Below are 56276 nucleotides of genomic sequence, written 5' to 3' on the forward strand. Positions count from 1 at the left end.
GGCGGCGGCCACGGCGCGGGCGGGCGTCTCGGCCTGGACCTCGGCGCCGGCGGCGACGGCCTTGGCCTCGGCCACCCGGGCCAGGTTGGCCTCGCCCTCGCTCACCGCGTTCTTGGCCAGGTTGGCCAGGTCGCTCTGGGGCTGGGAATTGGACTGGTCGATCATGGCGCCCAGCGTCTCGACCGTCTGGATCACGGCGATACGGGCGAGCGCATCGGCCGCCTGGTCGGCCCGGTTCACGGGGTTCGACGGCGTCAGGGACGACAGAGGGGCGACCGAGAAGATCGTCACGCCAGGTCTCCGGCCGGCGACGTGAGGGTCGCCGAGGTTTCCAACCTAGCCGAGAGCCGTGAAGCGCTTCTTAAAGGCTTTGCTAACGCCGCCGGACGACAGTGCCGCCGAAATCTGGAGTTCGGGCTTGACGCGAGCCGCCCCATACCCGGCGTGGACGGACATCACGGCCCATCGGCGCCGTGACCTGAAGACCATCCTGCCCATGACGCTGCTGGCGGCCGCCGGGTCCGTCGTCTGGCTCGACCCGCGCTGGGTGCTGGCCTGGCTGGCGGCCGTCGCCCTGTTCATGGCCGGCAACCAGCTGATGGGCCTGTGGATCGACCGCACGGCCGAGCCCGGCCCGGGCCAGGAGTGGCTCTACGCCGCCGTCACCTTCGTCTACACCGCCGTCTACGGCCTGCTGCCGCTGGCCCTTGCGGTCGAGGGCGGCCGGTCCGCCGCCGTGGCCGGCGCGGCCATGCTGGGCGCGGTGGCCCTGAGCAGCACCGCCGAATTCCCGATCTCGCGCCGCATCGGCGCGGCCTCGCTGCTGGCCGTCCTGCTCACCGCCAGCCTAGCCCTGGCCCGCCCCGCCGTCGGCGAGACCGGCGGCCAGTCGATCGTCGCCTTCGTCGCCGCGGTCGCCTTCCTGGCCTATGTGCTGCTGGCCGCCCTGCACCGCGCCGCCGCCCAGCGCGACCTGGTCCAGGCCCTGGCAGCCGCCCGCGAGAAGGAGGCCGAGGCCGCCGCCGCCAACGCCGCCAAGACCACCTTCCTGGCCACCATGAGCCACGAGATCCGCACGCCCCTGAACGGCGTGCTGGGCATGATCCAGGTCATGCAGGCCGAGGAGATGAGCGACGCGCAGCGCGAGCGGCTGGAGATCGTCCGCAAGTCCGGCGAGGGGCTGACGGCCATCCTCAACGACGTGTTGGACTTGTCGAAGATCGAGGCCGGCCGCCTGGAGATCGAGGCCGTGGCCTTCGACCTGCCCGAGCTGCTGGCCGGCTGCCACCACGCCTTCTCGGTCCTGGCCGTGCAGAAGGGCCTGGCCTACACCCTGAGCATCGCGCCCGAGGCCCAGGGCCTCTATCGCGGCGATCCCCTGCGGCTGCGCCAGGTGATCGGCAACCTGCTGTCCAACGCCGCCAAGTTCACCAACGCCGGGGCCATCGACCTGTCGGCGCGGGTCACCRGCGAGTGGCTGGAGCTGGCCGTGGCCGACACCGGCGTCGGCGTCGCGCCCCGCGACATCGACCGCCTGTTCGGCAAGTTCAGCCAGCTGGACGCCTCCAGCACCCGTCGCCACGGCGGCACCGGCCTGGGCCTGGCCATCTGCCGCGACCTCTGCGTCCTGATGGGCGGCGAGATCGCCGTGTCCAGCGCCGTCGACTTCGGCTCGACCTTCACCGTGCGACTGCCGGCCGACCGCCTGAGTCCCCTGCCCGACGCCGAGGCCAAGCTGCTGATCGCGCCCGAGACCGCCCCGCGCGCGCCGCCGCGGGTGCTGGCGGCCGAGGACAACCACGTCAACCAGCTGGTGCTCAAGGCGATCCTGGGCCAGGCCGGGATCGCGCCCCAGATGGTCGCCAACGGCGCCCAGGCCGTCGAGGCCTGGCGCGAGGGCGGCTGGGACCTGGTGCTGATGGACGTGCACATGCCGGTGATGGACGGCGTCGCCGCCGTCCACGAGATCCGCCGCCTGGAGGTCGCCGAGGGCCGCGCCCGGACCCCGATCATCGCCCTGACCGCCAACGCCATGAGCCACCAGGTCGACGCCCTGCTGGCCGAGGGCTTCGACGACCACGTGGCCAAGCCGATCGACGTGGTGACCCTGTTCACGGCCCTGGAGCGGGCGGTGAGCGCAAGGGAGGCTCCACCGCTGGCGACGGCCTAGACGGCCCTTCCACGCGCCCTCAGGAAGTCCAGGAGGGCCGAAGCGGCCGCTTCGGAGGGATCGGGCATGCCGCGCCCCATCTTGACCAGGGCGGCGTCCTGGGCGGCCACCTGGGCCGCGCGCAGCGCCGGGTCGTCCAGACGCCTGGCGACCTCGGCGGCCAAGGCCTGGCCAGTGCAGTCGCCCTGCAGCAGTTCGGGCGCGACCGTGTCCTGGGCGGCGATGTTGAACAGGGTCACCCAGCGCGGCTTGAACATCGTCTTGAGCAGGCCGTAGGTGATCGCGCCGGTCACGTAGCCGACCACCACCGGACAGCCGGCCAGGGCCAGCTCGGTGGTCACCGTGCCGCTGCAGGCCAGGGCGACCGTGCCGGCGACCATGGCGTCGTCCTTCAGCGCCTCGTCCTCGATCACGTGGGCCCGGAACGGCCAGGCCGCGACGCGGGCCTTGACGCTGTCGGCCACGGTCGAGGCGGCGGGCACCACCACGTGCAGGTCGGGCCGCTGGGCCTTCAGGCGCTGCACGGCGTCCTCGAAGCGCGGCATGACCCGCTGGATCTCGGACGGGCGGCTGCCGGGCAGCACCAGCAGGATGGGTTCGCCGGGCCCCGCGCCGATCGCGGCGCGCAGCCGGGCCGGGTCGGCGTGGCTGAAATCGTGGGCCAGGGCCGAATTGCCGACGAAGACGCTGGGAAGGTCGACCGCGTCGAAGAACGGCTTGTCCATCGGCTGGATCGACAGCAGCAGGTCCACCGCCGTCGCCAGATCCTTGGCGCGCTCGGCGCGATAGGCCCAGACCTGGGGCGCGACGTACTTGACCAGCGGCAGGCCGGGGTCCTGCTTCCGCAGCGCCTTGGCCAGGCGGATGTTGAAGCCCCAGCTGTCGATCAGCACCGCCACGTCGGGCTTCTCGCGGGCCGCCAGGGCCAGGGTGTCCTTCAGCCGCGCCATGGCGCGGGGATAGGCTTTCAGGCTCTCGAAGATGCCCAGGATCGACAGCTGGGCGATGTCGAACGGGCTCTCCACCCCCTCGGCCGCCATCTTGGCCCCGCCGACGCCGACGAAGCGGACCTTGTCGCTCCCGAGGCGGTCGCGCAGCACATGGGCCAGCTTGGCGCCCAGGGCGTCGCCCGAGGCCTCGGCCGCCACCAGCATCACGGTCAGCGGTCCGGACTGCGGGAGGCTTTCGGCGCTCATGCGTCGGCGCGGGGCTCGACCCCGTACACGAACAGGCCCAGGTCGTCGGCGCAGGCGATCACCTGCTCGCGGTCGACGATCAGCAGGCGTCCGGCCTCGCCGACCACGCCGGCCAAGCCGGCGCGGGCCGCGCGCTGGACGGTGGCCACGCCGATGGTGGGCAGGTCGACCTTGGTCTCCTGGATCGGCTTGGGCGCCTTGGCCAGCACGCCGCGCGGAGCCTCGGGATTGCCGCGGACGGCCTGGGGCAGGTCGGCGACCCGGCGCAGCATGGCGTCGGTGCCCTCCTGGGCCTCGACGGCCAGGACCAGGCCGTCGCAGACCACGGCGCCCTGCCCCACGTCCAGCGCCCCGATGGCGCGCGCCACGTCCAGGGCGCGGTCCATGTCGGCGACGTGGCCCTCCTTGGGCGTGTGCTTGCCCAGCGGGCCGCGCGGCAGGGTCATCTCGCCGCGCACCTCGTGGGCGCCCTCGATGACGAAGCCTTCCTTCTCGAACTCGGCCAGCACGCGGCGCAGCAGGGCGTCGTCGCCCTTGCGGGCGGCGTTGACCAGGCCCGKGATCACCGCCAGGCCGCGCAGGTCGGGCTTGAGGGTCGCGAAGTCGGGACGATCGACGACGCCCGCGAAACAGACGGCCTCGCAGCCCTCCTCGCGCAGCGCCTTGAACGCCTTGCCGAACTCGCCCAGCCCGACCTCGACGCCCGGATACTGGGCCAGGACCGGCAAGGCGAACGATTTGAGGCGCATCACCGCGAACGGCCGGCCGKCCGCCTCGCAGTGGGCCGCCAGTTCCACCGGCAGCGAGCCGCCCCCGGCGATCAGACCAAGCTTGCGCATGGCCCCTCCCTAGACCTCGCGTTCCGGCAGGCACAGCGGCCGATTGCCGTCGGCGCGGATGAACTCGACGATCTCCATCACCTCCGGCGTGCCGGCGTGGGCCTCGGCCACGTCGTCCAGGCGCTCCTGGAAGGTGCCTTCGTCGGCGAACAGCAGGCGGTAGGCGGCGCGCAGGGCGTTGATCGCCTCGCGGCTGAAGCCCCGGCGCTTGAGGCCCACCAGGTTCAGCCCCTCCAGGTGGGCGTGGTTGCCCCACACCGAGCCGTAGGGGATGACGTCCTTGGTCACTGCGGCCAGGCCGCCGATGAAGCTGTAGCGGCCGACGCGCGAGAACTGGTGGATGGCCGCCAGGCCGCCCACGAACACGAAGTTGCCGACGTCGACATGGCCGCCCAGGGTCGCGCCCTTGGCCAGGACCACGTTGTCGCCGACGATACAGTCGTGGGCCACGTGCGCCTCGGCCATGAAGAAGCCGTCCGCGCCGATGGTGGTCACGCCACGGCCCGAGGCCGTGCCGGTGTTCATCGTCACCTGCTCGCGGATGATGTTGCGCGGGCCGATGAGCAGCTCGGTGCGCTCGCCCTTGTAGCCCAGGTGCTGGGGCGGGCCGCCCAGGGACGAGAAGGCGTGGACCTCGGTGTCCTCGCCGATGGTGGTGACGCCGTCGACCACCACGTGCGACAGCAGGCGCACCCGCGCGCCCAGGGTCACGTCCGGTCCGACGATGCAGAACGGCCCGATGACGACGTCGTCCGCCAGCTTGGCGGCGGGATCGACGATGGCGGACGGATGGACCTGGGTCATGCCTTGGGAGTCTCCACCACCATGGCCGCGAACTCGACCTCGGCCGCGACCTTGTCGCCCACCTTGGCCACGCCCTTGAACTTGAAGATGCTGGAACGGGCGCGCAGCACCTCGACTTCCATGCGGATCACGTCGCCGGGGCGCACGGGATTGCGGAAGCGGGCGTTGTCGACCGACATGAAGAAGATCGTCTTGCCCTMGGTGTCGACCTCGAGCGACTTGCTCATCAGCACCGCGCCCGTCTGGGCCAGGGCCTCGATGATCAGCACGCCGGGCATCACCGGATTGCCCGGGAAGTGGCCCTGGAAGAACGGCTCGTTGATCGTCACGCACTTGATGCCGACGATCGACTGGTGCGGGCGATAGTCCTCGGCGCGATCCACCAGCAGGAACGGATAGCGGTGCGGGATCCGGTTCAGGATCTCGGCGATGTCGATGGACGAAACCTCAGCGGGCTCGGTGGTCTTGGATCGGCTCATTCTAGCCCCTTGGTTCCCGGCCGCCCGCCTTGCGCGACAGCCATGCGGTCTCCCGAAGCCACCGCTTGAGCGGTCGCGCKGGAAACCCAGTCCATGTTTCGCCGGCCGGCACGTCCTTGAAGACCGACGCCGCGGCGCCGATCTGGGCGCCCGCGCCGACCGTCAGATGATCGGCCACGCCGGCCTTGCCGCCGAACGCGACTCCGTCGCCCACCGTCGTGCTGCCGGAAATGCCCGTGAAGGCGGCGGCGACGCAGTTGCGACCGAGCCGGACGTTGTGGGCGACATGGACGAGATTGTCGATCTTGGTGTTCTCGCCGATCGTCGTATCGCCGAACGCGCCCCGGTCCACGGTGCTGTTGGCCCCGATCGTCACGCCGTCCTGCAGGATCACCCGGCCCAGCTGCGGCAGGTCGACGACGMCCTTGGGGCCGCCCGCCGCGCCGAATCCCGCCTCGCCGATCACCGCCCCGGCGTGGATCGACACCCGGTCGCCGACCAGGGCGAAGCCGATCACGGCGTTGGCGCCGATCCGGCAGTCGCGGCCCACGGCCACGCCCGGCCCGATCACCACGCCGGGCGCCAGATAGGTGTTGCGGCCGATCCTGGCGCCCTGCCCCACGACGACGCCCGGCGACAGGACGACGCCGTCCTCCAGTTCGCTGTCGGGATGGACGTGTTGCGAACCGTCGTGGCGCCGGGGCGCATGCAGCCGCTGGGCGGCGGCGGCCCACGCGGCTTGCGGATGGCTGGTCAGCAGCAGAAAGCCGCCGGCCGGAGCCTGGGCCGCGTGTTCGGGCTTTAGGAAACAGGCCGCGCCCTTCAGGCCGGCCAGGTCGGCCAGGCGCTTGGGATCGGACAGGAAGGTGACGGACCCGGCGTCGGCGCTTTCCAGCGGGGCGACGTGCGAGACCAGATGGGTCCCGTGGGCGGGATCGGCCAGCCGAGCACCGCTCAGGCTGGCCAGTTCCGTGAGGGTCGCCGGACCCAGGTCTTCGAAAAAGCGCGGGTCCGGCATCGGTCCTCTCGGGAGCGGCCCGGGCGACACGCCCAGGCCGACTCGACTACTTCTTGGGAGTCGTCGGCTGGAGAGCTTGAGCCCCCGCGGCCGCTTGGTCCAGACGTTCGCGATCGAAGGTCAGGGTCTTGATGCGGGCGTCGACCGCCGCCACGACGGAGTCGGTGATGTCCATGGCCGGATTGCCCAGCAGGACCGATTCCCGCTCGATCAGGATCGCGCAGCTCTTGGCTTGATAGGCCTGGCGGATGGCCGGGTCCAGTTCCTGATAGACGCGGGCCAGTTGCTTCTGCTCGGTGGCCTCGACTTCGCGCTGGCGCAGCTGGCCCTTACGCTGCCAGGCGTTGCCGCGCACTTGCAGGGCGGCGGCCTGTTGCTCCAGGGCGCTCTGGTCCAGGGTGGCCTTCTTGGCGTCCAGGGCCTTGCCGTCGTTTTCCAGGGCGGTGCGCTCGGCCGTCAGTTCGGCGTTGACCTGGGCGATGATGGTCTTCAGGCGCGCGTCCACGGCCTTGCCGACCTGCGAGGTCGCCACGGCGCGCTGGCTCGAGAAGATGCAGACGCCGGYGATCGGGGCGCCGTGGGTCACCGGCGGGGCGGCCGGAGCGGCGGGCGGCGCGGCTTGAGCGAAAGCGCCCGACGCCGTGGCGAGAGCGGCCAGACCCGAGACGGTCGCGGCGAGGAACTTGGAGGTCATGTTGGTTAGAACCTTGTGGAGGTGGAGAACCGGAAGGTTTCGGTTCTGTCGTAGTCTTCTTTAGCGAGAATGTGGCTGAAATCGAACCGGATGGGGCCCATGGGCGACTTCCAGTCGATGCTCAGGCCCGCCGAGGCGCGAAGGCCCAGGCCGTCCTTGATGTTCTGGTTGATGGTGCCGTCCGCGTTCAGACGATCGATGTCGTCCAGCTGGCCCGCCGTACCGAAGTCGGAGAACACCGCGGCCTTGATGCCGTACTGTTCGGGCAGGAAGGTCGGAACCGTCAATTCGAACGTGCCGATCGCATACAGCTTGGCGCCCAGGGCGCTGCTCTGCGTCGTCGTGTCGCGCGGGCCGATACCCGCGATCTCGAAGCCGCGGAAGGTCGAACCGCCCTTGTAGAAGCGGTCGTTGATGCGGATGTTGTCGCCGCCCCAACCTTCGATATAGCCCGCCGAACCGGTGGCGCTGAAGATGAAGTCCTTGTTGAAGCCCCAGTACCAACCGCCGTCGGTCTCGGTCTTCAGGTACTTCACGTCGCCGCCGAAGCCGGCCAGGTCCTGGCTCAGGTCGGCGAACCAGCCGCGGGTCGGCTGGATCGGATCGTTCCGCTTGTCGATCCGCATGCCGTAGCCGAACAGCGAGGTGATGTACGAACCGCGCTGCAGGCAGAGGATGTCGGACACCGAACCGCTGGCGCAGAGGCTGTCCTCCACGCTCACCTTGTCCTGACGGAGCTGGTAGCGCAGGCTCATCGAGGCGTTCTGGGTCAGCGGGAAGCCCAGGCGCAGCGTGCCGCCGGTCGACTGGGTGTCGTAGGCGGCGTAGTCGCTCAGGTCGTAGCGGTACGAGTAGAGGTCCACGCCGGCGCGCAGGTCGCGGCCCAGGAAGCGCGGCTCGGTGAAGCCGAAGTCGATCTGCTGGCGCAGCGAACCGACCGAGACGCGGGCCCGTAGGTTCTGGCCGCGGCCGCGGAAGTTCCGCTCGGTGATGCCGACGTCCAGCACCAGCTTGTCGACCGAGCTGTAGCCGGCGCTGAACGACAGTTCGCCCGTCGGCTGCTCCTCGGTCTTGACGCGCAGGGTCGTGCGGTCGGGCTGGGCGCCCGGCACTTCCTCGATGTTGACGTCCTTGAAGAAGCCCAGGGCGCGGACGTTGTTCTTGGAGCGGTCGACCAAGACGCGGTTGTAGGCGTCGCCCTCGGCGACCTCCAGCTCGCGGCGGACCACATAGTCCAGCGTGCGGGTGTTGCCGACGATGTCGATGCGGTCGACGTAGACGCGCGGGCCTTCCCGCACCGAGAACACCACGTCCACGGTGTTGGTCTCGTGGTTGGGCACGTAGCGCGGGCGCACGTCCACGAAGGCGAAGCCGGCCGCGCCCGCCGCGAAGGTCAGGGCGTCGGTGGCCTGCTCGATCTTGTCGTCTTCGTACAGCTGGCCCGTGCGGACCGGCAGGATCTGGGCCAGCAGGTCGCCGTTCAGCTTCTTCAGCTCGGTCTCGACCGTGATCTTGCCGAACTTGTACTTGGGACCTTCGTCGATCGTGTAGGTGACCGCGAAGCCGTTCTTGTCGGTGGCCAGTTCGGCGACGGTCGCCACCACGCGGAAGTCGAAGTAGCCGCGGTTGCGATAGAACTTACGCAGCTGCTCGCGGTCGTATTCGATCCGGTCGGGGTCGTAGTTGTCGTTGCTGGTCAGGAACTTGTACCAGTGCGACTCCTTGGTGACGATGACGTCCTTCAGGTCGTTGTCCGAGAACTCCTGGTTGCCCAGGAAGTTGACGCCCAGGACGCCGCTCTTGGGGCCTTCGTTGATCTCGAACACCAGGTCGACGCGCTTCTGCGGCAGCTCGACCACCTTCGGCGTCACCGTGGCCGAGATGCGGCCCGAGCGGCGGTACAGTTCGATGATGCGCTGGACGTCGGCCTGCACCTTGGCGCGGGTGAAGATGCCGCGCGGACGAATCTGGACCTCGTCCTTCAGCTTGTCTTCCTTGAGCGCCGAGTTCCCCTCAAAGACCACCTGGTTGATGATCGGGTTCTCGACGACCTTGACGATCAGATCGCCGCCTTGCAGCTCGATCTTCACGTCGGCGAACAGGTCGGTGCGCGCCAGGGTCTTCAGCGCCAGGTCGAGGCGCTGGGGATCGACCGTCTCGCCCGGCTGGATGGGCAGGTAGGACAGCACGGTCCCCTGCTCGATCCGCTCGTTGCCCTGCACCACGATGCGCTGGACCACGCCCGTCTGCTGGGCCTGGGCGAAGGCGGCCTGCGGCGCGGTCAGCGCCGTGGAACCGAGGAGGAGCGCAACGCCGGTGGCGAACGCGGCGCTATGGGCGCGGATTTTGCTCATGGGACCAATCATGGACGGACGGCCGGGTTCGCGAGAACAGGTCACGAGAACAGGCCGCCAATGAATTTGAACACGTCGTAGCGGTGAAGGTCGTTCCACGCCGCGAACAGCATGAAACCGAGGATCAAGGCAAGCCCCGCTCTGAAGCTGGCCGCCTGGAACTTGGCCTGCAGCGGCCGGCGGGCGATCGCTTCGTAGGCGTACATCAGCAGGTGGCCGCCATCGAGGACGGGGATGGGCAGCAGGTTCATGAAGCCGATGCTGACCGACAACGTCGCCACCATCACCATCTGGCCGACCAGCAGGCCCAGCAGCATGGTCGGGATGTCGGGCGCGTTGGCGGTGGACGCCTGGGCCACGGCGCCCACGGCGTGGCCGATGCCGATCACGCCGCTGATCTGGTCGGCCGAGATCTGGCCGGTCACCAGACGCCCCAGATAGAAGCCGATGGTGCTGACCTGGTCCCACACCTCGACCGCGGCGTCGGGAATCGCCCGCCAGACCGGCGAACGGTAGTGATAGGAGCGGCTGACGTTCTCGATGCCCAGGCGGCCGACCTTGGCGCGGCCGTTGATCTTGTCGACGACCTCGACCTGGGTCGGGGTGGCCGTGATGTGCAGGGTCTGGTCGCCGCGCTTGACCGTGAAGTCGATCGGCATGCCCGAGCGCAGGATCACGTAGCGGCCGACGTCCTCGAAGTTCTTGATCTTGCGCCCGTCGGCCCGGACGATCAGGTCGCCGGGCTTGAAGCCGGCCACGGCGGCGGCGCTGCCCGCCGGGAGCCGATCCACCGTCGCCGGACGGCGGTATTCGCCCAGGGTCGCCAGGAGCACGGCGAACACGGCGATCGCCAACACGAAGTTCGCCATCGGCCCGGCCACAGCGATGAACGCGCGCTGCCAGACCGGCTTGAAATGGTAGTAGCGGGAGACGGCCTCGGCGCCTTCGCGCTGGGCGATCTCGGCCTTGAGGACGGCCAGGTCGTTGTTGTCGGGCACGCTGGCGGCGTTGTCGTCGCCCGCGAAGCGCACATAGCCGCCCAGCGGGATCCAGGCGATGCGCCACTCGACGCCGGTCTTGTCGCGCCACGAGACGATCGCGCGGCCGAAGCCGATCGAGAAGCAGTCGATCGCCACGCCGCAGGCCCGCGCGGCCAGGAAGTGGCCGAGCTCGTGCACTGTCACGACCACGGACAGCACGAACACGAACGCGACGAGGCCTAACAGAATACCGCTCATAAGGTGGCGCCTAACTCCCCGATCCGTCTCTAGATACGCTTCTGGCCGACAACCTCGGCCGCAATGCGGCGGGCCGAAGCGTCGGTCATCATCGCGCTGTCGAGGGCGTCGCCCGTGCTGTCGGCGAGTTCGCCTAGGCCGTTCATGCGCTCAAGAGTCCCCGCCACCGCGCCGGCAATATCCAGAAAGCCTATCCGGCGGTCAAGGAAGGCCGCGACGGCCACCTCGTTGGCGGCGTTCATCGCGGCGGGTGCGCCGCCGCCCAGGCGCAGGGCCTCGCGGGCGATGGCGATCGACGGGAAGCGGTCCAGGTCCGGCGCCTCGAAGGTCAGCTGGGCGTAGGCGGCCAGGTCCAGGGGCTTGGCGGGCCAGGACAGGCGCTGGGGCCAGGAGAAGGCGCAGGAGATCGGGCTGCGCATGTCCGGCGGGCCCAGCTGGGCCAGGGTCGAGCCGTCGGCGTACTCGACGAGGCTGTGGATCACGGACTGCGGATGGATCACGACGTCGATGCGCTCTTGCGGGGTCTCGAACAGGTACGACGCCTCGATCATCTCGAGGCCCTTGTTCATCATCGTCGCGGAATCGACCGAAATCTTGGCGCCCATCGACCAGTTGGGATGGGCCACCGCCTGCTCCGGCGTGGCCTTGGCCATGGCGGCCTTGCCCCAGGTCCGGAAGGGTCCGCCGGAGGCCGTCAGGATCAGGCGCGATACCTGGTCGATACAATCGCGCTGCAGCACCTGGAAGATCGCCGAGTGCTCGGAATCGACGGGAATCACCGAGCCGCCGGCCGCGCGGGCGATGGCCAGCAGGGCCGGACCGGCGCAGACCAGGCTCTCCTTGTTGGCCAGGGCGATGACGGCGCCGGTGCGGGCGGCGGCCAGGGTCGGGGCCAGGCCCGCCGCGCCGACGATGGCCGACATCACCCAGTCCGCGCCCATGGCGGCGGCCTCGGAGACGGCGGCCGCGCCGGCGGCGGCGCGCACGCCCGATCCGGCCAGGCGTTCGCGCAGTTCCGGCAGGCCGGTCTCGTCGTCGATGACCGCCACCTGGGGCTTCCAGCGCAGGGCCTGCTCGGCCAGCTTGGCGACATTGCGGCCGGCCGTCAGGGCCAGGATCTCGACGGCGACGCCGGCCTGCTCGAACAGGTCCAGGGTCGACACGCCGATCGAGCCCGTGGAGCCCAGCACCACGACCTTACGGGCCGCGGCTTGGTGATGGGAGGTCAAGGCAGCCATCCCCACTGGTCCAGCAGCCGGGCGGCGGCGACCACGATCGCCGCGAACATCAGGCCGTCGACGCGGTCCAGCATGCCGCCGTGGCCGGGGATCAGGTCGCCCGAATCCTTCACGCCGAACCGGCGCTTGAGCATCGATTCCCAAAGGTCGCCCGCCATGGTGGCCAGGCCGCCCAGCAGGCCGGTCACGGCCGCCACGGGCCAGGCCAGGTGCAGGTCYGGCAAGGCCGGCAGCGCTTGGGACAGGGCCACGATGCCGATCGCGCCCAGCGACGCGGCGACCAGCCCGCCGAAGAAGCCCGACCAGGTCTTGTTGGGCGAATAGCGCGGCCAGAGCTTGGGGCCCTTCAGGAGGCTGCCGGTGACGTAGGCGAAGATGTCGGCGAACCAGGTGACCGTGAACAGCAGCAGGGTCCAGCTGAGGCCGGCGTCCATGCGGCGCAGCCAGATCATCGCGATGACCGCCGGGGCGATGTAGATCACGCCATAGGCCGCGTCGGCCCGGCGCTCCAGCGCCCCGCGCGCCATCAGGGCCGCGGCCAGGGCCCCGGCGATCACCACGGGCCAGGTGATGTAGTAGTGGCCGAGGAAGGCGACGATCACCGAGATCGCCACCGCCGAGCCGATGGCCACCGCCACGCCCAGCGCCGAGCGCCGGGCGCTCATCTCGGCCCATTCGCGCGCCAGCAGCGCCACGCCGACCAGGATCAGGGCCAGGAACCAGACGTTCCCGAACCACACGGCGGCCACGACCGTGGGCACCAGCACCGTGGCCGAGGCGACACGGATCCGCAGGTTGCTCCAGTTGAAACGTTTAGCCGGCGACGGCGACGTCATCGACGGCGATACCTCCATAGCGACGGTCGCGGCTGCGATATTCCGTCAACGCGGCGGCCAGGTGTTCGGGCCCATAGTCCGGCCAAAGAACGTCCTGATACACGAGTTCGGCGTAGGCGCACTCCCAAAGCAGGAAATTCGAGATCCGTTGCTCGCCGCTGGTGCGCACGATGAGGTCCGGGGCCGGGGCGCCGGCGGTGGACAGGTGCCGCTCGAACAGAGCCTCGTCCAGGTCCTCGGCCCGGGCCTCGCCGCGCTCCACGGCCAGGGCGAAGGCGCGCGCGGCGTCGGCGATGTCGGCCCGGCCGCCGTAGTTGAACGCCACCTGCAGCAGGAAGTTGTTGTTGTGGGCCGTGCGGCTCTCGGCCCGGTCGATCACGGCCAGGACGTCGGCCGCCAGGCCGGTGCGGCGACCGATGATCCGCACCTTCACGCCTTCGCGCGCCAGGCGATCGATGTCGGACTCCAGATAGGCCTTCAGCAGGCCCATCAGCTCCGACACCTCCTGAGGCGGACGGCTCCAGTTCTCGGTGGAGAAGCCKAACACCGTCATCACGCCCACGCCCAGGGCGGCGGCGCCTTCGACGGTCCGCTTCAGGGCGTTGACGCCGGCGCGATGGCCCAGGACGCGCGGCAGGTTGCGCCGCTTCGCCCAACGGCCGTTGCCGTCCATGATGATGGCCACATGCAGAGACTGACCCGACTTGGCGCCCCCGGCGCGCGTCGAGACATTCTGCAGGCCGGTCGTCGGCGCCATGCGCTTCAGCCTTCCCTCATCGCCCCCCACAACGCAGGTCGATGCTAAACCTGCATGATCTCTTGTTCTTTGGTTTTCAAGGCCTCGTCGACCTGCTTGATGGCCGCGTCGGTCAACTTCTGGACCTCGGTCTCCATCTTCTTCAGCTCATCTTCGCTGATGACGGAAGCCTTCTCGGCCTTCTTCAGGTCGTCGTTGGCGTCGCGGCGGATGTTGCGCACCGCGATCTTCTGCCCCTCGGCGGCCTTGCCGGCGATCTTCACCAATTCCTTGCGGCGCTCTTCGGTCAGCGGCGGGATCGGAATGCGCAGGTTCTGGCCCTCGACCACCGGGTTGAAACCCAGGCCCGAGTTGCGGATCGCCTTTTCGACCGAGACAACGACGCCCTTGTCCCAGACGTTGACGTTGATCTGGCGCGGCTCGGGCACGCTGATCGAGGCCACCGCGCTCAGCGGCGTGGTCGAGCCGTAGGCTTCGACCATGACCTGATCGAGCAGGCTGGCGGAGGCGCGCCCGGTACGCAGGGACGCGAACTCCGACTTCAGGGCGACGATGGACTTGTCCATGCGGTCCTTGTAGCGGGACAGGACGGGTTTTTCGGCGGTGGCCATGGCTTGGGCTCTCTTCGCTGGGAAATTAAGCGGCGCGGTCGCCGGAAACGACGGTGTGCGTTCCCTGCCCCTTCAGGACGTTCAGCAGGTTGCCGCGTCCCTTGATGGAGAAGACCACGATGGGGATGTCGTTGTCGCGCATCAGCGCCACGGCCGAGGCGTCCATGACCCGCAGGTCCTTGGCCAGGACGTCCATGTAGCTGAGCGTGTCGTAGCGCTTGGCGGCCGGATCCTTCTTGGGGTCGGCGCTGTAGATGCCGTCGACGCTGGTGCCCTTGAACAGGGCGTCGCACTGCATCTCGGCGGCGCGCAGGGCGGCGGCGGTGTCGGTGGTGAAGAACGGGTTTCCGGTGCCGGCGGCGAAGATCACCACCCGGCCCTTTTCCAGGTGACGCTGGGCCCGGCGACGGATGTAGGGCTCGCAGACCGTGGCCATCKGGATGGCCGACTGCACGCGGGTGGAGACGCCGATGCGCTCCAGGGCGTCCTGCATGGCCAGGGCGTTCATCACCGTGGCCAGCATGCCCATGTAGTCGGCGCTGGAGCGTTCCATGCCCTTGGCCGCGCCGGCCATKCCGCGGAAGATGTTGCCGCCGCCGATCACCAGGCACAGCTCGACGCCGGACTGGACGATCTCGCGGATGTCCTCGGCCACCGATTCGACGGTCTTGGTGTCGATGCCGTAGGGCGTGTCGCCCATCAGCACCTCGCCCGAAACCTTCAGAAGCACGCGGCGATAGGGTCTGTGCTGAGGTTCGGACATGCGGAGGCTCTTCCTGAGTCGTCGGGACGCAACATAGTGCGCGTTCCGGAAAAGTGGGATCGGTTTTCCGGGCTGATACCGGCCAGATCGCGTGCAGAAGCGCGACCCGGGCGCAAAAAAAGGCGCGGCGCGCGCTCTATGCGCGCCGCGCCTTTTCATAGGCGGTCCAGTCCGCCGCCCCGAAAGGCGGCGAAACAGGCTTAGGCTTGGCCGGCCATGGCGGCGACTTCGGCGGCGAAATCGCCTTCCGGAGCCTTCTCCACGCCTTCACCCAGGGCCAGGCGGACGAAGCCCTTCACGGTGAGCGGCGAGCCCAGTTCCTTGCCGGTCTCGGCGACCAGCTGCTCGACGGTCTGGTCCGGGTTCATGACGAAGGCCTGCTTCAGCAGCACGACTTCTTCCAGGAACTTGCGGATGCGGCCTTCGACCATCTTCTCGACGACGGCGGCGGGCTTGCCCGACTCCAGCGCCTGCTCGGTGAAGATCTGGCGCTCTTTCTCGATGGCGGCCTGGTCCAGGTCGTCCGACGACAGCGACAGCGGGGCGGTCGCCGCCACGTGCATGGCGATCTTGCGGCCCAGCTCCAGGATCTTGGCCTGGTCGCCGGCGCCTTCGATGGCCACGAGCACGCCGATGCGGCCCAGGTCCGGAGCGGTCGCGTTGTGGATGTACGACGACACCGCGCCTTGCGAGACGGCGAACTTGGCCGAGCGGCGCAGGACCATGTTCTCGCCGATGGTGGCGATCAGGTTGGTCAGCACTTCCGACACGACGTCGCCGTCGGCGGTCTTGGCCGCGTTGATGGCGTCCACGCCGTCGTTGTCCAGGCCGACGGCCGCGATCTTGCGGACGGCGTTCTGGAACAGGTCGTTACGGCCCAGGAAGTCGGTTTCGGCGTTCACTTCAACCGCGGCGGCGGTCATGCCGGCGCCGTCGTTGCGGACGGCGATGCCGACCAGGCCTTCAGCCGCGACGCGGTCGGCCTTCTTGGCGGCCTTGGACAGGCCCTTGGCGCGCAGCCAGTCGATGGAGGCGTCGATGTCGCCGCCGTTTTCTTGCAGGGCCTTCTTGCAGTCCATCATGCCGACGCCGGACTTTTCGCGCAGTTCTTTCACCAGCGCTGCCGTGATCTCAGCCATGAAATCCTCCAGATTCAAACGTTTAGCGACCGAGCTTGATAGCTCGGTCGCATGACAGGGTCACAACGACCGCGTCGGAACCGAAGTCCCGACGCGGTGGTCGGAAAATCAGCTCGCGGCCGGCTCTTCGGCGACGGCTTCGATCGCCTCGGCGGTCGCTTCTTGAGCGGCTTCCGGGGCGGCGGCGGCTTCAGCCACCGGCTCCGGGGTCAGCTCGCGAGCCAGGGTCGGCTCAACCGGGGCCACCGAAGCGCCCAGGTCGACGCCCGAGGCGGCTTGGCCGGCGGCCAGGCCGTCCAGGACGGCGTCGGCGATCAGGTCGCAGTACAGCTGCAGGGCGCGGGCGGCGTCGTCGTTACCCGGGATCGGATAGGTGATGCCGTCCGGATCGCAGTTGGTGTCGAGGATGGCGACGACCGGGATGTTCAGCTTGCGGGCTTCCAGGATCGCGATCGCTTCCTTGTTGGTGTCGATCACGAACATGATGTCGGGGATGCCGCCCATGTCCTTGATGCCGCCCAGCGACAGTTCCAGCTTGTCGCGCTCGCGGGTCAGCTGCAGCAGTTCCTTCTTGGAACGGCCTTGACCTTCGCCGGCCAGGACGCCTTCCAGCTCGCGCAGACGCGAGATCGAGCCCGAGACGGTGCGCCAGTTGGTCAGGGTGCCGCCGAGCCAGCGGTGGTTGACGTAGTACTGGGCGCAGCGCTTGGCGGCCGTGGCGACCGGGTCGCTGGCCTGGCGCTTGGTGCCGACGAACAGCACGCGACCGCCGGCGGCGGCGACCTCACGCACCTTCACCAGGGCTTGGTGCAGGAGCGGGATCGACTGCGACAGGTCGATGATGTGGATGTTCGAACGCGAACCAAAGATGTAGCGGTCCATCTTCGGGTTCCAGCGGTGCGTCTGGTGGCCGAAGTGGGCGCCAGCTTCCAAGAGCTGACGCATGGAGAATTCGGGAAGCGCCATGATAGGTCTCCTTCTTCCGGTTGAACCTCCGTGGACACCCCCGCTCCGAACGATTCGGACCGGGACCGGAACGGTAACGACGGGATGTCTCCCCGGCGTCGCCGCACGTCCACGTGTGGAATGGCCGCGCAAATAGGCGTGAACGGGCCAGAAAGCAAGCCCCCAAGACGCGGGATGACGCGGAAACCTGCCCTCGCCGGCCGCTTTCGGAGGCGATTTCGCGCCCGCCGCTCCCCGTCCCTCGTCCGAAGCCAAACGCGCTTCCGGCGCGTTTTATCCACAGGCTGACACAGTCTCCCCACAGGCGTGACACATGCCTGACAGGTTCGGACAGTAGGAAGGGCCATGCTCGCGGTCTTCGATCTCGACGGCACCTTGTTGGACGGCGATTCCACGGCGCTGTGGCTGTGGGGCCGGGTTCGCCGCTCCGTTCCGCGACTTCTGGCCACCCTGCTGGTCGCCCCGGTGGCCATTCCGATGGTCGTCGCGCCGCGCACGCGCCGGGCCGGCGCCTCGATCCTGCTGTGGATCGCCACGGCGGGCCTCAGCGAGCGCAAGCTGCGCGAATCCTGCGCCGACTTCGCCGGACGCTTCCAGGACAAGGCCCTGCCTTTGCGCTGGCGCGGGCCGGGCATGGCGACCCTGGACGAGCACCTGGCCCACGGCGACGAGGTGGTGGTGGTCACCGCCGCCCCCACCGTGCTGGCCCAGGCCCTGATCGACCCGCTGGACCGGCCCATCGTGGTGCTGGGCACCTCGCTCAAGCGCCGGGCCGGCGGCTGGGTGGCCGACGTCCACTGCCGCAACCAGCGCAAGTGCCAGGCCCTGGCCGAGGCCGGCCACGGCAAGCGCTGGGCCTACGCCTACACCGACAGCCTGGACGACCTGCCGCTGCTGCGCGGGGCCGACGCGCCGATGATCGTCGGCTGCGGCAAGGCCGCCCGTCGCCGCCTCAGCCGCGCCCGCCTGCCCAACTGCCGCGCCGAGGCCTGGTAAGGGGCCCGGCGCGGCCGCCGCTCCTACATCGACTTGCCGTCGAACGGATGCGGCTTCAGGGCGAAGACGTCGACATCGTCCAGGCAGCGGACGTTGATCGCCGCGATCTCGGACCCGTCCGGCCCGACGCCGCGCCCGAACGACTGGATGCCGCAGGTCTCGCAGAACAGGTGCGAGATCTTGTGGGTGTTGAAGCGGTACTCGGTCAGGGCGTCCTCGCCCTGCTTCAGCTCGAAGGCCGCCGCGGGCGCGAAGGCCAGCACCGAGCCCAGTTTGCCGCAACGCGAGCAGTTGCAGGTGATCAGGCCGTCCAGCTCGACCTCAACCGCATACCGCACCCGCCCGCACTGACAGCCGCCTTCGTGTCTGGCCATGATCTTCTCCCTGTTGCTTCGCGCCGTCTCGGCGTCCTTGAAGACGTTCGGCGCGGAGCGATCCCGACATCGTGGCGAGATCGCCATCGTCAGTATCGTGACGCCGTGCGCGCGGCTCGCACGATCCGTCTTGACTCATTTCGATGTTTAGCTAATTGTCGTATCATGAACCACGTCTTCAGGGCCCTTTCCGATCCGACCCGGCGGCGCGTGCTGCATCTGCTGCGCAAGGGGCCGATGAGCGCCGGCGAGCTCGCCGACCAGTTCGACGTCTCCAAGCCGACGATGTCGGCGCACTTCGCGGTGCTGAAGGAGGCCGACCTGGTGCACGCCGAGAAGGCCGGCAAGTCGGTCCTCTATCACCTGAAGCTCTCGGTGCTCGAAGAAGCGCTGCTGGGTTTCGTCCAATCGTTCGGCCTAGACGCGGAAGCGCCGGAGCCGAAGCTCGACAAGGAGATCGCGCGATGACCGAGGCGAAGAAGGAACTGGTCGGCAGCCTCGCCTGGGGCGTCGGCCTCCTCGTTCTGGCGCTGGCCGCGACCGTGGCGCGCAAGCTGGGCTATATCGACGGCGAGATGGTCACGCGGGTGGTCGGCGCCAACGGGCTGATGATCGCCTGGTACGGCAACCGCATGCCCAAGACCTTCGTCCCCAGCGCCCAGGCCCGCAAGGCCCGGCGGGTGGCGGCCTGGTCCCTGGTGCTGAGCGGCCTGATCTATGCCGGCCTGTGGGCCTTCGCCCCGATCCCGACGGCGGTCTGGGGCGGGACCGCGGCGGTCCTCACGGGCATCGCGGTGACGCTTGGCTACTGCCTGTCGCTGCGGGCCAAGGGGAAAGCCGCCTAGCCTGGTCTCTTGCGAACGCGCCCGATAGCCCGGGCCCGGTCGTTGCCCCTCATCGGAATGAAAACGCGATACGCCCCCTCCCCACCGGATTGTCCCGGCGCCGGCTGAAAGGCCGCCGCGCCCAAGCCGGGGAGCGGTCCCCTAGACATCCTCCAGCAGCGCCACGCCCGGCGCGGTCTTCAGGGCGCCGCGCAGGGCCGCGTCCAGGGTGTAGCGACCGGGCAGCTTCATCTCGATCTCGCGACCGCCACCCAGGGCGGCGACCACGCTGACCTCGCCGCCGCGCTGCGACAGGGCCGGCTCCAGGCGCTTCTTCAGGGCCTCGATCTCGGTGGCGGTCGGCGACAGGTGCAGGCGCAGGCCGGCCACCATGTTCTCGATGGCCTTCTCGATCGGCTCGGCGTCGTCGCCGAAGAACCGCACCTCGCCGTCGCGGGCCTTGGCCCGGACCTTGATCGACACCGCCTTGCCCGGCTCCAGCACGTCGCGGCACTTGCGCAGGGACTCCGGCGGGAACAGCACCTCGTACTCGCCGCTGGGGTCCGACAGCGAGACGAAGGCGAACCGATCGCCGCTCTGCGAGGCGCGCTCCTGGCGGCGGCGGACCACGCCGCACATGCGGAAGGCCTCCATGCCGGCCTCGGCCCGCGGGATCACCTCGGTCAGCATGTGGGTGCGGCGGCGGCGCAGCACGCCCACCATGTCGTCCAGCGGGTGGCCGGTCAGGTAGAAGCCGACGGCGGCCAGCTCCTCGTCCAGCAGGTCGACCTGGGTCCAGGGCTCGGTCTTCTTCAGGCGCGGACGGCCCGTGCCGCCGCCGAACAGCGCGCCCTGCCCGCCGGCCCGGTCGGCGGCGATGCTCTGGCCGTGGGCGATCAGCACGTCGGCCGAGGCGAAGATCTGGGCGCGGTTCTTGTCGAAGCAGTCGAAGGCCCCGGCCCGCGCCAGGTTCTCGATCGCCCGCTTGTTGACCAGCTTGGGATCGACCCGCTCGACGAAATCGAAGATGTCGCGGAAGGGCCCACCCTCCTCGCGGACGGCGACCAGATGCTTCATGGCCTCCAGGCCGACGTTGCGCACGGCGCCCAGGGCGTAGAGCACCTCGCCGTTCTCGACCTCGAAGTCGGCGCCGGACCGGTTGACGTTGGGCGGCCGCACGGTGATGTCGAACCGTCGGGCGTCCTGGTGGAAGACCGCCAGCTTGTCGGTGTTCGACAAGTCCAGGCTCATCGAGGCGGCCAGGAACTCGACCGGCGTATTGGCCTTCAGCCAGGCCGTTTGATACGAGATCAGGGCGTAGGCGGCGGCGTGCGACTTGTTGAAGCCGTAGCCGGCGAACTTGGCCACCAGTTCGAAGATCGAGCCCGACTGCTCTTCCGGAACGCCCTTATCCTTGGCCCCGGCGACGAAACGGATCTTCTGGAGATCCATTTCCTCCTTCTTCTTCTTGCCCATGGCCCGGCGCAGCAGGTCGGCTTCGCCCAGGCTGTAGCCCGCCAGGATCTGGGCGATCTGCATCACCTGTTCCTGGTAGACGATGACGCCGTAGGTCTCCTTGAGCACCTTCTCCAGCGAAGGGTGCAGGTTGTCGACGGGCTTACGGCCGAACTTGCAGTCCACGAACGTGTCGATGTTGTCCATCGGACCCGGGCGGTACAGCGAGATCAGCGCGGTGATCTCCTCGATCGAGCCGCAGCGCATCTTGCGCAGGGTGTCGCGCATGCCCTGGCTTTCCAGCTGGAACACGCCGACCGTCTGGCCCGAGGCGAGGAGTTCGTAGGTCTTGGTGTCGTCGAACGGCAGCTGGCCCAGGTCGACGATCTCGCCGCGCTTGCGCAGGTGCTTCACCGCGCGGTCCAGCACGGTCAGGGTCTTCAGGCCCAGGAAGTCGAACTTCACCAGGCCGGCGCTTTCGACCCACTTCATGTTGAACTGGGTGGCCGGAAGGTCCGAGCGCGGGTCCTGATAGAGCGGGGTCAGCTGGGTCAGGGGCCGGTCGCCGATCACCACCCCGGCGGCGTGGGTCGAGGCGTTGCGGAACAGGCCTTCCAGCTGCAGGGCGACGTCCAGGCAGGCCTTGACGTTGGCGTCCTCGTCGCGGGCCTGCTTCAGGCGCGGCTCGATGTCGATGGCCTGGGCCAGGGTGACCGGCGCGGCCGGGTTGTTGGGCACCATCTTGCAAAGACGGTCCACCAGGCCCAGGGGCAGCTGCATCACCCGCCCGACGTCGCGCAGCACGGCGCGGGCCTGCAAGCTGCCGAAGGTGATGATCTGGGCCACGCGGTCGCGACCATACTTCTCCTGCACGTAGGAGATCACCTCTTCGCGCCGCTCCTGGCAGAAGTCGACGTCGAAGTCGGGCATGGAGACCCGTTCGGGATTGAGGAAGCGCTCGAACAGCAGGCCAAAGCGCAGCGGATCGAGGTCGGTGATGGTCAGCACCCAGGCCACCAGAGATCCGGCGCCCGAGCCCCGTCCCGGTCCCACCGGGATGTCGTGCTCCTTACCCCACTTGATGAAGTCGGACACGATCAGGAAGTAGCCGGGGAAGCCCATCTTGATGATGATGCCCAGCTCGAACTTCAGCCGTTCCCAGTACTCCTCCTCGGGCGCGGCCAGTTCGGGCAGCGCGGCCAGGCGCTTGCGCAGGCCTTCCTCGGCCTGGTGGGTCAGTTCCTCGGGCTCGCTGCGGCCGTCGCCGGTGGGGAAGCTGGGCAGGATCGGGTCGCGCTTGTGCACCATGAAGGCGCAGCGGCGGGCGATGTCGAGGGTGTTGTCGCAGGCTTCCGGCAGGTCGGCGAACAGCTTGCGCATGTCGGCCGCCGGCTTGAACCAGTGCTCGGGCGTGACCCGCCGACGCTCGTCCTGGCCGACGAAGGCGCCGTCGGAGATGCACAGCAGGGCGTCATGCGCCTCGTAGGTCTCGGGCTTGGCGAAATAGGCGTCGTTGGTGGCCACCAGCGGCGCGTCGTTCTCATAGGCCCAGTGGACCAGGCCCGGCTCGGCGGCGGCCTGGCGCGTCAGGCCGTGACGCTGGAGCTCGACATAGAAGCGATCGCCGAACACCCGCTGCATCTCGGCCAAGGCCGCCTCGCCCTCGCCGGTCTTGCCAGCGGCGAACAGGGCGTCGACCGGGCCGTCGGACCCACCCGACAGCAGGATCAGGCCCTCGTTGAGCTCGACGACCTTCTTCCAGGGCACCTGCGGCTCGGGCAGCTCGGCGCTTTCCATATAGGCCAGCGACGAGAGCTCGGAGAGGTTCAGATAGCCCTGCTCGTTCTGGACCAGCAGGGTGATCGTGGGCACGCGAGCCCAGCGCTCGGTGGGACCGGCCCCGACGCCCGAGACCGGCAGAGCGCAGCCGATGATCGGCTGGACGCCGTAGTCCTTGCAGTAGACGGAGAATTCCAGGGCCCCGAACAGATTGGCCCGGTCGGTCAGCCCCGCGGCGGGCATGCCCTCCTTGGCGGCCATGCCCGGGATCTTGTCGGCCTTGATAGCCCCTTCCAGCAGCGAATAGGCCGAACGCACGCGAAGGTGGACGAAACCCTGACCTTCACTGTCCGACATCATCGCACCTCGTTACACGACTCAGGCCACCAGATGGGYGACCGAGCACATCATCCAGACGAAGCTGGCGACAGATACAAGCGCCAAAGACTCACGCGCGATACGGACCATGGGGACACCTCTGCGGTCGTTGCTTGTTTGTTCTATATTCCACTTTTGTTCTCATGCGCAAGAGGCCCTTGTTCGATTGCGAGCTTTTTGTCGCGGAGCCTGTGCGGACAGGCCGCACCCCGCATTTCCGGTGGATTTGCCGCGCGGATCGGCGCAGATCGCGGCCATGCGCCTGATCATCGACACCGACACCGCCGGCGACGACGCCTTCTCCCTGATGCTGGCCCTGCGCCGTCCCGGGGTGAGCGTTGAGGCCATCACCATCGCCCACGGCAATGTCGGCTTCGAGCAGCACGCCGAGAACGCCCTGGCCACCCTGGAGGCCTGCGGGCGCGGCGGCGAGGTCCCCGTCTATCTGGGCGCCCAGCGGCCGTTCACCCGCGCGCCGCTGGACGCGGCCTATGTGTTCGGCGCCGACGGCATGAGCGACAGCGACCTGCCCCGGGCCGTCCAGCGTCCCTCCCCCGGCCACGCCGCCGACGAGATCGTGCGGCGGGTGATGGCGGCGCCCGGCGAGATCACCCTGATCGCCCAGGCGGCCCTGACCAACATCGCCCTGGCCTATCTGCGCGAGCCGCGCATCGCCCAGGCCGTCAAGCACCTGTGGATCATGGGCGGGACCGACAACGGCGTCGGCAACGTCACCCCGGCGGCCGAGTACAATCTCTACGTCGATCCCGAGGCCGCCAAGATCGTGATCAACGCCGGCTTTCCCACCAGCATCGTCACCTGGACCGAGACCCTGCGCGATGGCCTGCTGAGCCTGGAGCAACTGGCGGCGCTGGAGGCCCTGGGCACGCCGCGCTCGGCGTTCTTCACACAGGTCAACCGCACCTCCCTGGCCTTCGCCCAGGAGACCCAAGGGCTGGACGGCAGCCTGCATCCCGACGCCCTGACCTGCGCCGTGGCCCTGGACGAGGGCCTGATCCTGGAGTCGGAGATGGCGGTCGTCGACGTCGAGACCCTGGGCGAGCTGACGCGGGGCTATCTGAGCGTGTCGCACGCCATCCTGCCCGACATCGAACTGGCCGATCCCGCGCTGAAGCGCCGGCCGCCGAACGCGCGGATCATCAAGAAGATCGACCAGGCCGGCTTCTACGCGGCGATGCGCGACGCACTGCTCTGACCGCGGAGCGTTTAACGCAAGTTCAGCACGCGTCGGCCTAGGCTGCCTCCGGCATCGGGGGATGGCGGCCTTGAAGAGACTCGTCGCGATCATCAGCGCGGCTATCGGCCTGGCGGCCGCCACAGAGGCGCGCGCCGAGGTCGACCTGTTTTCGCGGGCGACCGTGTCGGGCCTGATCGACCTGCGCCTGGGCGCGGCCGGCGGCGAGACCACGTGGATCGACGGCGGCCTGGGCAAGGGCCGGTTCGGCGACAACGCCGGGCTGGAGCTGGGCGAAGCCTCGATCGTCTGGAATCCCCGCCTGTCCTCGCAGCTGGGCGCGGTGATCATCGCCCAAGGCCAGCAGCACCAGGATCGCGTGGTCGATGCGGGCGAGGCCTATCTGATCTATCGCGGCGACATCGCCGGAGGCGTCCGCTTCAGCGGCCGCGCCGGCCTGATGTACCCGCCGATCTCGCTGGAGCACGACGGGCTGGAGTGGTCCGTGCCTGACACCATCACCCCGTCGGCGATCAACAGCTGGGTGGCCGAGGAAACCAAGGTGGTCGGGATCGAGGCCACGGCGCGGGGCGCGATCGCCGGCCAGAAGCTGGCCGCGACGGTGGGCGTGTTCACCCACGGCGACACCGCCGGCACCCTGCTGACCTTCCGCGGCTGGGCGCTGCACGACCTGAAGTCCAGCGCCACCGGCGACTTCCCMCTGCCCCCGCTCAGCCCGTTCATGGCCAAGCGCCAGGCGGCCTACACCACGCCCGTGCGTGAACTCGACGGCCGCGCCGGGGTCTACGGACGCCTCGAATGGCGGCCCAGCCCGAGCCTGATGCTGGACCTGTTCGCCTATGACAACGACGGCGACCGCACCAGCGTCGACAAGCGCGAATGGTCCTGGGAGACCCGGTTCTTCAACCTGGGCGCCCGCTGGGACCTGGACGAGGCCACTCACCTGCGGGCCCAGGCCATGCAGGGCGAGACCCTGATGGGCTATTCCAACGCCAAGGGCCTGTGGACCGACGTCGGCTTCCAGTCGGCCTATGTCTCGGCGACGCGGGACCTGGGCCCGGGGTCGCTGACCGGCCGCGTCGACCAGTTCTCCACCACCGACCGCACCAACAAGGCGGTCGACAACAACGCCGAGCACGGCTGGGCGGCGCTGGTCGCCTATCGCTGGGACGTGCGGCCGGATGTCCACCTGGTGTTCGAGGGGCTGCGCATCGACAGCGACCGGCCCGAACGGGTCCGCCTGGGCGAGACGCCCCGGCAGACCCAGACCGTGGTGCAGACCGCGCTGCGGTATCTGTTCTAATCCTCGAACCGCTCATCCCGGCGAATGCCGGGCCCCAGATGGAATGGCTTTGAGGCTGCCCCCACGGGCGCTGAGCTCTTCCAATCAGCACCCAGCTTTAGGATCTGGGTCCCGGCATTCGCCGGGATGAGCGGATTTGGAGAAACTTTAAAAGCTCTGGGGCACCAGGTGCCCATCCTTGAGGGMGAAGACCCGGTCCATGTAGCGCGCCAGCTCCATGTTGTGGGTGGCGATCAGGGCCGCGACGCCCCGTTGCCGGGCCTGCTCGTACAGCGCCTGGAACACCGCCGACGAGTTAGCGGGGTCGAGGTTGCCGGTCGGCTCGTCGGCCAGCAGCAGCTTGGGATGGTTGGCCAGGGCGCGGGCGATCGCCACGCGCTGCTGTTCGCCGCCGGACAGCTGGCCCGGCTGGTGTTCCACGCGGCCGGCCAGGCCCAGCTGATCCAGCATAACCTGGGCGGCGGCGCGCGCCTCGGCCCGGCCCTTGCCGGCGATCATGGCGGGCATGGCCACGTTGTCGAGCGCGCTGAACTCGGGCAGCAGGTGGTGGAACTGATAGACGAAGCCCACGGTCGACAGGCGCACCTTGGTGCGCTGGCGCTCGGACAGCTTGGAGCAGTCGCGGCCGTCCAGGGCGATGATGCCGGCGTTGGGTTTTTCCAGCAGGCCGGCGGCGTGCAGCAGCGACGACTTGCCCGAACCGGACGGACCGATCAGCCCGACCACCTCGCCCGGATAGACGTCCAGGTCGACGCCGCGCAGCACGTTCAGCGGGCCGGCCTCGGTGACATAGGTGCGCTCGACGCCGCGCAGGGCCAGGACGGGGCTGGCCACGGGCTGGGTGGGATCACTCATAGCGGAGGGCCTCGACCGGATCGAGCCGCGAGGCGCGGATGGCGGGCGGCAAGGTGGCCAGGATGCTCATGGCGGTGGAGATGCCGACGATGCTGGCCACCTCGGCCCAGTCGATCTTGGCCGGGATGTGGGCCAGGAAATAGATGTCGGCGCTGAACACCGCCGTGCCTGTCACCCACTCCACGAAGTTCTGGATGGCGGTGATGTTGGCGCAGAACAGCGTGCCCATCAGCAGGCCCGCCAACGTCCCCGACAGGCCGATCGAGGCGCCGGCCATGATGAAGATCCGCAGGATCGAGGCCTGGCTGGCGCCCATGGTCCGCAGGATGGCGATGTCGCGGCCCTTGTTCTTCACCAGCATGACCAAGGCCGAGATGATGTTCAGGGTGGCGATGGCCACGATGAAGAACAGGATCAGCCGCATCACCTTGCGCTCGACCTGCAGGGCGTTGAAGTAACTGGAATTCTTGTCCATCCAGTCCTGGACGAAGGCGCCCGGGCCGGTGGCCTGTTCGATGATCGGCTTGATCTCCTTGGCCTTGTCCGGATCGGCGACCTTGATCTCGACATAATCGATCGAGGTGTCGCGGCCGAAGAACAGCTGGGCCTGGGGCAGCGCCATGTAGACGAAGCTCTCGTCGAACTGGCTCATGCCGACGCTGAAGATRCCGCCGACGGTATAGTCCTTCTCGCGGGTCGAGCTGCCGAACGCCGTGGCCGGGCCCGAGGGCGAGATCAGGGTGATGGCGTCGCCGACCGAGAGGCCCAGATTGCGGGCCATGCGGTCGCCGATCAGCACGATGTCGCCGCCGTACTCGCCCTCGCCGAACCCGGCCAGCGAGCCGCGCTTGATGTTGGACGAGATCATCTTCATGCCGCGCAGGTCGGCCGGGGTGACCCCGCGCACGATGGCGCCGGACACCTGGCTGGGGCCGATGACCATGGCCTGGGCCTCGACCATCGGTGCGGCCTGGGTGACGCCGCGCACGGCCTTGATGCGGGTGATGACGCCGTCCCGGTCGGGGCCGTTCAGCAACGGTCCCTGGGCGTAGACGTGGCCGTTGAAGCCCAGCAGCCGGCCCAGCAGCTCGGCCCGGAAGCCGTTCATCACGCTCATCACGGTGATCAGGGCGAAGACCGCCAGCATCACCGCCGCGAACGAGATGATGGCGATCAGCGCCACGCCGCCGTTCTTGCGCTTGTTGCGCAGGTACCGCCAGGCGACGGTGCGCTCCCAGGTTCCGAACGGACCGGCGCCGAGGGCCATCAGGCGGCCTTGCCCGAAAGCTGAGCGATCACGTCGGCCAGCGGGGCCGAATGACGCTCGCCGGTCTTGCGGTTCTTGATCTCGACCACGCCCTCGGCGATGCCCTTGGGACCGACGATCAGCTGCCACGGCACGCCGATCAAGTCCGCCGTGGCGAACTTTGCGCCGCCGCGGGCGTCGGTGTCGTCGTACAGCGGATCGCGGCCGGCGGCCTTCAGCGCCTGGTAGGCGGTCTCGCAGGCCTCGTCGCAGGCGGCGTCGCCCTGGCGCATGTTGATGATGGCCACGCCGAACGGCGCGACGGCCTCCGGCCAGATGATGCCGCCCTCGTCGTGGCTGGCCTCGATGATCGCGCCCAGCAGGCGCGAGACGCCGACGCCGTAGCTGCCCATCTGCACCGGCACGTCCTTGCCGTCCGGGCCGGTGACCAGGGCCTTCATCGGCTCGGAATACTTGGTGCCGAACGAGAAGATGTGGCCCACCTCGATGCCGCGCGCCGACAGGCGGTCGCCCTCGGGGATGGCGTTGAAGGCCGCCTCGTCGTGCATCTCCTCGGTCGCGGCGTAGAGCGCCGTGCGCTGGTTCACCAGCGGCTGCAGGTCGCCGAACCAGTCGACCTCCGGGCCAGGCGCGGCCATCTCGACCAGGTCCTTGTGGCAGAAGACGGCGCTTTCGCCGGTGTCGGCCAGGACGATGAACTCGTGGCTGAGGTCGCCGCCGATCGGGCCGGTGTCGGCGCGCATCGGCACGGCCTTCAGGCCCATGCGCGAGAACAGGTTCAGATAGGCCACGAACATGCGGTTGTAGGCCTTGCGCGCGCCCTCAGCGTCGAGGTCGAAGCTGTAGGCGTCCTTCATCAGGAACTCGCGGCCGCGCATCACGCCGAAGCGCGGGCGGCGCTCGTCCCGGAACTTCCACTGCACGTGGTACAGATTCTTCGGGACGTCCTTGTAGCTCTTCACATAGGCCCGGAAGATCTCGGTGATCATTTCCTCGTTGGTGGGCCCGTACAGCAGCTCGCGCTCGTGGCGGTCGACGATGCGCAGCATCTCGGGGCCGTAGGCGTCGTAGCGGCCCGACTCGCGCCACAGGTCGGCCAGCTGCAGGGTCGGCATCAGCAGCTCAATGGCGCCGGCCCGGTCCATTTCCTCGCGGACGATCTGCTCGACCTTGTTGAGCACCTTCAGGCCCAGCGGCAGCCAGGCGTAGATGCCCGCCGCCTCCTGGCGGATCATGCCCGCGCGCAGCATCAGCTGGTGCGAGACGATCTGGGCGTCGGAAGGAGCTTCTTTCAGGACGGGCAGGAAATAGCGCGACAGGCGCATGGAATAGACGTCTCCGGGGAACTTAAGAGCGTGACAGTCGAAAGTGTGAGCGGTTTCGGCGACCGTCACGCTCTCAATGTTTGAATCCGGCGTTGAGATAGCCGCTCAGGCGTCAGCTTGGCAACGCGCGCGGCGAAAAGATGGCTGAGCCAATCCTGTGGACAAAGAAAAGAAGGCCGCGCGGTCCTCGCGCGGCCTTGCAAGTCATCGTCGGGGAAGACGCCACAGAGCAAGGTCGGAAAACCCGGCCTCGTGAGTCTGAGACTAGGCCCCGAACGATTGTTCGGGGCGCCCGATTGCGTCTGGCCTGACCAGTTGGCGAAAGTCGCCCACGGATTGGGCGAATGTCGGCAATTTCAGCGTCGCCCGCCCAAGGCGTGGGCGCCATTTCTACGATCAATAGGTGGCGGGCAGCGCCGGCAGCTCGATCAGGTGGAAGTGGATGACCAGCAGCAGGCCGGCCATCACCAGGGCCGACACCCAGGTGGTGGTGAAGAACTTGCGCTTCAGGTTCGGATTGACCGGCGCGCCCGGATCGGCGCCCGGCGGCGGCTCGATCCCCATCTCCTTGAAGGTGCGGTTGCCCAGGGGCAGCACGGCGAACAGCGTGGTCCACCAGATGGTCAGATAGACGGCGATGCAGGTGACGGGACCCATCAGTGAGCTTCTTTCGGCGTTTCCATGAGCTCGACCAGCATGCCGCCCATGTCCTTGGGGTGAACGAAGATGATCAGGGTGCCGTGGGCGCCGATACGGGGCTCGCCCAGCACGGTGGCGCCCTTGGCGACCAGGCTGTCGCGCGCTTCGTAGATGTTCTCGACCTCGAAGCAGATGTGGTGCTGGCCGCCCTTGGGGTTCTTGGCCAGGAAGCCGTGGATCGGCGAGGCCTCGCCATAGGGCTCGATCAGCTCGATCTGGCTGTTGGGCAGGTTGACGAAGCACACCCACACGCCCTGCTCGGGCATGGCCCACTTCTCGGTGTGCGAGGTCGCGCCCAGCAGGTCGCGGTACATCTTCACCGACTCGTCGATGGAGGGCGTGGCGACGCCGACGTGATTGAGCTTGCCGATCATGGGTTCGTGTCCTGCGGGCTGGGGCGTGACAGCCCTCTGTTTTGCCCAGGGTATAGACGACTTCAGGGCGCCGCGGCGAGGCGTTTCAAACAGCCCGGCTCAGGCGGGTTGCCGCAGCCACCAGTACCGGACCGGGAACGCCTGGACCAGGAACAGGCCGGCGATKAAGCCGCCGACGTGGCATTCCCAGGCGATCATCAGGCCGCCCTGCCCCGACGCTTGGCCGATGCCGAAGCCGATGGCGATCAGCACCAGGTTCATGACGGTGAACGACCAGGCCTGCTTGCCGACCTCGCGGGAGAAGACCGGCGCCAGCTCTCCGTTCGCGGTCAGCCGCGCCACCGCGCCCCACAGGCCGCAGATCGCGCCGGACGCGCCGACGGCCGAGATCTCGCCGTTCCAGTGCAAGCCCAGGAACAACAGCCCGCCCGCCAGGCCGCAGATCAGGAAGAACGCCCAGAACAGCAAGGCGCCCTTCAGGTCGCTGCCCAGGCGCACGGCGATCGCCGGCCCCAGGCTGATCAGGGCCGTGGTGTTCATGAAGATGTGCAGCAGCCCGCCGTGCAGGAAGATGTGCGTCAGCGGCGTCCACCAGAATCCTTGCCGGAAGTACGGCGGATAGAGGCTGCCGAGGGCGAACATCGTCTCTTCCCAGCCCTGGGTCGTGGCCAGGAACTGGACGCCGAAGACGATCCACAGGACCAGGGTCAGCACGCCCAACGGCCACGCCGGGCCGGTCAGCAGACGCAGGGTCCGCCGCCAGCCGGGCTCGGGCGTGGGTTCGATCGCCGGTTCGGGCGGCCGCGTCACCTCGTCCATGGGAACGTCAGATCCGCAGGACCGTGGTCTCGACCACGGGCTTGCGTTCCCAGATGCGGAAGGCGGCCTTCTTCACGGCCTTGGAGATGGCGCTCTCGATGGCCTCGTCGATCTCGCGCTGGTCGCCTTCCAGGCGCTTGAAGGCGTTCTCGGCCTCTTCCGCCAGGTCGTCGAGCGCGTCGTCGAGCGGATACTCCGCGTCGCCGGCCAGGCCCAGGCCGCGCACCTGCGGTCCGGAGACCACGCGGTTGCGGCCGTCCAGCACGATCGAGACGGCCAGCACGCCGTTGAACGCCGCGTGCCGCCGCTCGCGCAGGGCCTCGCCATTCTCGGGCGTCACCACGCCGCCGTCCACATAGAGGCGGCCCGACGGGACCTCGTCGATGATCGACGGATGGCCGGGGGCCAGCAGCACCATGTCGCCGTTGCGCGGGCTGACCGCGTGCGGCACCTGCAGGTCCTTGGCGAAGGCGGCGTGCTCGATCAGGTGGCGGCGCTCGCCGTGGGTCGGCACGGCGATCTGCGGCCGGGCCCACTGGTACATCTGCTTCAGCTCGTCGCGGCACGGGTGACCGCTGACGTGGATGCCGGGCGTGTCGCGCTCGGTGTGCAGGCGCACGCCGCGGTCGGCCAGCTTGTTCTGCAGGTTGCGGATCGGGATCTCGTTGCCCGGGATGACCCGCGAGCTGAAGATCACGTGGTCGCCGGTCGACAGCTTGACGTGCGGGTGGGTGCCTTCGGCGATCCGGGCCAGGGCCGCGCGGGCCTCGCCCTGGCTGCCGGTGCACAGGAACAGCACCTCGTTCTCGGGCAAGTACTTGGCCTGGTCGTCGGTGACGAACGGCTCCAGCCCCTCCAGCAGACCCACCGAGCGGGCCGCGGCGGCCATGCGGTGCATCGAGCGGCCGGCCAGGCAGACCTTTCGGCCGTTGGCCTGGGCGGCGCGGATCACGGTGTCCATGCGGGCCACGTTCGAGGCGAAGCAGGCCACGGCGATCTTGCCCGTCAGGCCGGCGATCAGCTTGTTCATCGCCTCGCGCACCCCGGCTTCCGAGCCGGCCTCGCCGTCGACGAAGACGTTGGTGCTGTCGCAGACCATGGCCAGCACACCCTCGTCGCCCAGCTTGCGGATGGCGTCGACGTCGGTGGGGCCGCCCAACTGGGGATCGGGATCGATCTTCCAGTCGCCGGTGTGCAGGATGGTGCCCAGCGGCGTCTTGATCGCCAGGCCGTTCGGCTCGGGGATCGAGTGGGTCAGGGTGACCATTTCCAGGTGGAACGGGCCCAGGTCGAAGCTGCCGCTCAGCGGCACCTCGGTGATCTCGACCTCGCCCAGCAGGCCGGCGTCGCGCAGCTTCTCGCGCAGCAGGAAGGCGGTGAACGGCGTGGCGAACACCGGCGCCTTCAGGCGCGGCCACAGCCAGTGCACGGCGCCCAGATGGTCTTCATGGGCGTGGGTCAGGACGATGCCGAGGATGTCGTCGGCGTAGGCCTCGATGAATTCGGGGTCAGGCAGGATGATCTCGACGCCCGGCGTCGTCTGGTCGCCGAACGTCACGCCCAGGTCGACGACGATCCACTTGCGGTCGTCGGCCGGGCCATAGCCGTACAGATTGAAGTTCATGCCGATCTCGTTCGACCCGCCCAGAGGCAGGAAGACGAGCTCGTCCTTGGGGGAAGGCTTGTCGGTGAATTTGGTCATTACGTCTCTAAATGGGTGTTACGGCGATGAATTTCGAGGAGACCACGGATGGTCAGATCTGAATCGAAGTGGTCGATGCTGTCGGTGGCGCCCTCGAACAGCGAGGCGACGCCGCCGGTGGCGACCACAGTCATGGGTTCGGCCCGTTCGGCCTTGATGCGGGCCACCAGGCCCTCGATMAGCGAGATATAGCCCCAGAACACGCCCGACTGCATGGCGCTGACCGTGTCGGTGCCGACCACGCGGTTGCGCGCGGGGCGCTGGATGGCGATGCGCGGCAGCTTGGCGGCGGCCTCGTGCAGGGCCTGCATGGAGAGGTTGATCCCCGGGGCGATGATGCCGCCCTCGAACGCGCCGTCGGCGGCGACGATGTCGAAGGTGGTGGCCGTGCCGCTGTCGATGACGATCAGCGGGCCGGGATAGACCATGTGCGCGCCCACGGCGTTGACCAGGCGGTCGGCCCCGGCCTCGGACGGCTTGTCGATGCGCACGTCGACGCCCAGCCTGGCGTTCTCGCCGATCACCAGCGGCTCGACGTTGAAATAGCGGCGGCTGAGGTTGCGCAGGTTGAAAATCGACTGCGGCACGACGCTGGAGATGATCACCGAGTCGATGGCGCGGAAGCCCAGGCCCTGCATCGACAGCAGCTGCGACAGCCACACCACGTATTCGTCGGCCGTGCGCGTGCTCTCGGTGGCCGCGCGCCACTGGGCGATCCAGGTCGCGCCGTCGTGGATGGCGAACATGGTGTTGGTGTTGCCTTGCTCGATGGCCAGCAGCATCAGGAGGCCCCTCCGAAAAAGACGTCGCCGGCGGTGACCCGCCGCAGTCGGCCGTCGGCCAGACGAAGACGCAGCGCGCCGTCGCCGTCCAGTCCTTCCGCGATCCCTTCCAGGGTCTCGGTCCCCAGGCGGGCGACGCAGGCCTCGCCCAGGCCGTGGGCGCGGGCCGTCCAGGCGTCGGCGATGGCGGGGAAGCCCAGGCGCAGCCAGACGTCGTTCCAGCGGGCGAAGGCGGCCGACAGGACCTCGATCGCCTCCACCGGCGACGGCGGCGGCGCGTCGCGCCATGTCGTCAGGGCCGTGGCGGGACGTTCGCTGTCGATGGGCTTGCGGGCCAGGTTCACCCCGATCCCGACGGCGATCCACAGGCCGCCGGTCTGCCGGGCCCCGGACTCGATGAGAATGCCGCTGACCTTCAGCCCGCTCAGCAGCGGGTCATTGGGCCACTTCAGGCTGACCAGGCTGGCCGGCACGTAAGCGGCCAGCAGGTCGGCGACCGCCAGGGCCGCGACGAACGACACCTGGGCGGCCTCGGCCGGCGGCTTGTCGGTGGAGAACAGCAGGGTGGCGGCCAGGTTGCCGTCGCCGGTCTCCCAGGCGCGGCCGCGCCGGCCCCGGCCGGCGGTCTGGCGCAGGCCGACCAGCCAGACCGGGCCCGCCTCCCCCGCTTCCGCGCGGCGACGGGCCTCGGCGTTGGTCGAGTCGATCTCGTCGAGGACGACGACGGGCGTGGACTCGCCCGTCACGTCACGCGTGGCCAAAGGCCGCCGCGGCGGCCCTGGCGGCGGGGTCCAGCCAGATCAGCGCGACCAGCACGATCGGGAACGAGAACAGCGCCGCGGCGAAGCCGACCGCGCGGGCCGTCGGCTGCGGCTTGTCCACGCCGGCGACCGGCGCGTCGAACCACATCGTCTTGATCAGGCGCAGGTAGTAGAAGGCCGCGACCACGCTGCCGACCAGGCCCAGCACCGCCGCCCATTGCAGCATCACGTCGCCCGACCCCATGGCCGCGCCGAAGACGTAGAACTTAGCCCAGAAGCCCGAGAACGGCGGCAGGCCCAGGGCCGACARCGAGAACGCCGTCATGGCCAGGGCGATGCCCGGACGTTCCCTCACCAGGCCGGCCATGTCCTCGATGGTCTCCATCGGCTTGCCGTCGCGCGACAGGGCCTGGAGGCAGGCGAAGAAGCCGGTGACGTCGACCATGTACAGGGTCATGAACAGCAGCATCGAGTGCAGGCCGGTCTCGCCGCCGGTCGCCACGCCCAGCAGGGCGTAGCCGACATTGGCGATCGAGCTGTAGGCCCACAGGCGCTTGAGGTTGTTCTGGGCCAGGCCGGCGAAGGCGCCGACGAAGACCGAGGCCAGGGCGGTGATGATCAGGATCTGGCGCCACTGGGCCACCGAGTCCGGGAAGGCGTCGCCCAGCACGCGGGCGAACATCATCATGGCGGCCAGCTTGGGCGCGGCGGCGAAGAAGCCGACGACCGGGGTCGGGGCGCCTTCGTAGACGTCCGGCGTCCACATGTGGAATGGCGCGGCCGAGACCTTGAACGCCAGGCCGCAGAGCAGGAACACCAGGCCGAACAGCAGGCCCACGCCGTGCCCGCCATGGGCGACGGCGTCCCCGGCGGCGGCGATGTCGGCGAAGCGGGTGGAACCGGCGAAGCCGTAGATCAGCGACGCGCCGTACAGCAGCAGGCCCGACGACAGCGCGCCCAGCACGAAATACTTCAGGCCCGCTTCCGACGACTTGGCGTCGTCGCGGCGGAAGGCCGCCAGGACGTACAGGGCCAGCGATTGCAGCTCGACGCCGATATAGAGGCTGATCAGGTCGCCGGCCGAGGCGGTGACGCCCATGCCCAGCGCCGACAGGACCACCAGCACGGCGAACTCGAACTTCTGGTCGCCGCGGACGGCCAGCCAGCGATCGCCCAAGATGACGGCGATGGCGCTGAAGCCGTAGATCGCGACCTTGGCGTAGGCGGCGGCCGCGTCGGCGGAATAGACGCCGTTGAAGGCGTGGCCGTGCGGCCCGACCACGGCGGCGACYGCCGCGCCCAGCAGGGCCAGGACGGCCGCGCCGTTGAACAGCGGCGTGACCTTGCCGTGGAACGCGCCCCAGACCAGCAGAACCAGGGCCGAGAGGCCCAGGATCACTTCGGGGAGAACGAGGGAGAAGTTGGCGGCGAACGTCATGGGGTCCCTCACCCGCCCACGGCGGCGCGCCAGGCGCCGACGAGCCCGTCGACGGACGACGCGGTCAGGTTGAACACAAGATTGGGGTAAACGCCGAGCACCAGGGTGCCGATGATCAGCGGGGCGAAGATCAGGATCTCGCGCTTGTCGAGGTCGGTGATGGTCTTGAGCTCGGGATTGACGATCTCGCCGAACATCACGCGACGGTACAGGTTCAGGGMGTAGACCGCCGAGAAGATGACGCCCGAGGCCGCCACCAGCGCCGTCCAGGTCGAGGCCTGGTAGGTGCCGGTCATGGTCAGAATCTCGCCGACGAAGCCCGAGGTGCCCGGCAGGCCGACATTGCCCATGGTGAACAGCATGAACACCGCCGCGTACCAGGGCATGCGGTTGGTGAGGCCGCCGTAGAAGGCAATCTCGCGGGTGTGCATGCGGTCATAGACCACGCCGACGCAGAGGAAGAGCGCGCCCGAGATCAGGCCGTGGCTCAGCATCTGGAAAAGCGCGCCCTGCTCGCCCGCGGCGTTGCCCGAGAAGATGCCCATGGTCACGAAGCCCATGTGGGCCACCGACGAATAGGCGATCAGCTTCTTGATGTCGGTCTGACGGAAGGCGACCAGCGAGGTGTAGACGATGGCGATGGCCGACAGGGCGAACACCAGCGGCTGGAACAGCTCCGAGGCGTTGGGGAACATCGGCAGGCAGAAGCGCATGAAGCCGTAGCCCCCGAGCTTCAGCAGGATGCCCGCCAGGATCACCGAACCGGCCGTCGGGGCCTCGACGTGGGCGTCGGGCAGCCAGGTGTGGACCGGCCACATCGGCATCTTGACCGCGAAGCTGGCGAAGAAGGCCAGCCACAGCCAGGTCTGCAGCCACGGAGCGAACTTGAAGCTCATCAGCGCCGGGATCGACGAGGTGTGGGCGATCGAGATCATCGACAGGATCGCGGCCAGCATCAGCACCGAGCCGAGCAGCGTGTAGAGGAAGAACTTATAGGCCGCGTACACCCGGCGCTTGCCGCCCCAGATGCCGATGATCAGGAACATCGGGACCAGGCCGCCCTCGAAGAAGAGGTAGAACAGGATCAGGTCCAGGGCGCAGAACACGCCGATCACCAGGGTCTCGAGGACCAGGAAGSMGATCAGGTATTCGACSACSCGCTTCTCGACCGACTTCCAGCYGGCSAYGATRCAGATCGGCAGCAGGAASGCGGTCARCAGGACAAACAGGATCGAGATCCCGTCCACGCCCATGCGGTAGTGCAGTCCCGCGAACCAGCTGACGTCTTCCACGAACTGGAAGCCGGGGTTCTTGGCGTCGAACTGGGCGACCAGCACGACCGACAGGACGAAGGTGACCAGCGTGGTCGCCAGGGCGATCCACTTGGCCAGGTTGTCCGTCTTGGCGTTGTCGCCGTGCAGGGCGCGGGCGCCGAGCAGCAGGACCACGCCGACGAGCGGGGCGAAGGTGGTGAGGCTGAGAAGGCCGGTCATCGATCTTCCCTAGTGGAAGCGGAACAGGGCGTAGGCCAGGAGCCCGGCGACACCGAGCAGCATGACGAACGCATAGTGGTAGAGGTAGCCGGACTGCAGCTTGCCGGTCCGACGGCCGACGTCATAGCTGACGGCGCTGACGCCGTCGGGTCCAAAGCCGTCGATCAGCTTCTGGTCGCCGCCCTTCCAGAACAGGTCGCCGAGGAACTTGGTCAGGCGCACGAAGGTGGCCTGGTACAGCTCGTCGAAGAACCACTTGTTGTAGAAGAAGACGTACAGCGGGCCGTTGCGGGCCGCGAGCTTCTCGCCCAGGCGCTCGTCGCCCTTCACCAGATAGACCCAGACCGCGATGATCAGGCCGAGGATCGAGGCCACCAGCGGGCTGTACTTGACCCACTCGGCCACCTCGTGGGCCTCGTGCAGCACGTGGTTGGTCGGGGCGTTGAAGATCGCGCCGCGCCAGAACTCCTGCTGGTGGTGACCCACGAAGAAGTCGTTGAAGAAGAAGCCGGCGAACACCGCGCCGATCGACAGCACGACCAGCGGGAACAGCATCACCCACGGGCTCTCGTGCGGCTTATGATCATGGCCGTGGCCATGGTCGTCGTGCGCGTCCGGAAGCGGCTCGTCATGGGTTTCGGCGTGGGCGTGATCGTCATGGCCATGGGCGTGGTGCGCGTCATGGGCGTGATGATCCTCGTGACCCCAGCGGGCCTTGCCGTTGAAGGTGAAGAAGGCCAGGCGCCACGAGTAGAACGAAGTCAGGCCGGCCACCAGCACGCCGATCACCCAGGCGAACATCGCGACGCCGTTGTGACCGCCGGCGGCGTAGGCCGCCTCGATGATGGTGTCCTTCGAGTAGAAGCCGGCGAAGCCCAGGTGCAGCGGCGGGATGCCCAGGCCCGTGATGGCGATCGTGCCGATCGTCATGGCCAGGAAGGTCACCGGCAGCAGCTTGGCCAGGGCGCCGTATTTCCGCATGTCCTGCTCGTGGTGCATGCCGTGGATCACCGAACCGGCGCCCAGGAACAGCAGGGCCTTGAAGAAGGCGTGGGTGAACAGGTGGAACATCGCCGCCTGATAGGCGCCGACGCCGGCCGCGAAGAACATGTAGCCCAGCTGCGAACAGGTCGAGTAGGCGATCACGCGCTTGATGTCGTTCTGGGTCAGGCCGACGGTCGCGGCGAACAGGGCCGTGACCGCGCCGATCACCGTGACGATGTTCTTGGCGACGGGCGCGTATTCGAACATCGGCGACAGCAGGCACAGCATGTAGACGCCGGCGGTGACCATGGTCGCCGCGTGGATCAGGGCCGAGACCGGGGTCGGGCCTTCCATGGCGTCCGGCAGCCAGGTGTGCAGGAAGAACTGCGCCGACTTGCCCATCGCGCCGATGAACAGCAGGAAGCAGGCGATGTCGACCAGCGGGAAGGTGTGGCCCGCGAACTCCCAGGTGCGCGAGGCGCCGGCGGCGATCTGCGGGAAGATCTCGTGGAACTGGATCGAACCGAACGCCCAGTAGGTGGTCATGATGCCCAGGGCGAAACCGAAGTCGCCCACGCGGTTCACGACGAAGGCCTTGATGGCCGCGCTGCTGGCCGAGGGCTTCTTGAACCAGAAGCCGATCAGCAGGTACGAGRCSAGGCCCACCSCTTCCCAGCCGAAGAACAGCTGCAKGAAGTCGGCGGCGGTGACCAGGGCCAGCATGGCGAAGGTGAACAGCGACAGGTACGCGAAGAAGCGCGGCTTGCTGTCGTCCTCGGCCATGTAGCCCCAGGAATAGATGTGCACGAGGGCCGAGACCGTCGTCACCACGATCAGCATCACGCTCGACAGGGCGTCGATGCGGACCGACCAGTTGGAGACGAAGTTCCCCACGTGGATGAACGGCAGCAGGTTGACCGTGAAGGCCTCCATGTGCCCCCAGGTCCACTGGCTGAAGGTGTACCAGCCCAGGGCGCAGCTGAGGATGAGCGCGCCCGTGGTGACCGCTTGCGAGGCGACGTTGCCGATACGGCGGCCGAAGAGGCCGGCGATGATCGCGGCGACCAGCGGCGCGAGGACGAGGATGGTGACGAGAGTCTGCACTGCGATCAGCCCTTCATCACGCTGGCGTCGTCGACGGCGATGTCACCGCGGTTGCGGAAGAACGTCACCAGGATGGCCAGGCCGACGGCCGCTTCGGCCGCGGCCACGGTCAGCACGAACATGGCGAAGACCTGCCCCACCACGTCATGCAGGAAGACCGAGAAGGCCACCAGGTTGATGTTCACCGCCAGCAGGATCAGCTCGATCGACATCAGTATGACGATGATGTTCTTGCGGTTCACGAAGATGCCGAAGACGCCGATCGTGAAGAGGATGGCGGCGACGACGAGATAGTGAGACAGGCCGATCATTCGCTGATCCCCTCGCCCGGCTTGATTTGCACCAGTTCCATCCCGGTCTTGGGCGTGCGGGCGTTCTGCTTGCCGATGTTCTGGCGCTTGACGCCCGGCTTGTGACGCAGGGTCAGGACGATGGCGCCGATCATGGCCACCAGCAGCACCAGGCCCGCCAGTTGGAAGAAGAAGACGTAGTCGGTGTAGAGCACCCGGCCGATCGCCTCGGTGTTCGACACGCCGGCCGGCGAGGCCAGGGGCTCGGCGTTCTTGCCGGCCGCGCCGCCGGTCACGACCGAGGCGGCCACCATGATCATCTCGACCGTCAGCACGCCGCCGACCAGTCCGCCGATCGGCAGATACTGGGCGAAACCCTGCCGCAGCTCGGCGAAGTCCACGTCGAGCATCATCACGACGAACAGGAACAGCACCGCGACCGCGCCCACATAGACGACGATCAGCAGCATCGCGAGGAACTCCGCGCCCATCAGGACKAAGAGGCCCGCGGCCGAGAAGAAGGCGGTGATCAGGAAGAGCACCGAGTGCACGGGGTTCTTGGCCGAGACGACGAGAAGACCCGCCACCACGGTCGCTACCGCGAGCAAATAGAAAGCTATCGCCGGCAAGGCCATTGGCCCAGGTGCTCCCTCAAAAACCATAAAACAACGACGGGTCGGGGGACCGGTCGCTTACCCTCGGAATCGCGCCCCGTCCTTTAGCGGTAGGGCGCGTCCAACTCCAGATTCTTCGCGATCAGCCGTTCCCAACGGTCGCCGTTGTCGAGCAGCTTTTCCTTGTCGTAGTAGAGCTCTTCGCGCGTCTCGACGGCGAACTCGATGTTCGGCCCCTCGACGATGGCGTCCACCGGGCAGGCCTCCTGGCACAGGCCGCAGTAGATGCACTTGACCATGTCGATGTCGTAGCGGGTCGTGCGGCGGCTGCCGTCGTCGCGCGGTTCGGCCTCGATGGTGATGGCCTGGGCCGGGCAGATGGCCTCGCACAGCTTGCAGGCGATGCAGCGCTCTTCGCCCGACGGATAGCGGCGCAGGGCGTGCTCGCCGCGGAAACGGGGCGACTGCGGGCCGCGCTCGTTCGGATAGATCACCGTCTTCTTCGGCGCGAGCATGTACTTCATGCCCAGGCCGAAGGCGCCCGCGAAGTCGAGCAGGGCCACGCCCTTGACCGCCTGTGTGATGCGCTGGAACACCAGAGCTCTCCTAACACTTCATCTCTTGGGAGGGACGAAAGCCCCTGCCCGCTTCGATCTTGTCCCGGCCGTTACTGGCCGGGCAGCGCCTGCGTCATTTGCCCTTCTTGGGAATGATGCAGGTGTAGTTGCCGAGTTGGGCGGGGTCGCCCCCGTCCTGCTTGGCCTCGATCTTGCCGCCGTCCGCCGCGCACTGGTCGTTCGCGCGCCGCAGTTCGTCGTAGCTCACAATGCCGCGCCCCAGCGAATACGACGTCTTGGCCGGGGCCACGTCGTCGGTCGCGCAGCCCGCCGTGGCCAGGCCGAGGCCTGCGAGGGCCAGGAGGGCGGCGCGGCCGATCACCCCTGGATCCCGAAGACGCGCCAGGCCGAGACCAGCATCACCAGCACCAGCGACATCGGCAGGAAGACCTTCCAGCCCAGCCGCATCAGCTGGTCGTAGCGGTAGCGGGGCACGATGGCTTTCGCCATGGCGATCATGAAGAACCAGAAGACGATCTTGGCGAAGAACACCAGGGCCAGCAGGAAGTTGACCAGGAACGGATGCCAGCCGGCCGTGAAGTCGATCGGGAAGCCCGGGTTCCAGCCGCCGAAGAACAGGACGCTGATCATCGCGCACATCAGGACGATGTTCGAATATTCGGCGACCATGAACAGCAGGTACGGGGTCGAGCTGTACTCGACCTGATAGCCGGCCACGAGTTCGGATTCGGCTTCGGGCAGGTCGAACGGCGGGCGGTTGGTCTCGGCCAGGGCCGAGATGAAGAACATGCCCATGGCGATCACCATGACCGGGATCAGGACCAGATTGTGCAGGCCGCCGCCGAAGACGTTCCAGTTCCAGATCCAGCCCGACTGCTTCTCGACGATGGTCGACAGGTTCATCGAGCCGGCCAGCAGGATCACCGTGATGATGATCAGGCCGATCGAGACTTCGTACGACACCATCTGCGCCGCCGAGCGCAGCGCGCCCAGGAACGGGTACTTCGAGTTCGAAGCCCAGCCGCCCATGATGATGCCGTAGACGCCCAGCGAGCTCATCGCCAGCAGGTACAGGATGCCGACGTTGAGGTTGGAGACCACCCAGCCCGGCGCGAACGGCACCACGGCCCAGCCCACGAAGGCCAGCACCAGGCTCAGCAGCGGGGCCAGCAGGAAGATCACCTTGTCGGCGCCGGCCGGGATGATGATCTCCTTCAGCACGAACTTGAAGAAGTCGGCGAAGGACTGCAGCAGGCCGAACGGACCCACAACGTTGGGGCCCTTGCGCATCTGCACGCCGGCCCAGATCTTCCGGTCGGCCAGCAGCAGGAAAGCCAGGCTCAGCAGCACCCAGATCACGACCAGCAGGATCCCGCCGGTCGTCAGCAGGGTCCAGGTCACCGCGGGGTTCGAGAAGAATTCGCTCACCGGCCTACTCCGCCGCGATCTTGGCGGCGCCCGAAGCCGTGGCCGCGCATTCGGCCATGGTCACGCTGGCGCGCGCGATGGGGTTGGTCAGGTGGAAGGCCTTGATCGGGCTTTCGAACGGGGCGTCCGACAGCTCGCCCGCGCCGCCCAGGCCCGACAGGTCGAACGACGTGGCCACCGAACCCGGCGCGTAGTCGATCTGGCCGAAGGTGGGGTGCTCGGCGAACAGCTTGGCGCGCAGCTGGTCCAGGCTGTCATAGGGCAGCTTGGCGCCCAGGTGCTCGGACAGGGCCCGCAGGATCGACCAGTCTTCCTTGGCCTCGCCCTTCGGGAACACCGCGCGCTCGCCGATCTGGACGCGGCCTTCGGTGTTCACATAGAGGCCGTTCTTCTCGGTGTAGGCCGCGCCCGGCAGGATGACGTCGGCCTTGTGGGCGCCGTTGTCGCCGTGGGTGCCCAGATAGACCTTGAAGGCGTCCGAGGCGGCGGTCTCGCACTCGTCGGCGCCCAGCAGGAACAGCACGTCCAGCGCGCCCGGCTTCAGCATCTCGGCCGTCGACAGGCCGCCCTCGCCCGGGACGAAACCCAGGTCCAGGCCGGCCACGCGGGCGGCGGCGGTGTGCAGCACGTTCCAGCCGTTCCAGCCGTCACGCACGACGCCAAAGCTCTTGGCCACGGCGGCGGCGGCCTTCAGCACGGCGGCGCCGTCGGCGCGCGATAGGGCGCCCTGGCCGATGATGATCGCCGGACGTTCGGCGCTCTTCAGGGCCGTGACGAAGTCGTTCTTGGCCTTGGCCAGGCCCGACAGGGTCTTGGTCCCGGCGCCCAGGTAGTCGTAGTCGAAGGTCAGGTCGGCCTGTTCGCCGATCACGCCGAAGCGGGTCTTGCCGGCCAGCCACTGCTTGCGGAAGCGGGCGTTCAGGACCGGGGCCTCGAGGCGCGGATTGGCGCCGACGAACAGCACCACGTCGGCGTTCTCGATGCCAGCGATCGTCGAGTTGAACAGCCAGCTCTCGCGCGGGCCGGCGCCCAGGGCCGAGCCGTCCTGGCGGGCGTCCAGGTTCTTCACGCCCAGGGCGGTGAACAGGTCCTTGGTCGCCTTCAGGCTCTCGGCGTCCTGCAGATCGCCGGCGATGACGCCGACGCGTTCCGGCTTGGCGGCCTTGATCTTGGCGGCGACGGCGGCGAAGGCCTGGGCCCACGAGGCCGGCTGCAGCTTGCCGCCGACCCGGACGTACGGACGGTCCAGACGCTGACGCTGCAGGCCGTCGACGGCGTAGCGCGTCTTGTCGCTGATCCACTCCTCGTTGACGTCCTCGTTGACGCGCGGCAGCACGCGCAGGACGGCGGCGCCGCGGGCGTCGACGCGGATGGCCGAGCCCAGGGCGTCCATGACGTCCACGCTCTCGGTCTTCTTCAGCTCCCAGGGCCGCGCCTCGAAGGCGTAGGGCTTGGAGGTCAGGGCGCCGACCGGGCACAGGTCGATCACGTTGGCGCTGAGCTCCGACGTCACCGCCGCGCCCAGATAGGTCGTGATTTCAACATCTTCGCCGCGCGAGATCAGGCCGATCTCCGGCGAGCCGGCCACTTCGGTGATGAAGCGGACGCAGCGCGTGCACTGGATGCAGCGCGTCATCACGGTCTTGATGAGCGGGCCCATGGCCTTCTCTTCGACCGCGCGCTTGTTCTCTTCGTAGCGGCTGTCGTCGCGGCCATAGCCCATGGCCTGGTCCTGCAGGTCGCACTCGCCGCCCTGGTCGCAGATCGGGCAATCCAGCGGGTGGTTGATGAGCAGGAACTCCATCACCCCTTCGCGGGCCTTCTTGACCATCGGGGTCTTGGTGAAGATCTCCTGGCCCTCGGCGGCCGGCAGGGCGCACGACGCCTGCGGCTTGGGCGGGCCGGGCTTCACCTCGACCAGGCACATGCGGCAGTTGCCGGCGATGCTCAGCCGCTCGTGATAGCAGAAGCGCGGGATCTCTTCCCCGGCCAGTTCCGCCACCTGCAGAACCGTCATGCCGGGCTCGAACTCGACCTCGACGCCGTTGACCTTGGCGATTGCCATAATCGTTTACTCCGCCGCGATCAGCTTGGCGCCCTGCACGTGCAGGCGACCGCTACGATAGGATGCGATCCGATCCTCCACCTCGTGGCGGAAGTGACGGAACAGGCCCTGGATCGGCCAGGCGGCCGCGTCGCCCAGGGCGCAGATGGTGTGACCCTCGACCTGGGTCGTGACGTCCAGCAGGGTGTCGATCTCTTTCGGATCGGCCTCGCCGGTGGCCATGCGCTCCATGACCCGCCACATCCAGCCAGTGCCTTCGCGGCACGGCGTGCACTGGCCGCAGCTCTCGTGCTTGTAGAAGTACGACAGGCGAGCGATGGCGCGGACCAGGTCGGTGGACTTGTCCATGACGATCACGGCGGCGGTGCCCAGGCCCGACTTCAGGTTCCGCAGGGCGTCGAAGTCCATCGGCAGGTCTTCGCACTGCTCGGCGGGGATCATCGGCACCGACGATCCGCCCGGGATCACGGCCTTCAGATTGCCCCAGCCGCCGCGGATGCCGCCGCAGTGGTCTTCCATCAGCTGACGGAAGGGGATGCTCATGGCTTCTTCGACGTTGCAGGGCAGGTTCACGTGGCCCGAGACGCAGAACAGCTTGGTGCCGGCGTTGTTCGGACGGCCGAAACCGGCGAACCACGACGCGCCGCGGCGCAGGATCGTGCCGGCGACGGCGATCGACTCGACGTTGTTGACCGTGGTCGGCATACCGTAGAGGCCCGCGCCGGCCGGGAACGGCGGCTTCAGGCGCGGCTGGCCCTTCTTGCCTTCCAGGCTTTCCAGCAGGGCCGTCTCTTCGCCGCAGATATAGGCGCCGGCCCCGTGGTGGACGTAGAGCTCGAAGTCCCAGCCGTGGACGTTGTTCTTGCCGATCAGCTTGGCCTCGTAGGCCTGCTTGATCGCGGCTTCCAGCACCTCGCGCTCGCGGACGTATTCGCCGCGGATGTAGATGTAGCAAGCGTGGGCCAGCATGGCGCGCGAGGCGATCAGGCAGCCTTCGATCAGGAGGTGCGGGTCATGCCGCATGATCTCCCGGTCCTTGCAGGTGCCCGGCTCGGACTCGTCGGCGTTGACGACCAGGTAGTGCGGACGGCCGTCCTTCACTTCCTTGGGCATGAACGACCACTTCAGGCCGGTGCCGAAGCCCGCCCCGCCCCGGCCGCGGAGGCCGGAGTTCTTCATGTTGTCGATGATCCAGTCGCGCCCGGCGTCCAGGATGTCCTTGGTGCCATTCCAGCAGCCGCGCTTCTTCGCGCCCTCGAGGCCCCAATCCTGGAGACCGTAGAGGTTCGTGAAGATGCGGTCCTTGTCTTCGAGGATACCGACCATGACTCAGCTTTGCGGATCGAATGGATGGGCGCGCACATAGCGCGTCCGACGAATGATGACATAGGCGAAAAGCGACCAGGCGGCGCCTATCACCAGGAAAGCGACGGGAACGGCCCAGCCGGGCGCCCCCTGGCCCATCCGGCCCCAGATCAGGAGCAGCGCCCCGATCAGGGAGCCGAGCAGGCCCGCGATGCGCTCGTTGCGGTAAAGACCACGAATGGTGTTCACGTACGCGGCGCGCTTGGCCAGGAGTTCGGAATCGTCGGTCACGACGCCCTGCCCTCCTCATCCTGCTTGGCGGCCTTCATCCAGCCCAGGATGAACCAGATCTGCGCGCCCAGCCCGACGGCGATGGCGCCGATGAACACCGGCGCCAGCCAGACCTGCTTGAAGGCGACGTAGCCAATGATCGACGCGCCGGCCAGCACGAAGCAGACCGCGTCGATGGCGAACATCGCGGTCAGTCGCTTCTTCTGGATGGCGTCGGCGTGTTGCATCAGGCCGTCGGCTCCGTCTTCGGGGCCTTTTTCGGCTTCTCGGGCAGGTTCGGGATCTTGATCTTCTTGGCCGCCGAGCCGTCGTACAGCTTCGGATCGGTCAGGGTCTGGATCTTGCCCTTCGGCTCCGACGCGCCGCGGCCTTCATAGCTGCCCGGCTTGGGCGACTTGCCGGCGGCGAAGTCGTCGAGGATCTGGGCCAGGCTCTCCGGCGTCAGGTCCTCGTAGTAGTAGTCGTTGATGGCGGCCATCGGCGCGTTGCAGCACGCGCCCAGGCACTCGACCTCTTCCCAGCTGAACTTGCCGTCGGCCGAAACCTCGTGGGCCTCGCCGATCTTGGCCTTCAGCACGGCCTTCAGGTCTAGCGCGCCGCGCAGCTGGCACGGCGTGGTGCCGCACAGCTGGACGAAGGCGACCTTGCCGACCGGCTGCAGCTGGAACATCACGTAGAAGGTGGCGACCTCCAGCACGCGGATGACCGGCATCTGAAGCTGCTTGGCGATCTCCTGGATGGCGGGCTCGGAGACCCAGCCTTCCTGCTTCTGGGCCAGCCACAGCATCGGGATCACAGCCGACTGCTTGCGCTCGGCGGGGTACTTGGCCTTCCACCAGTCGGCCTTGGCCTGGCTGTCCTTCGAGAAGGCGAAGCTGGCGGGTTGCTCTTTAGCGAGACGACGGACGCTCATCGGGCGAAATCCACGCGGGCGATCTTGTCGCCCCTGAAGGTGTAGATGGCGGCGACCTGGAACGGCGCGTCGCCGTTGCCGCGATCGACGTGCTCGTGGTCGATCACGTTCGAGCCGACCACGATGCGGTTGAGGAGCTTGGCCTTGTTGTTCGGGAACTGCGCGAACGCGGCCTCGTACCAGGCGCGATAGGCCTCGATGCCCGTGCGCGCCACGTCGCCGTTCAGGCCGGCGACCACGACGTCGTCGGTGAAATGGGCGCAGTGAGCGTCCAGGTCCTGGGCGTTGTAGGCGTCCAGCTGGGCCTGAGCGATGTCGACCAGGCTCACCGGTCCACCTCGCCGAACACGATGTCGAGCGAGCCCAGGATGGCCGAGACGTCGGCCAGCTGGTGGCCGCGGTTCATCCAGTCCATGGCGGCCAGGTGCGAGAAGCCCGGAGCCTTGATCTTGCAGCGGTACGGCTTGTTGGTGCCGTTGCTGACCACATAGACGCCGAACTCGCCCTTGGGCGCTTCGACGGCCGCGTAGACCTCGCCTTCCGGCGTGCGGAAGCCTTCGGTGTAGAGCTTGAAGTGGTGGATCAGGGCTTCCATCGACCGCTTCATCTCGGCGCGGCGCGGCGGAGCCACCTTGTTGTCCTCGGTCATCACCGGGCCGGGCGTGGCGCGCAGCATGGCGACGGCCTGCAGGATGATCTTGGTCGACTCGCGCATCTCTTGCATGCGGCACAGGTAGCGATCGTAGCAGTCGCCGTTCTTGCCCAGCGGGATGTCGAACTCGAAGTCGTTGTAGTTCTCGTAGGGCTGGCTGCGGCGCAGGTCCCAGGCCAGGCCCGAGCCGCGCACCATCACGCCCGAGAAACCCCAGGCCAGCGCGTCTTCCTTGGTCACCACGCCGATGTCGACGTTGCGCTGCTTGAAGATGCGGTTGTCGGTGATCAGGCCCTCGATGTCGTCGCAGATCTTGGGGAAAGCCTTCGCCCAGGTCTCGATGTCGTCGATCAGCGACGGGGTCAGGTCCTGGTGGACGCCGCCCGGACGGAAATAGTTGGCGTGCAGGCGAGCGCCGCAGGCGCGCTCGTAGAACACCATCAGCTTCTCGCGCTCCTCGAAGCCCCAGAGCGGCGGCGTCAGGGCGCCGACGTCCATGGCCTGGGTCGTCACGTTCAGCAGGTGGTTCAGGACGCGGCCGATCTCGCAGAACAGCACGCGCACGATCTGGCCGCGCTTGGGCACTTCGACGCCCAGCAGCTTCTCGATGGCCAGGCAGAACGCATGTTCCTGGTTCATCGGCGCCACGTAGTCGAGGCGGTCGAAGTACGGGATGTTCTGGAGGTAGGTGCGGGCCTCCATCAGCTTCTCGGTGCCGCGATGCAGCAGGCCGATGTGCGGATCGACGCGTTCGACGATCTCGCCGTCCAGCTCCAGCACCAGGCGCAGCACGCCGTGCGCGGCCGGATGCTGCGGGCCGAAGTTGATGTTGAACTTGCGGACCGGGGTTTCCGGCACGGCCGGCAGCGACGGCTTGTCGTGGAAGAAGTCCGTCGCCGCGGCGGGAGAATTGGAACCAGTCATGACTCTTACGCGTCCCCTGCCCGCTTCTCGGCCTTCTCGTCGCCCGGCAGGGCATACTTGGCGCCCTCCCACGGAGACAGGAAGTCGAACGCACGGAACTCGGTGATCTTCACGGGCTCGTAGACCACGCGCTTCAGCTCGTCGTCGTAGCGGACCTCGACATAGCCCGTCATCGGGAAGTCCTTCCGCAGCGGGTGGCCGTGGAAGCCGTAGTCCGTCAGGATCCTGCGCAGGTCGGGGTGACCGTCGAAGAAGATCCCGTACATGTCGAAGGCTTCGCGCTCGAACCAGTCGGCCACCGGGAAGACCGGGGTCGCGCTGGGGACGGCGGTGTMCTCGTCGGTCTGGACCTTGAAGCGCACGCGATGGTTCTTCACCAGCGACAGCAGGTGGTAGACCACGTCGAACCGGCGCTCGCGCTCCGGATAGTCGACGCCCGTCAGGTCCACCAGCTGGTGGAAGCGGTAGTCGGGGTGGTCGCGCAGGAAGGTCAGGGCCTGGACCACGCGATTGGCCGGGCCCAGCAGGTTCAGCTCGCCGAACGCCACGTGGAACGCGGTGATCGCGCCGGCCGAATTGGCGACGATCGCCTGGCCCAGCGTCTCAAGCGGCGACAGGGCCGGAACTTCGGCCTCGGTGACAGTCACGTCGGTCATCGCTCGATCGTCCCCGTGCGACGGATCTTCTTCTGGAGCTGCAGCACGCCGTAGACCAGGGCCTCGGCGGTGGGCGGGCAGCCCGGCACGTAGATGTCGATCGGCACCACGCGGTCGCAGCCGCGCACGACGCTGTAGCTGTAATAGTAGTAGCCGCCGCCGTTGGCGCAGCTGCCCATCGAGATGACGTAGCGGGGCTCGGGCATCTGGTCGTAGACCTTGCGCAGAGCCGGGGCCATCTTGTTGGTCAGGGTGCCGGCGACGATCATCACGTCCGACTGACGCGGGCTGGCGCGCGGCGCGAAGCCGTAGCGCTCCAGGTCGTAGCGCGGCATGGCCGAGTGCATCATCTCGACGGCGCAGCACGCCAGGCCGAAAGTCATCCACATCAAGCTGCCGGTGCGGGCCCAGGTGATCAGGTCGTCGGCGGCCGCCGTGACGAAGCCCTTGTCGGCCAGTTGGCCCGACAGGCCGTCGAAATAGGGGTCGTGCAGCTTGGGGTCATAGCCCTGCACCGTCGACCGCGCGGCCGAGCCGGCGGGAACGAGGGGCGAGCTGGGCGCCGAGCCGGTGGGGGGAACGATCACTCCCATTCGAGGGCGCCCTTCTTCCATTCGTAGATGAAGCCGACGGTCAGAACGCCCAGGAAGACCATCATCGACCAGAAGGCGAAGGCGGCCACGTCGTGCGGCAGCTTCATCAGCGAAACGGCCCACGGGAACAGGAAGGCCACTTCCAGGTCGAAGATGATGAACAGGATCGAGACCAGATAGAACCGGACGTCGAACTTCATGCGCGCGTCGTCGAAAGCGTTGAAGCCGCATTCGTAGGCGGACAGCTTTTCAGGGTCCGGCGCCTTGGGGGCGAGCACCGCGGCCGCGAGGATGAAGACGATGCCGATGACCGCCGCGATCCCTAGGAAGATCACGATCGGCAGATACTGGAGAAGGAAGGCGTTCATGACAGCCCTTGGCTTGAATCGAGCGGGTTGTAGCTCAGTGTCGCCAAGGCTTCAAACGCCTCGGACACATTGAGAAACGGTCGCAACTAGGTCTCCCCTTACCTAACGTCGATCTGCCGGATCGGGGCCGGCCCGCCCGCCGATCCACACGAAATCGCGGCCGCTCCGGCGACGTTTGATCTCTTCTTCGATATGGCCGTTGACACGAGTCTTCGCCCGACATATCAGACGCCCCTCGCCGAACGGCGGGTCGCACTTCGCTTCGGCGGAGCCAGATGCGGATGTAGCTCAGTTGGTTAGAGCGCCGGCCTGTCACGCCGGAGGTCGCGGGTTCAAGTCCCGTCATTCGCGCCACCTTCCCTGAAGTTGGCCGCACCCACCGCCAGTTTGGCTTAAGGAACGACCGCGCCGGACACTCGTTCGCGCCCGACGCGGATGTAGCTCAGTTGGTTAGAGCGCCGGCCTGTCACGCCGGAGGTCGCGGGTTCAAGTCCCGTCATTCGCGCCACTTCCTTCCGTCCTCGACACGAAAATCCAAATCCCGCCCCTGGGCCCCCGCCCAGGGATTCGCCGCGCCTCAATAGAATCGCGGAATCGGCCCCGGATGCGGGGTCGGCTGATCGAACTCGAAGAACTCCTCGTCGACATAGCACCAGCCCCAGCCTTCCGGCGGGTCATAACCTTCGATGATCGGGTGGCCGGTGGCCTTGAAATGCTTGGTGGCGTGCTTGTTCTTCGACTGGTCGCAGCAGCCGACATGCCCGCAGGTCCGGCAAAGCCGCAGATGCAGCCAGGCGTCGCCCGTCTTCAGGCACTCCTCGCAACCGGCCGTTCCGGGCGTCACGTCCTGGATCTGATCCAGATGGGTGCACTTCAGCGCCATGAGCGTCTCCGTTCGCCGCCCGGGCGGCGCGATTGTCCACGACGATTCCTGCGCCGATCGCCACGTCGACGCTAGTACGAACCGGTCGCCTTGAGGTTCGCGCCTCGCGTTCCGATCTAGCGTGCATGTCGCACGCTCATCCCCTGCCCTTTTCCGTCCTCGACCTGGCCCCCGTTCCGCAAGGAACCGCCGTCGGCCAAGCCCTCCACAACAGCCTGGACCTGGCCCGCCACGCCGAGCGGCTGGGCTATCACCGCTACTGGCTGGCCGAGCACCACAACATGCCGGGAATCGCCAGCGCCGCGACCGCCGTGGTCATCGGCCACGTGGCTGCGGGCACCTCGACGATCCGGGTCGGCTCGGGCGGGGTGATGCTGCCCAACCACGCGCCGCTGATGGTGGCCGAGGCCTTCGGCACCCTGGCCGCCCTGTATCCCGGCCGCATAGACCTGGGCCTGGGCCGCGCGCCGGGCACCGACCAGGCCACCATGAGGGCCCTGCGCCGCTACATGGGCGCGGTCGACAGCTTCGCCCAGGACGTCGTCGAGCTGCAGGCCTGGTTCAAGCCGGCCCAGCCGGGCCAGTCCGTGCGCGCCGTACCGGGCGAAGGCCAGGACGTGCCGCTGTGGCTGCTGGGCTCCAGCACCTACAGCGCCCAGCTGGCGGCCGCCCTGGGCCTGCCCTTCGCCTTCGCCGCCCACTTCGCGCCCGACCAGCTGATGGAGGCCATCGCCATCTACCGGCGGACCTTCAAGCCGTCGGAAGCCCTGGCCCAGCCCTATGTGCTGGTCTGCATCGGGGTCTGCGCGGCCGACACCGACGAGGAGGCCCGCCGCCTGTTCACGTCCAGTCAGCAGCAGTTCGTGGCGCTGAGGCGCGGCAATCCCGGCCTGCTGCCGCCGCCGGTCGACGACATTCGCGACGTGGCCTCGGAATCAGAGATCGCGGGCCTGGACCATACCTTCCGCTATTCGGCGATCGGCTCGCCCGAGACGGTCCGCGCCAAGATCCAGAAGGTGCTGGACGCCACCGGCGCCGACGAACTGATGGCCGCCTCGCAGATCCACGACCACGCGGCGCGGAAACGGTCCTACGAGATCCTGGCCGAGGTGCGCGGCCGGCTGACCCAGGCCGCGGCCTAGTTCAAGCCGACCAGTTCGAGGGCCGGCTGGGCCGTGTCCTCGAACGCCGCGCACCCCGTCAGGCGGCCGTAGATCGCCGACAGCTTGCGGAACACCGGGTCCCAGCCGTGCCGCAGCTCGGCCCGCAGGCGGGCGGCCTGGCCCAGGGCCACGATGTCGCGCGCGAACACCGACTCCACCGCCTCGGCGAAGGCGCGGGCTTCCGAGGCCGTGGCCAGGGCGCCGACGGTCTCGTCCACGGATTCGGCCACGCCGCCGGCCGCCACGCCGATCACCGGCAGGCCGCAGGCCATGGCCTCCAGCACGATCAGGCCGAAGGGTTCGTTGTCGTTGGCGTGGACGAAGGCGTCGCAGCCGGCCAGCACGGCGGCCAGGCTCTGCGGGTCGCGCTGGTAGTCCATGCAGATCACCCGGTCGCTGGACGGCGCGCCGCCGCCGGCGCCCACKAACAGCAGCACATAGGGGTCGCCCAGGCGCTCGACCGCCTCGACCAGGACATCCAGCTTCTTCTCGCGGGCCGGACGCCCGGCGAACACCAGGATGCGATGGCGGCTGGTCAGGCCCAGGCGCCGGCGCAGGGCCTCGCGGTCGCCGCGATGGGGATTGAAGATCTCGGTGTCGACGCCCAGCGGCAGGCCGATCGCGTCCTTGACGCCCGCCTCGATCAGCCGGCCGGCGATGAACTGGCTGGGGGCCACGGCCTGGTCGAACTGACTGTAGATCGCCGCCCAGCGTTTCTGGACCGGCTTCTCGGCCCACTCGCCGATGTGCAGGGCCGCCAGGGCGCCCAGGTCGGTGTGGCAGAAGCCCACCACGGGCACGCCCAGGGCGTCGCCGGCCTTCAGGGCCGCCAGGCCCGGGGTGTACGGATCACCGGCCTCGATGATGTCGGGACGCTGGCGGATCAGCCGCTCCATCCAGGCGTTCTTGACCACCGGCCAGCGATAGCCGTCGCCGAACGGCAGCGGGGCCGCGTAGATCGAAACCCGTCCGTGACCGTCATGCGCGTCGCGCGGACCGGGCACCACCAGGGTGTGGCGGACCTGCGGCCGATTCGCCGCGATCCAGGTCCGCTTCGAGTTCAGGTAGCGGCGCACGCCGCCGCTGCGGGGCGCGTACAGCATGGTGGTGTCGACCAGCCTGATCGGCTTTCCGGCGGACCGGACCGCCTTGAACAGGGGTTCTTCCGCCTCGCCGAACGTCGAGAGCTGATCAAACCGCAAATCCATCACGCCGGAAACCTCGCTTGTCAGCCGCGTCCGTCGTGACGGTCGCAGAGCCTTAAGACACTCACGGGGACGGAGGTTCCTCCGAAGCTGAACCGGTGTCCAGCGCTCGCAGTACGCCACGGCGCGAGAGGGCCTCGCGCAGCAGCATTTCGACCTGGGCGTTCACGCTACGCAGTTCGGCCGCCGCGAGGGCTTCGACGGCGGCCAGCACCTCGGGACGCACACGCATCAGAAACGCGCGGCGGCCGCTTTTCGGCGACTCTGGGGGGGACGCGGGCACCGGATCAGCCGTAGAGCGTGCCGGTGTTGACCACGGGCTGGGCCTCCCGGTCGGCGCAGAGCACCACCAGCAGGTTCGAGACCATCGCCGCCCGCCGCTCGTCGTCCAGGACGACGACGTCGCGCTCGCTCAGCTGCTGCAGGGCGTGCTCGACCATGCCGACCGCGCCGGCGACGATCGTGCGGCGGGCCGCCAGCACCGCCTCGGCCTGCTGACGCTTGAGCATCGAGCCGGCGATCTCGGGCGCATAGGCCAGGTGCATCAGGTGCGCCTCGTCGATCGCCACCCCGGCCACGGCGATCCGGGTGCGCAGGTCCTTCTCCAGGCGGTCGCCCACATGGGCCGCGTCGGCCCGCAGGGTGGGTTCGCCGCTGTCGTCGTGATCGTAGGCGTAGTGCGAGGCGGTCTCGCGCAGGCCGGTCTCGATCTGGATGTTCACGAAGGTCACGTAGTCGTCGACGTCGAACAGGGCCTGGGCGGTGTCCGACACGCGCCAGACGATGTTGGCCGCGATCTCGATCGGGTTGCCGCGCTTGTCGTTGACCTTCAACGTCTCGCTGGTGACGTTGCGCACCCGCAGGCTGATCTTCTTGCGGCCGTACCACGGCAACACCCAGCGCAGGCCGGTCCGGCGATCGGTGCCGACATAGGTCCCGAACAGGGTGACGACATAGGCCTCGTTCGGCTGCAGCGAATAGAAGCCGCAGCTGGTCAGCAGGAACAGCACGATCAGCCCCGCCCCGCCCAGGACGCCGGGAGGCCCGCCAAGCTTGAAGCACCAGACGGCGGCGATCAGCATCAGGGGAAGCGACAGCAGCGGCAGCCCGCCGCCGATCCCGCCAAAGGCGCGTTCGGTCGATCGGTTGATATTCGGCGCGTCGGACATGGAGCCCTCCAGGGTTGATGTCAAAATGATATCACTTTGATCGCTTATGGCAAGGCTCGCCTGGACCGCGTAGGCAGGGAACGCGGATGCGGTCGGGAGTTCTGATGGCGCGGTTTCTCTTCACCACCTGGGAAGGTGGCGGCCACGTGCAGCCCATGCTGCTGGTCGCCCGCGATCTGGCGGCGCGCGGCCACGCCGTGTTGGTCCTCAGTGATCCCTGCAACGCGCCGGACGCCGCGGCCCTGGACGTGCCCTTCAACGCCTGGACGACCGCCCCCTTCCAGACCGGCAAGACCCGCGATGACGACCGCCTGAAGGACCACGAGGCCGACAACCCGCTGGCGGTCATCCAGCGCCTGCTGGACCGCGTGATGGCCGGCCCCGCCCTCGCCTACGCCACCGACACCCTGGCGACGATCGACGCCTTCGCGCCGGACGTCGTCGTCTCGCAGGAGCTGCTGCTGGGCCCGATGGCGGCGGCGGAGGTCCGCGGCCTGCCGCTGGCCCTGCTGGCGGCCAATGTCTGGTCGCTGCCGACCCTGCCCGGCGCGCCGCCGTTCGGGGCGGGCATGCTGCCGGCGACCAGCGACGAGGAACGCGGCATGCACGCCATGGTCGGCCAGATGAGCCGGACCTTCTTCCAGGCCGGCCTGCCCGACCTGAACGCCGCGCGCGCCGCCCTGGGCCTGGCGCCGCTGGACGACCTGTTCGCCCAACTGGATGTCGCCCAGGCCATCCTGCTGGCCACCAGCAAGGCCTTCGACTTCGCGCCCGATCCCCTGCCCGCTCCCTTCGCCCATGTCGGCCCCTACCTGGCCGATCCGGCCTGGGCTCGGCCGTTCACGCCGCCGCCCGGCGACGCGCCGCTGGTGGTGGTGTCGTTCTCCAGCCTCTACCAGGCGCAGGAGCCGGCCCTGCGGGCGGTGATCGACGCTCTGGGCCAACTGCCGGTGCGCGGCGTGGTGACCACAGGCCCGACCATCGATCCCGCCGAGTTCGCGGCCCCCGCCAACGTCGCTGTCGTCCGCAGCGCCCCGCACGGCGCCCTGCTGAAGGACACGGCCTTATTCGTAACCCACGCCGGCCACGGCTCGACCCTGCGACCGCTGACGGCCGGCGTCCCGCTGCTGTGCCTGCCGATGGGTCGCGACCAGAACGACAACGCCGCCCGCGTCGCCCATCGCGGCGCCGGCCTGACCCTGCCGGCCGACGCGAGCCCGGACGCCATCGTCGCGGCTGTGCGCCGCCTGCTGGACGAACCCGGGTTCAAGGCCGCCGCCGAGGCCCTGGGCGCGGCCATCCGCGCCGACGAAGCCGCGCGCGACGCGGCGGCCAAGCTCGAGGCGCTGGCCCCCTAGTCGTCGGCGATCTCGATCCGGACATCACCGCCGGGGGATTTGGCGCCGAAGGCCAGCAGGCGCTCGCCCTCTTCCGCCAGGGCCTTGGCGACAGGCCTGGCGACCTTGGCGAACAGCTCCACATGCAGGACCGAGGCCGCCTTGCCGTCCTCGATGCGCCAGCGCCCCGCCGTGAAGCCGTCGACCAGCACGGCCGCGCGCACGACGCCGTTGACCGTGTAGAGCCGGCGCTTGTGCTCGGCCGACATGATCCGGGTCCGGTCATCGTGGCCCAGCAGCACGTTGTCGAACTCGCCCAGGAAACGGACCGGCGCTTCGGCGTCGCCCGCCGGCCGCTCGGCCTCGGGCAGGTCGAACAGCTCCGCGTCGTCTTCGCCCCGGAAGACCGCCAGCGACGGTCGGAGCGTGTCGAAGACCGGCGCCAGGCGCGTGAGCCCCAGCCAGGCCTGGGCGTCGGCGACGCTGGCAGGGCCGAACGCCGCCAGATAGCGCCGCACCAGGTCCTCGAGTGTCAGGCTCGGCTCGGGCGCTTCGAGCCGATCGGCCATCGCCGCCAGGGTCGGCTGCCCGCCGCGTCCCCACAGGCCGCGCGGGGGTAATTGCAGCATCGGCAGATGGACACGCGCCGCCATGGCCAAGGCCTGGGGATCGCGATCGGGCCAGTGCGCCGCCAGGGCGTCGCGCAACTGGGCCGTGGTGAGCGGCCCCTGGCGCAGCAGGCCCCGCGCGGTCGTGGCGACCTTGTGGGGGTCCAGTCCCGCCAGGGCGCGGCCGTAGACACCGCCCTCGGT

The 56276-nt window shown here is 68.4% G+C and carries 58 protein-coding genes and 2 tRNA genes (1 of these 60 running past the window's edge); 10 read left to right on the plus strand and 50 right to left on the minus strand.

Translation table 11 applies throughout. The features are described from left to right. A partial coding sequence (locus AC1U89_RS16530) for a hypothetical protein (protein ID WP_479900778.1) occupies window positions 1–291 on the minus strand: 291 nt, incomplete at its 3' end. 127 nt (window positions 292–418) lie between these two features. Here AC1U89_RS16530 and AC1U89_RS16535 point away from each other — a divergent pair. Next, the gene (locus AC1U89_RS16535) at window positions 419–2170 is read left to right on the plus strand and encodes an ATP-binding protein (protein ID WP_479900779.1); all 1752 of its coding nucleotides are present in this window, start codon (window positions 419–421) and stop codon (window positions 2168–2170) included. Here the strand turns inward: AC1U89_RS16535 and lpxB are convergent. The 15 genes from lpxB to rpsB form a co-directional block, all read right to left on the minus strand. Further along, on the minus strand, window positions 2167–3366 hold the full coding sequence (gene lpxB / locus AC1U89_RS16540) for a lipid-A-disaccharide synthase (RefSeq protein ID WP_479900780.1): 1200 nt from the start codon (window positions 3364–3366) through the stop codon (window positions 2167–2169). The genes AC1U89_RS16535 and lpxB overlap by 4 nt on opposite strands. Next, window positions 3363–4205, minus strand: a complete 843-nt coding sequence (gene lpxI, locus AC1U89_RS16545; RefSeq protein WP_479900781.1) for a UDP-2,3-diacylglucosamine diphosphatase — start codon at window positions 4203–4205, stop codon at window positions 3363–3365. Before lpxI ends, lpxB begins: the two co-directional genes overlap by 4 nt. A 9-nt stretch (window positions 4206–4214) precedes the next feature. Further along, the gene (gene lpxA, locus AC1U89_RS16550; protein WP_479900782.1) at window positions 4215–5009 is read right to left on the minus strand and encodes an acyl-ACP--UDP-N-acetylglucosamine O-acyltransferase; all 795 of its coding nucleotides are present in this window, start codon (window positions 5007–5009) and stop codon (window positions 4215–4217) included. Beyond that, window positions 5006–5488, minus strand: a complete 483-nt coding sequence (gene fabZ, locus AC1U89_RS16555) for a 3-hydroxyacyl-ACP dehydratase FabZ (RefSeq protein WP_479900783.1) — start codon at window positions 5486–5488, stop codon at window positions 5006–5008. The genes lpxA and fabZ overlap by 4 nt, the downstream gene beginning before the upstream one ends. A 1-nt stretch (window position 5489) precedes the next feature. Beyond that, the gene (gene lpxD, locus AC1U89_RS16560; RefSeq protein ID WP_479900784.1) at window positions 5490–6506 is read right to left on the minus strand and encodes a UDP-3-O-(3-hydroxymyristoyl)glucosamine N-acyltransferase; all 1017 of its coding nucleotides are present in this window, start codon (window positions 6504–6506) and stop codon (window positions 5490–5492) included. A 46-nt stretch (window positions 6507–6552) separates the two neighbouring features. Continuing rightward, window positions 6553–7200, minus strand: a complete 648-nt coding sequence (locus AC1U89_RS16565) for an OmpH family outer membrane protein (RefSeq protein WP_479900785.1) — start codon at window positions 7198–7200, stop codon at window positions 6553–6555. Between the two features lie 5 nt (window positions 7201–7205). Further along, window positions 7206–9566, minus strand: coding sequence for an outer membrane protein assembly factor BamA (gene bamA, locus AC1U89_RS16570; RefSeq protein WP_479900786.1), 2361 nt, complete (start codon window positions 9564–9566; stop codon window positions 7206–7208). A 29-nt stretch (window positions 9567–9595) separates the two neighbouring features. Beyond that, window positions 9596–10792, minus strand: a complete 1197-nt coding sequence (locus AC1U89_RS16575; protein ID WP_479900787.1) for a M50 family metallopeptidase — start codon at window positions 10790–10792, stop codon at window positions 9596–9598. 29 nt (window positions 10793–10821) lie between these two features. Next, entirely contained in the window at window positions 10822–12030 is a 1209-nt protein-coding gene (locus AC1U89_RS16580; protein WP_479900788.1) for a 1-deoxy-D-xylulose-5-phosphate reductoisomerase, read from the minus strand. Next, window positions 12018–12866 (minus strand): phosphatidate cytidylyltransferase, encoded by an 849-nt coding sequence (locus tag AC1U89_RS16585; RefSeq protein ID WP_479900789.1) that lies wholly within the window; start codon window positions 12864–12866, stop codon window positions 12018–12020. Before AC1U89_RS16585 ends, AC1U89_RS16580 begins: the two co-directional genes overlap by 13 nt. Continuing rightward, window positions 12844–13623 (minus strand): polyprenyl diphosphate synthase, encoded by a 780-nt coding sequence (uppS, locus tag AC1U89_RS16590; protein ID WP_479900790.1) that lies wholly within the window; start codon window positions 13621–13623, stop codon window positions 12844–12846. Before uppS ends, AC1U89_RS16585 begins: the two co-directional genes overlap by 23 nt. Window positions 13624–13667: 44 nt before the next feature. Further along, window positions 13668–14234, minus strand: coding sequence for a ribosome recycling factor (gene frr, locus AC1U89_RS16595; RefSeq protein ID WP_479900791.1), 567 nt, complete (start codon window positions 14232–14234; stop codon window positions 13668–13670). Between the two features lie 25 nt (window positions 14235–14259). Further along, entirely contained in the window at window positions 14260–14997 is a 738-nt protein-coding gene (pyrH, locus tag AC1U89_RS16600) for a UMP kinase (RefSeq protein ID WP_479900792.1), read from the minus strand. 200 nt (window positions 14998–15197) lie between these two features. Continuing rightward, a complete protein-coding gene (gene tsf / locus AC1U89_RS16605) occupies window positions 15198–16136 on the minus strand; it encodes a translation elongation factor Ts (protein WP_029913357.1) in 939 nt (312 codons plus the stop codon). Between the two features lie 108 nt (window positions 16137–16244). After that, window positions 16245–17102: a 30S ribosomal protein S2 gene (gene rpsB / locus AC1U89_RS16610; RefSeq protein WP_479900793.1), complete on the minus strand. Its 858-nt coding sequence runs from the start codon at window positions 17100–17102 to the stop codon at window positions 16245–16247. A 345-nt stretch (window positions 17103–17447) separates the two neighbouring features. Here rpsB and AC1U89_RS16615 point away from each other — a divergent pair, with 345 nt between their 5' ends. Then, window positions 17448–18098: a haloacid dehalogenase-like hydrolase gene (locus AC1U89_RS16615; RefSeq protein WP_479900794.1), complete on the plus strand. Its 651-nt coding sequence runs from the start codon at window positions 17448–17450 to the stop codon at window positions 18096–18098. Between the two features lie 23 nt (window positions 18099–18121). Here AC1U89_RS16615 and AC1U89_RS16620 read toward each other — a convergent pair whose 3' ends face one another. Next, complete coding sequence (locus AC1U89_RS16620; protein ID WP_479900795.1) at window positions 18122–18472, minus strand: GFA family protein; 351 nt, start codon at window positions 18470–18472, stop codon at window positions 18122–18124. A 165-nt stretch (window positions 18473–18637) separates the two neighbouring features. Between AC1U89_RS16620 and AC1U89_RS16625 the strand changes: the two genes are divergently transcribed. Further along, entirely contained in the window at window positions 18638–18940 is a 303-nt protein-coding gene (locus AC1U89_RS16625; RefSeq protein WP_479900796.1) for an autorepressor SdpR family transcription factor, read from the plus strand. Further along, window positions 18937–19317 (plus strand): ammonium transporter, encoded by a 381-nt coding sequence (locus tag AC1U89_RS16630; protein WP_479900797.1) that lies wholly within the window; start codon window positions 18937–18939, stop codon window positions 19315–19317. Before AC1U89_RS16625 ends, AC1U89_RS16630 begins: the two co-directional genes overlap by 4 nt. Window positions 19318–19458: 141 nt before the next feature. Here AC1U89_RS16630 and dnaE read toward each other — a convergent pair whose 3' ends face one another. Next, the gene (gene dnaE, locus AC1U89_RS16635) at window positions 19459–22887 is read right to left on the minus strand and encodes a DNA polymerase III subunit alpha (protein ID WP_479900798.1); all 3429 of its coding nucleotides are present in this window, start codon (window positions 22885–22887) and stop codon (window positions 19459–19461) included. A 21-nt stretch (window positions 22888–22908) separates the two neighbouring features. Then, window positions 22909–22998: a cell division inhibitor SidA gene (sidA, locus tag AC1U89_RS16640; RefSeq protein ID WP_479900799.1), complete on the minus strand. Its 90-nt coding sequence runs from the start codon at window positions 22996–22998 to the stop codon at window positions 22909–22911. Between the two features lie 166 nt (window positions 22999–23164). On the opposite strand from sidA, the gene AC1U89_RS16645 reads away from it, so the two are divergent. Both AC1U89_RS16645 and AC1U89_RS16650 read left to right on the plus strand, forming a co-directional pair. Next, window positions 23165–24124, plus strand: coding sequence for a nucleoside hydrolase (locus AC1U89_RS16645; RefSeq protein WP_479900800.1), 960 nt, complete (start codon window positions 23165–23167; stop codon window positions 24122–24124). Window positions 24125–24194: 70 nt separating this feature from the next. Further along, the gene (locus AC1U89_RS16650; protein ID WP_479900801.1) at window positions 24195–25427 is read left to right on the plus strand and encodes a hypothetical protein; all 1233 of its coding nucleotides are present in this window, start codon (window positions 24195–24197) and stop codon (window positions 25425–25427) included. Between the two features lie 147 nt (window positions 25428–25574). On the opposite strand, the gene AC1U89_RS16655 is transcribed toward AC1U89_RS16650, so the two are convergent. The 27 genes from AC1U89_RS16655 to AC1U89_RS16785 all read right to left on the minus strand — a co-directional run bounded on the left by AC1U89_RS16655 (window position 25575) and on the right by AC1U89_RS16785 (window position 49707). Next, window positions 25575–26261 (minus strand): ABC transporter ATP-binding protein, encoded by a 687-nt coding sequence (locus AC1U89_RS16655; RefSeq protein ID WP_479900864.1) that lies wholly within the window; start codon window positions 26259–26261, stop codon window positions 25575–25577. A 13-nt stretch (window positions 26262–26274) separates the two neighbouring features. Then, window positions 26275–27549: a lipoprotein-releasing ABC transporter permease subunit gene (locus AC1U89_RS16660; RefSeq protein WP_479900802.1), complete on the minus strand. Its 1275-nt coding sequence runs from the start codon at window positions 27547–27549 to the stop codon at window positions 26275–26277. Continuing rightward, window positions 27549–28874 carry a proline--tRNA ligase gene (gene proS, locus AC1U89_RS16665; RefSeq protein WP_479900803.1) on the minus strand — a complete coding sequence of 442 codons (1326 nt, stop codon included), beginning with the start codon at window positions 28872–28874 and terminating at the stop codon, window positions 27549–27551. Before proS ends, AC1U89_RS16660 begins: the two co-directional genes overlap by 1 nt. Window positions 28875–29270: 396 nt before the next feature. Beyond that, window positions 29271–29531: a DUF1467 family protein gene (locus AC1U89_RS16670; RefSeq protein ID WP_029913335.1), complete on the minus strand. Its 261-nt coding sequence runs from the start codon at window positions 29529–29531 to the stop codon at window positions 29271–29273. Continuing rightward, a complete protein-coding gene (gene mce / locus AC1U89_RS16675) occupies window positions 29531–29947 on the minus strand; it encodes a methylmalonyl-CoA epimerase (protein ID WP_029913333.1) in 417 nt (138 codons plus the stop codon). Before mce ends, AC1U89_RS16670 begins: the two co-directional genes overlap by 1 nt. A 99-nt stretch (window positions 29948–30046) precedes the next feature. Further along, window positions 30047–30766: a rhomboid family intramembrane serine protease gene (locus AC1U89_RS16680; RefSeq protein ID WP_479900804.1), complete on the minus strand. Its 720-nt coding sequence runs from the start codon at window positions 30764–30766 to the stop codon at window positions 30047–30049. 7 nt (window positions 30767–30773) lie between these two features. Further along, window positions 30774–32468 (minus strand): ribonuclease J, encoded by a 1695-nt coding sequence (locus AC1U89_RS16685; RefSeq protein WP_479900805.1) that lies wholly within the window; start codon window positions 32466–32468, stop codon window positions 30774–30776. After that, window positions 32468–33253, minus strand: a complete 786-nt coding sequence (locus AC1U89_RS16690) for a type III pantothenate kinase (protein WP_479900865.1) — start codon at window positions 33251–33253, stop codon at window positions 32468–32470. Before AC1U89_RS16690 ends, AC1U89_RS16685 begins: the two co-directional genes overlap by 1 nt. Continuing rightward, entirely contained in the window at window positions 33250–33996 is a 747-nt protein-coding gene (locus tag AC1U89_RS16695; protein WP_479900866.1) for a biotin--[acetyl-CoA-carboxylase] ligase, read from the minus strand. The genes AC1U89_RS16690 and AC1U89_RS16695 overlap by 4 nt, the downstream gene beginning before the upstream one ends. A gap of 1 nt (window position 33997) precedes the next feature. Beyond that, window positions 33998–35449, minus strand: coding sequence for an NADH-quinone oxidoreductase subunit NuoN (nuoN, locus tag AC1U89_RS16700; protein ID WP_479900806.1), 1452 nt, complete (start codon window positions 35447–35449; stop codon window positions 33998–34000). An 8-nt stretch (window positions 35450–35457) separates the two neighbouring features. Continuing rightward, window positions 35458–36942 carry an NADH-quinone oxidoreductase subunit M gene (locus AC1U89_RS16705; RefSeq protein WP_479900807.1) on the minus strand — a complete coding sequence of 495 codons (1485 nt, stop codon included), beginning with the start codon at window positions 36940–36942 and terminating at the stop codon, window positions 35458–35460. Between the two features lie 9 nt (window positions 36943–36951). Continuing rightward, complete coding sequence (nuoL, locus tag AC1U89_RS16710; protein WP_479900808.1) at window positions 36952–39030, minus strand: NADH-quinone oxidoreductase subunit L; 2079 nt, start codon at window positions 39028–39030, stop codon at window positions 36952–36954. Between the two features lie 5 nt (window positions 39031–39035). Continuing rightward, window positions 39036–39341: an NADH-quinone oxidoreductase subunit NuoK gene (gene nuoK, locus AC1U89_RS16715; protein ID WP_029913321.1), complete on the minus strand. Its 306-nt coding sequence runs from the start codon at window positions 39339–39341 to the stop codon at window positions 39036–39038. After that, on the minus strand, window positions 39338–39955 hold the full coding sequence (locus tag AC1U89_RS16720; protein ID WP_479900809.1) for an NADH-quinone oxidoreductase subunit J: 618 nt from the start codon (window positions 39953–39955) through the stop codon (window positions 39338–39340). Before AC1U89_RS16720 ends, nuoK begins: the two co-directional genes overlap by 4 nt. A gap of 83 nt (window positions 39956–40038) precedes the next feature. After that, window positions 40039–40530 (minus strand): NADH-quinone oxidoreductase subunit NuoI, encoded by a 492-nt coding sequence (gene nuoI / locus AC1U89_RS16725; protein WP_019847591.1) that lies wholly within the window; start codon window positions 40528–40530, stop codon window positions 40039–40041. Window positions 40531–40624: 94 nt separating this feature from the next. Beyond that, the gene (locus AC1U89_RS16730) at window positions 40625–40870 is read right to left on the minus strand and encodes a hypothetical protein (protein WP_479900867.1); all 246 of its coding nucleotides are present in this window, start codon (window positions 40868–40870) and stop codon (window positions 40625–40627) included. Beyond that, window positions 40870–41940 (minus strand): NADH-quinone oxidoreductase subunit NuoH, encoded by a 1071-nt coding sequence (gene nuoH, locus AC1U89_RS16735; RefSeq protein WP_479900810.1) that lies wholly within the window; start codon window positions 41938–41940, stop codon window positions 40870–40872. The genes AC1U89_RS16730 and nuoH overlap by 1 nt, the downstream gene beginning before the upstream one ends. Window positions 41941–41944: 4 nt before the next feature. Next, window positions 41945–44005: an NADH-quinone oxidoreductase subunit NuoG gene (gene nuoG, locus AC1U89_RS16740; protein WP_479900811.1), complete on the minus strand. Its 2061-nt coding sequence runs from the start codon at window positions 44003–44005 to the stop codon at window positions 41945–41947. Window positions 44006–44011: 6 nt separating this feature from the next. Continuing rightward, complete coding sequence (nuoF, locus tag AC1U89_RS16745) at window positions 44012–45331, minus strand: NADH-quinone oxidoreductase subunit NuoF (RefSeq protein ID WP_029913311.1); 1320 nt, start codon at window positions 45329–45331, stop codon at window positions 44012–44014. 3 nt (window positions 45332–45334) lie between these two features. Then, entirely contained in the window at window positions 45335–45601 is a 267-nt protein-coding gene (locus AC1U89_RS16750; RefSeq protein ID WP_479900812.1) for a hypothetical protein, read from the minus strand. After that, window positions 45598–45828, minus strand: a complete 231-nt coding sequence (locus AC1U89_RS16755) for a hypothetical protein (protein ID WP_479900813.1) — start codon at window positions 45826–45828, stop codon at window positions 45598–45600. The genes AC1U89_RS16750 and AC1U89_RS16755 overlap by 4 nt, the downstream gene beginning before the upstream one ends. Continuing rightward, complete coding sequence (gene nuoE / locus AC1U89_RS16760; protein ID WP_029913306.1) at window positions 45828–46514, minus strand: NADH-quinone oxidoreductase subunit NuoE; 687 nt, start codon at window positions 46512–46514, stop codon at window positions 45828–45830. The genes AC1U89_RS16755 and nuoE overlap by 1 nt, the downstream gene beginning before the upstream one ends. Then, the gene (locus AC1U89_RS16765; RefSeq protein WP_029913304.1) at window positions 46511–46843 is read right to left on the minus strand and encodes a nuclear transport factor 2 family protein; all 333 of its coding nucleotides are present in this window, start codon (window positions 46841–46843) and stop codon (window positions 46511–46513) included. Before AC1U89_RS16765 ends, nuoE begins: the two co-directional genes overlap by 4 nt. Further along, on the minus strand, window positions 46840–48090 hold the full coding sequence (locus AC1U89_RS16770) for an NADH-quinone oxidoreductase subunit D (protein WP_479900814.1): 1251 nt from the start codon (window positions 48088–48090) through the stop codon (window positions 46840–46842). The genes AC1U89_RS16765 and AC1U89_RS16770 overlap by 4 nt, the downstream gene beginning before the upstream one ends. 5 nt (window positions 48091–48095) lie before the next feature. After that, window positions 48096–48746: an NADH-quinone oxidoreductase subunit C gene (locus tag AC1U89_RS16775; protein WP_479900815.1), complete on the minus strand. Its 651-nt coding sequence runs from the start codon at window positions 48744–48746 to the stop codon at window positions 48096–48098. Next, window positions 48743–49360, minus strand: coding sequence for a NuoB/complex I 20 kDa subunit family protein (locus AC1U89_RS16780; RefSeq protein WP_479900816.1), 618 nt, complete (start codon window positions 49358–49360; stop codon window positions 48743–48745). Before AC1U89_RS16780 ends, AC1U89_RS16775 begins: the two co-directional genes overlap by 4 nt. After that, entirely contained in the window at window positions 49330–49707 is a 378-nt protein-coding gene (locus AC1U89_RS16785) for an NADH-quinone oxidoreductase subunit A (RefSeq protein ID WP_029913296.1), read from the minus strand. Before AC1U89_RS16785 ends, AC1U89_RS16780 begins: the two co-directional genes overlap by 31 nt. Before the next feature lie 277 nt (window positions 49708–49984). Between AC1U89_RS16785 and AC1U89_RS16790 the strand changes: the two genes are divergently transcribed. Together AC1U89_RS16790 and AC1U89_RS16795 are read left to right on the plus strand one after the other, a co-directional pair. Next, window positions 49985–50061, plus strand: a tRNA-Asp gene (locus tag AC1U89_RS16790). A 77-nt stretch (window positions 50062–50138) separates the two neighbouring features. Then, window positions 50139–50215 (plus strand) — tRNA-Asp (locus AC1U89_RS16795). A 69-nt stretch (window positions 50216–50284) separates the two neighbouring features. Here the strand turns inward: AC1U89_RS16795 and AC1U89_RS16800 are convergent. Continuing rightward, window positions 50285–50590 (minus strand): UBP-type zinc finger domain-containing protein, encoded by a 306-nt coding sequence (locus AC1U89_RS16800; protein ID WP_479900817.1) that lies wholly within the window; start codon window positions 50588–50590, stop codon window positions 50285–50287. 125 nt (window positions 50591–50715) lie between these two features. Here AC1U89_RS16800 and AC1U89_RS16805 point away from each other — a divergent pair, with 125 nt between their 5' ends. Beyond that, the gene (locus AC1U89_RS16805; protein WP_479900818.1) at window positions 50716–51732 is read left to right on the plus strand and encodes an LLM class flavin-dependent oxidoreductase; all 1017 of its coding nucleotides are present in this window, start codon (window positions 50716–50718) and stop codon (window positions 51730–51732) included. Here the strand turns inward: AC1U89_RS16805 and AC1U89_RS16810 are convergent. Together AC1U89_RS16810 and AC1U89_RS16815 are read right to left on the minus strand one after the other, a co-directional pair. Beyond that, window positions 51729–52961 carry a glycosyltransferase family 4 protein gene (locus tag AC1U89_RS16810; RefSeq protein WP_479900819.1) on the minus strand — a complete coding sequence of 411 codons (1233 nt, stop codon included), beginning with the start codon at window positions 52959–52961 and terminating at the stop codon, window positions 51729–51731. The two genes, AC1U89_RS16805 and AC1U89_RS16810, sit on opposite strands and share 4 nt — an antisense overlap. A 284-nt stretch (window positions 52962–53245) precedes the next feature. Continuing rightward, window positions 53246–54127 carry an SPFH domain-containing protein gene (locus AC1U89_RS16815; RefSeq protein ID WP_479900820.1) on the minus strand — a complete coding sequence of 294 codons (882 nt, stop codon included), beginning with the start codon at window positions 54125–54127 and terminating at the stop codon, window positions 53246–53248. Between the two features lie 104 nt (window positions 54128–54231). On the opposite strand from AC1U89_RS16815, the gene AC1U89_RS16820 reads away from it, so the two are divergent. Continuing rightward, window positions 54232–55485 (plus strand): glycosyltransferase, encoded by a 1254-nt coding sequence (locus tag AC1U89_RS16820; protein ID WP_479900821.1) that lies wholly within the window; start codon window positions 54232–54234, stop codon window positions 55483–55485. On the opposite strand, the gene AC1U89_RS16825 is transcribed toward AC1U89_RS16820, so the two are convergent. Next, window positions 55482–56276 carry the 3' portion of a winged helix DNA-binding domain-containing protein gene (locus AC1U89_RS16825; protein WP_479900822.1) on the minus strand. The gene runs 303 nt beyond the window's last position, so only the last 795 of its 1098 coding nucleotides appear in the window; the start codon falls outside the window, past its right edge — the gene reads right to left on this strand; the stop codon is at window positions 55482–55484. The two genes, AC1U89_RS16820 and AC1U89_RS16825, sit on opposite strands and share 4 nt — an antisense overlap.

Source organism: Caulobacter sp. 05T431, assembly GCF_056665975.1.

What these genes read in the sequence shown, in the direction of transcription:
- bamA (WP_479900786.1), bottom strand. Translation starts at nt 9,566, where the DNA reads ATGATTGGTCCCATGAGCAAAATCCGCGCCCATAGCGCCGCGTTCGCC.
- lpxA (WP_479900782.1), bottom strand. Translation starts at nt 5,009, where the DNA reads ATGACCCAGGTCCATCCGTCCGCCATCGTCGATCCCGCCGCCAAGCTG.
- AC1U89_RS16645 (WP_479900800.1), top strand. Translation starts at nt 23,165, where the DNA reads ATGCGCCTGATCATCGACACCGACACCGCCGGCGACGACGCCTTCTCC.
- AC1U89_RS16755 (WP_479900813.1), bottom strand. Translation starts at nt 45,828, where the DNA reads ATGCAACACGCCGACGCCATCCAGAAGAAGCGACTGACCGCGATGTTC.
- nuoG (WP_479900811.1), bottom strand. Translation starts at nt 44,005, where the DNA reads ATGGCAATCGCCAAGGTCAACGGCGTCGAGGTCGAGTTCGAGCCCGGC.
- AC1U89_RS16625 (WP_479900796.1), top strand. Translation starts at nt 18,638, where the DNA reads ATGAACCACGTCTTCAGGGCCCTTTCCGATCCGACCCGGCGGCGCGTG.
- tsf (WP_029913357.1), bottom strand. Translation starts at nt 16,136, where the DNA reads ATGGCTGAGATCACGGCAGCGCTGGTGAAAGAACTGCGCGAAAAGTCC.
- nuoE (WP_029913306.1), bottom strand. Translation starts at nt 46,514, where the DNA reads ATGAGCGTCCGTCGTCTCGCTAAAGAGCAACCCGCCAGCTTCGCCTTC.
- frr (WP_479900791.1), bottom strand. Translation starts at nt 14,234, where the DNA reads ATGGCCACCGCCGAAAAACCCGTCCTGTCCCGCTACAAGGACCGCATG.
- mce (WP_029913333.1), bottom strand. Translation starts at nt 29,947, where the DNA reads ATGATCGGCAAGCTCAATCACGTCGGCGTCGCCACGCCCTCCATCGAC.
- proS (WP_479900803.1), bottom strand. Translation starts at nt 28,874, where the DNA reads ATGCGCCTGTCGCGCTATTTCCTGCCCGTCCTGAAAGAAGCTCCTTCC.
- AC1U89_RS16780 (WP_479900816.1), bottom strand. Translation starts at nt 49,360, where the DNA reads ATGGAAGAAGGGCGCCCTCGAATGGGAGTGATCGTTCCCCCCACCGGC.
- AC1U89_RS16575 (WP_479900787.1), bottom strand. Translation starts at nt 10,792, where the DNA reads ATGAGCGGTATTCTGTTAGGCCTCGTCGCGTTCGTGTTCGTGCTGTCC.
- lpxB (WP_479900780.1), bottom strand. Translation starts at nt 3,366, where the DNA reads ATGAGCGCCGAAAGCCTCCCGCAGTCCGGACCGCTGACCGTGATGCTG.
- AC1U89_RS16805 (WP_479900818.1), top strand. Translation starts at nt 50,716, where the DNA reads ATGTCGCACGCTCATCCCCTGCCCTTTTCCGTCCTCGACCTGGCCCCC.
- nuoK (WP_029913321.1), bottom strand. Translation starts at nt 39,341, where the DNA reads ATGATCGGCCTGTCTCACTATCTCGTCGTCGCCGCCATCCTCTTCACG.
- dnaE (WP_479900798.1), bottom strand. Translation starts at nt 22,887, where the DNA reads ATGTCGGACAGTGAAGGTCAGGGTTTCGTCCACCTTCGCGTGCGTTCG.
- AC1U89_RS16785 (WP_029913296.1), bottom strand. Translation starts at nt 49,707, where the DNA reads ATGAACGCCTTCCTTCTCCAGTATCTGCCGATCGTGATCTTCCTAGGG.
- AC1U89_RS16670 (WP_029913335.1), bottom strand. Translation starts at nt 29,531, where the DNA reads ATGGGTCCCGTCACCTGCATCGCCGTCTATCTGACCATCTGGTGGACC.
- AC1U89_RS16580 (WP_479900788.1), bottom strand. Translation starts at nt 12,030, where the DNA reads ATGGCTGCCTTGACCTCCCATCACCAAGCCGCGGCCCGTAAGGTCGTG.
- AC1U89_RS16820 (WP_479900821.1), top strand. Translation starts at nt 54,232, where the DNA reads ATGGCGCGGTTTCTCTTCACCACCTGGGAAGGTGGCGGCCACGTGCAG.
- AC1U89_RS16770 (WP_479900814.1), bottom strand. Translation starts at nt 48,090, where the DNA reads ATGACTGGTTCCAATTCTCCCGCCGCGGCGACGGACTTCTTCCACGAC.
- AC1U89_RS16620 (WP_479900795.1), bottom strand. Translation starts at nt 18,472, where the DNA reads ATGGCCAGACACGAAGGCGGCTGTCAGTGCGGGCGGGTGCGGTATGCG.
- AC1U89_RS16685 (WP_479900805.1), bottom strand. Translation starts at nt 32,468, where the DNA reads ATGACCAAATTCACCGACAAGCCTTCCCCCAAGGACGAGCTCGTCTTC.
- AC1U89_RS16615 (WP_479900794.1), top strand. Translation starts at nt 17,448, where the DNA reads ATGCTCGCGGTCTTCGATCTCGACGGCACCTTGTTGGACGGCGATTCC.
- rpsB (WP_479900793.1), bottom strand. Translation starts at nt 17,102, where the DNA reads ATGGCGCTTCCCGAATTCTCCATGCGTCAGCTCTTGGAAGCTGGCGCC.
- AC1U89_RS16800 (WP_479900817.1), bottom strand. Translation starts at nt 50,590, where the DNA reads ATGGCGCTGAAGTGCACCCATCTGGATCAGATCCAGGACGTGACGCCC.
- AC1U89_RS16815 (WP_479900820.1), bottom strand. Translation starts at nt 54,127, where the DNA reads ATGTCCGACGCGCCGAATATCAACCGATCGACCGAACGCGCCTTTGGC.
- AC1U89_RS16630 (WP_479900797.1), top strand. Translation starts at nt 18,937, where the DNA reads ATGACCGAGGCGAAGAAGGAACTGGTCGGCAGCCTCGCCTGGGGCGTC.
- nuoF (WP_029913311.1), bottom strand. Translation starts at nt 45,331, where the DNA reads ATGGTCGGTATCCTCGAAGACAAGGACCGCATCTTCACGAACCTCTAC.